Origin of the sequence: Roseitalea sp. MMSF_3546 (genome assembly GCF_030732865.1) — a bacterium.
Taxonomy (GTDB): Bacteria; Pseudomonadota; Alphaproteobacteria; order Rhizobiales; family Rhizobiaceae; genus Roseitalea.
Genome location: NZ_JASHKB010000008.1, coordinates 109,475 through 157,658, shown reverse-complemented (window position 1 = coordinate 157,658; position 48,184 = coordinate 109,475). Strand labels below are relative to the sequence as shown.

Genomic DNA, 48,184 nt, shown 5'->3' with positions numbered 1-48,184 from the left:
ACATCTTCGAACCAGAAGAATGCGCAAACTACTTCAAATCATCCGGTTACGAACCAGACTGATCGAAAACCGCTCTATGCCACTGTCTCAGAAGCCGGCACCACCTCAGACCGTCATCGGCCGAAACCCAGGCCGTTTGTTCAGCGAAACCATCACCGTCAACATCGAAGAAGGTGGTTGTCGTTGCGGCGTTGAACGTCGTTAACTCGATCCCATCTGAATCAAGGTCAAGTACGAGTGGCGAACCTTCGGTTTCGGCGTCGCCAAATGCAGATTCAGGCGCGTTGATCCAGTCCGGTTTTGGCTGCGGGAGCGGCGGGGTCTGCACCTGTGCCGGCAGAATGTTGCCCGATCCGGGCGATTCGTAGTCGTTCGGGCCGTCCAAGACCGGCTGATTAAGGCCGGCGCGATCAAGCGCGGTATCAACCGCGGAGTTGCTGTTGCGCTCGGGTAGATATGTCCAATTCTCCTGGTCAATGTCGTCCATGGCATCGACGATCGCCTGCCAGTCAGTTGAAAGATCGCTACCGGTCTTGATTGTTTCCGACGGGTCGTTGGGCGGGTCATCCCAATCCTTGGTGCCTTGGACATAGGCGCCGTATTCGGACGTAATTTTCACGAATTTGCCGTCAACAAGCCAATTCGGGCCACTGCGCGCATAAAATCGATCACCGTTGCTGTCGGTATAGATAATATATTTGTGATAATAGGGAGTTCTGTCTGTCGATTCTACATCAAGTAATTTATAGTATAATTTTATAGTTTCCATTGATTTTCTCCTATTTAGATTCCATCTTGAGAGGAAAAGGCCATGAAATGTATAATTTCATTGTCTTTTCTGTAAATTACGACCCGGTATGATTTCCACAATGCCAGAGGACGCTCTGAACCCTCGAACGTGATGGTGCGCCTGCCATCTTCGCGGCGCGCGATAAACACATCATCGTATTCTTGGTCTGTTGCTGGTTTCCTGATGGGTTGTTTGTTTTTCACGACCTCGAAGCCACTATCTTCAAGCAGACGCACAACGCTCGCGAAATCGGGGCTGCATTCGTTGACGTAAGCGCCGACAGGTTCAGTCACATTGTACCCAGAGTTTTCTTTCCTAGAGCCGAGAGTGTCCGCGTTCCTGAATATTTCCAGGAATCTGGCGCCTTCTTCGGTTCTTGGCGGTTGCAATTCGTTGCGCCATTGACCGCCATCTGCGGCAACACAAGCAGTTGATGCGATGAAGGTGAGAACGCAAATGAACATGGTCAGCAACGCAGGAAGTTGGGCAACAGTATTTGATCGGTTTCTTTTCATAAGTATTTTCTAATTTTCTTGATCATCGCATTCCAATGCGATATAAACATCATTTAATATTGTTTTCAACTATAAATATTGCAAAATATAGAGTTCGACTATTAGTTGAATTCATGCGAATAGGGAGATAGGAGAAGAAGAGCGAATGCTTGCGTGGCATGCCAAAGCACAGACGCGGAAGCTGGCCTGGGCTGATTGCCTCCGCCGCGTTCGCCGCCCTGCGGCGGCCCGGCACCGGCGATTGGTATTCGCAGCTCTCTATCCTGACGGAACGCCCGCGACCGGTGCGCCGGCAAGTCTGTCCGCAACGAGGTCGCCGACGAAGCGGGCGAACGGCACGATGTTTTGTGCAGCGCTGGCCTGTTCAAGGGTGTCCATGTAAGCATCGCGCTGCTCGACCGGCACGACGGTCCAGGGATAGCCGGCGGACGCCAGCATGACGTTCATCAGGAACCGGCCCATGCGGCCGTTGCCGTCCATATAGGGGTGAATATAGACGAAGATGAAATGCCCCAGCACGATCCGGACGGCCGGGTTGTCTTCCCCCTCCAGCATCTCGAAAAACACCGGCATCGCATCGCGCACAGCGGCGGGCGGTGGCGGCACATGCATCGAGCGGCGGATATAGACATTGCCGCTGCGGTAGCCCGCCAGATCGGAAGCCTTGACCAGCCCGGCCGCAACGCTTGGCGCGAACAGTTCGCGATACCATGAGCCGTGATCGCGGTCGGCAACAGCGCTCGGATTTTCGTGGTTCAGGATCGCGCGTATGCTGTTCTTGACCTGTTCAAAGGCCTGGTAGTAGCCGCGCGCAGCCATCGCATCGCGGTGATCACAGTCTTCCTTCTCCGCGTCCGGGTTCCAGCCACCGCTGCGGACCCGCTCGATCAGCGCCGGGCTGACGCGGTAGCCTTCGATTGACAGCGAATGATAGGCGTCGGCCACATAGGCGTCGTCCACGCGTTTGAGATAGGCATCGATGTCGTTGGGCAGGCCGGGCACCGGCGGGAAGTTGTCGATGACGGCTTCACGCATCGTCTGCCACATCAGCCTGATCCGTCCGGCATGGGGTGAGATTTCCCGGCGGGGCAGCGCGATATCGAAGCGGTTTTCAAACGGGTCGGTTTCGCGGACCTTGTACCCGGCCGCGTTCATCGCGCCGATGATGTCATCGGCGATCCGGTCGCGCCCGATATTGCGAAACGCCCCGGCCAGCCGCCCGGCGATGACGCTGTGCCCGCCTTCGAGCAACTGCGCGAGGATATCGGAGGCGTCCGTGAACGACGCCAGGGCCGTTCTGGCGTCCGTCGCCTGCTGAACGAAATAGCCCGCCGATATGTGGGCCAGCGCAGCCGCAGGTGTGTAAACGCGCAGACCGTCCATGGTCATGATGTCGCCGGCGCCGGGCATAGTGGCGCGCATGTCGAAGATCGACGTGCCGTGAAGCAGGGCGGTTGGCTTGTTGCTGCCCTTTGGCGCGCGCACGAGCAGTTGCGGCGGCACTGTGAGATTGCCGGCATGGAGCGATAGTGATTGCTCCGGGCCGATGCACCAGTCATCGCCAAAACGCGCGTTGAGATAGGCCGCGCAAAAGCGCCAGAAAGACGCGTACCAAGCTGTTGTCTCGCCGCGATCTTCGTTCGGGCTAGCGGGAATATACCAGCCTTTCATCACGTCTTTGAGGAACCCGTTTTTGACCAGGCGCTCCCGATGCGTCCGCGACAGATCGGCGGTGCGGATCGCCACGACGCCGCGATCCTGAAGCGCCTTGAGGGCTTCAAGCGAGTCTGCGAGTTTTTCCTGCGGCGTTGCCATGAGTTCCTGCGTTCGGGTTTTGCGTTTCACACTTGTTAGGTTCTGGCGCTACATCGACATTCGGCTTTGATGTTGCGCCATCTTTAGGTTATTATGTTTTATCATTTTTAGGTTATTATGTCGAGAAGTTTGTGAAATGATCCTATGCCTGGGATGGGGATCGCTCTGTTGGACCCGCGCACATTGCCGGTCCAGGCAGGAGGCTGGGAAACGGACGGCCCGGCACTGCCGGTTGAATTCACCCGCGTGTCACGGGACAAGCGCGTGACGCTAGCCATTACGCCCGGCGCACCTGAAACGGCTGTCCTATGGACGCCGCTTCAGCTTGATCGGCTGGATAACGCGATCTCGGCGCTGGCGGATCGGGAGAATATCAAGCCCAACAACACCCAATATTCTGTCGGCTACTGGAGCGCACAACGCGCCTCGCACCATGATCAGGTCACGACCATCGGAAGCTGGGCCGCTGACCGCGGCATTGAGGCCGTGGTCTGGACAGCCCTTAAGCCCCGTTTCATGGATGAGAGCGGCCGGATTCCCAACGTCGAGCAGGTAATCCAGTGCCTCGACGGCCTAAAGGGGGAGGTGCGAACCACAGCAGAGCAGTATGTGAGACGCGCGCCCTTGCAGATATCGACACGCTATCGCACTGTAATTGAACAAAGACTCGGCTGGACGCACCAGGAACAACAGGCATGATATTTGGCACGATTTTGGCACAGTTGGCAGCGACAAACAGCGATATCGAGCGACACAGGGCGACACTAAGTTATTGAAATATAACGAAATCGCTTATCGTCCGGAGGCTTTCATTGCCCTCCGATTGCGCTTGTCACAGCAACAACGACGCCCAACGAAAGGAGCTGGAAAATGGCCCGATCCGTCCTTGCCGCCATTGCGGTCGCGAGCGCCGCGACCGTCGCGAACCCCGCCTGGGCCCAGGACGCCGAGGACAGCGGCACGGTGCAGAACGAGACCGGCCTGCAAAACGAAACGATGACCGAAGGCACGGACGGCACCGCCTCCCACGCGGCCCTGTTGATCACGGCGGGCGCCGAACTGGACGGTGCGCTTATCGCCATCGCCGACCGCACGTTCGACCGTCCCGACGAAGCGATCGCTCACACCGAGGACGCGCTCGAGCATGTCGAACAGCTCAGCAGCGCGCTTCAGGCGCTCGCCGGCGACGGCACGGGCGTCGACGAGACGACCTATTCCGAGGCCGTCGAACTGGTGGGCGAGATCTATCAGCTTCTCGAGACGCAGAAACAGGCCCTGATGGACGGCGACCGCGACACTTACGGCACCGCCAGGATCGCCATCTATCAGCGTGTCTCCGCGCTTCCGGACACGGTGTTCACCGGTCCCGAAGGGCAGCCGGACAATCTGCGCTGAGCAGGCCGCGTGAGGCGAGACGCAGGGACGGCAAGAAAACCGGCCGCGTCATGGCGGCCGGCCCGGGTCAGCGTCGTTCGTCGGTGCGCGGCTTGAGGTTCTTTTCGGCACGTGCCTCGTCGATCTCGTGACGCTCGACATTCGTTTTCACCTGCTTTTTCTCGTCGCGGCGCGTGCGCATATAGGACGCAACGGCGAGCAGGATTCCGATCGTGAGGGTTGTGATGGCAAGAATGAATATCCAGCTCGGTTCGGGCATGAGGTTCTCCTTTCGCTTACCTTCACAGCCCAATGATGCAGGCACCCCTCGGTTCCTCTTGCCGGCCTGCGCCGTTTCCGCCCACCCTGGAGGCGCCCGTGGCGACCAGCGCTGACACCGACGACGAGTTGCGCTCGCTGACGGCGGTGCTCGACAGGGCCATGCGCGAGGCCGATCGCGATCAGGTTGCCGTGGGCAACATCGTCGATGCGTTCGGCAGGGCGAGCTTCGTGCCGCTCATTCTCGTTCCGGCGCTGGCCGTCGTCACGCCCCTGAGCGGCATTCCCGCGTTTTCGAGCTTTTGCGGCATCACCATCTTCCTGATCGCCTCGCAATGGTTCGTCGGACGCGACCATGTGTGGCTGCCGCAATGGATCATGCGCCGTCATGTCAGCGGCAAGCGGCTTGCCGACGCGTTGGAGACGATGCGTCCATGGGCCGCCCGGCTCGACCGGTTCACGCGCGAGCGGCTGCGCTTCCTGTTCCATCGGCCGTTCCGCTTCGTGCCGCCGCTGGCCTGCGCGCTGTTCGGCCTGATGATGCCGTTTCTGGAGCTGGTGCCATTTTCATCCTCGCTGCTCGGTGCGGCCGTGGCGCTTCTTTCCTTTTCGATGCTGACCCGCGACGGTCTTTTCGCGCTCATCGCGACATTGCCCGTCGTCGCGGCGGTCTGGGCGATCGTCTCGTTCCTGCTGTAACGCGCCGCGTTGCGCCCGCATGCCGGAACCAACCGGTCGGGCGGCGTGTTTCACGCTCGACAGATCCGCCATCACGCACGCGAGGAACCCGCCATGTCCGACCCGGCAAAGATTCCGCCCCAGGAACAGGACACCATGCCCGCCGACGAGCATGTCATGACCCCTGCGCCGGACTACGAACCACGCTATCCCGGGGTGGGCAAGCTCGAGGGCAAGGTGGCGCTTGTCACCGGCGGCGACAGCGGCATCGGCCGCGCCGTATCGGTCCTGTTCGCGCGCGAGGGGGCCAAGGTCGCCATCGTCTATCTGAACGAGGATCGAGACGCCGAGGATACCAAGACGCGTATCGAGGCCGAAGGAAGCCAAGCGCTGCTGCTGAGGGGCGACGTCGCCGACAAGTCCTTCGCGATCAGGGCGGTCGAGAGCGCGGTGAAAGCGTTCGGCGGTCTCGACATTCTCGTCAACAACGCCGCACAGCAGTATTTCGTGACCGACCTTACCGAGATTTCCGAGCAACAGCTGCGCCGCACGATGGACGTGAACGTTCTGGGCTATTTCTTCATGACCCAGGCCGCGCTTCCGCACCTTGGCGAGGGCGATGCGATCATCAACACCGCCTCGGTGAACGCGTTCAAGGGCAACCCGGTGCTCGTCGACTACACCGCCACGCGCGGTGCCGTCACGGCCTTCACGCGCTCCATGGCCACCCAGCTTCTCGAGCGCGGCATCCGCGTCAACTGCGTTGCGCCCGGCCCGATCTGGACGCCCTTCATCCCCGGTTCGATGCCCGCCGACAAGGTCGAGGGGTTCGGCCAGAACGCGCCGATGGGCCGCCCCGGCCAGCCCTGGGAAGTGGCGACCAGCTATCTGTTCCTGGCATGCAGCGACGCCTCCTATTTCACCGGTCAGACCCTGCACCCCAATGGCGGCAAGATCGTCGGCTCGTAAGCCCGCGCGGCCGGCGCGGCCGGCGATCGAGGGCGCCCGCGCCCCGTGCCGGACAAGCATGGCCGATCTGACACCCGCCGCCGGGTCTATGCAGACGCCCGCCGGCAAGCGGGCATCGGCGTTGCCGCGTGACACCAGTGGATTGCGGACCTGGGAGTTGGGCCGGTAGGATGGCACCTTTGCGACGGCGCGAAGGGGCGGCGGCGCACCAACGAGAAGACGCGACAATGGCCAAGAACCGGGACGATTCCAGCACGCGCGCGGCCGACCCCGCAGCGGCGGCCGATGCGCCGGCCGGCCTGCCCACGGCTGCGGCGCTGGGCAGCGTGCCGGGCGTGCGCTTCGATCCCGGCGCCGCCGAACCGGTCAGGACCGTGTTCGTGCACGGCCTTCTGGCGTCCACCTCGATGTGGAAGTCGGTGGCGGGCGGCCCCCTGGCAGCGAGTTCGGCGGCCCTGCCCCTGCCCGGCCATTATCCCTGGTCGCTCGACCCCGACGATACCGACCGCGCTTTCCGGGATCTGACCTTTCTTCACCTATACCGAGACTGGATCGACGCGGTGGCCGACGGTCCGGTGCACATGGTCGCCCATTCGGCCGGTTCGCTGGCCGCGGTCAAGTTCGCCGTGCTCTATCCCGAACACGTCAAGCACCTGACATTGCTGGGCACCTTTGCCGACGGGGCGGCGGCGATTTCCGCCAGCCCGATGGCGCGCACCGTGGTGCTGCCCATCATCGGCGGTGCGGTCTTCCAGCGCCTTTATGCGCTGTGGCTGCAGTCGATAAGCTGGTTCGACGCGGGACTCGCCACGGTCACCGACAGCGACAATGCCGTCAGCCAGGGCGAGTTGTCACGGGTCGAACGCTCGATGCTGGCCGATCTCAGGCGCAGCGACCCCGAATCGCTGCGGCGCGTGGTGCTGTGGCTGCAACGCACATCGGTCGCCGACGATCTTCCGAAGGTCGCCATGCCGGCCACGGTCTTCCTGTCAAAGGACGATCCGGTGGTCAGCCTCGAAAAGCAGATGGCGGTGGTGCGCGCGCTTCCCAATGCCAGCGCGGTCATGGCCAATGTCGGCCACCTGCCGATGTTCGAGTCGCCCGAACTGTTCCGGCTCCTGCTCGACACGCGGCCCGGCGATTCACGCCGTTGACGGGTCATTCGGGCATGGGCATGCCGGGCTGCGCCGCGACCGGTGCGGCCGTTGTCCTATTGGGCGGGGCGTTGCTTCCAGGTGTCCTCGTCCGGCAACACGATGCTGGAACGGTCGCCCTCGGCGGCCGCCTCGTCGCCGCCGCGGCGCCGCGTGGCGATCAGCAGCCCGAGCAGGCCATAGCTGTAGAACAGCATGTCGATACCGACGAACAGGCCCAGCACCCAGAACGAGGCGCCGGGCAGGCCCGTCAACAGCAATTTGCCCAGCACAAGCGAGGCGACCCCGCCCGCCAGCATCCAGCCCCAGCCGTCCTGCGGGCGCAACCTGAAGGCAAAATACGATTTCAGCACCCCGCTGACGATCAGATAGGCGGTCAGCAGCGTTGCCAGCGCGACGATGCCGGCCGCCGGAAACAGCACCAGCAGCGCACCGGTGAACACGCTCAACAGGCCCATCAGCCCCATGCCGACGGATCGGCCGATGCCGCCGGCGCGAAAGGCGGCGAACGCCTGCGTGATGCCCAGCGCGATCAGCACCGCCGCAAAGGCGATATTGGCGGCAAATGTCGCGATGAACGGCATGAGGGTCGCCAGTGTCCCGGCAATGATGCCGGCCACCGCCGTGAACCAGAACAGTCCGCGATGGCGGCTGACGTCGACCGTCCGCTCCAGGGGATCGGTGCGCGCGCTGTCGTTCATGGTTCGGCTCCGTGGCAGTGTCAGGCTCCTTCGGTCAACGAGGGCACATGCGCGCGCGTTCCGCTGCATCGCGCAAAAGCGGAACCGGGCCCGCCGAGCACGGTTTGTTCAATGACGATGGCGGGATGGACGAGGAGGGAATGAATGTACGACACCGTGATCGACGAACTGGCGACCGCACCGAGCCAGGCCTGGCCGGTGCTGTTTCTCAGGCTGGGCGGCGCGGTGCTGCTGTGCGGGCTGATCGGTTTCGAGCGCGAGAGCCAGGACCGCCCCGCCGGCCTGCGCACGCACATGCTCGTCGGGCTGGCCGCCACCGTTTACTGCCTGCTCATGCTCGAACTGCTCGGCCGGGCGGCCGAGTACCCCGACCCGGTGCGCGTCGACCCTGTGCGCATCATCGAGGCCGTCACGAGCGGTGTCGCGTTCCTTGCGGCGGGCATGATCATATTCGCGCGCGGCAAGGTGCGCGGCCTGACCACCGGCGCCAGCCTGTGGCTGACCGCCTCGGTCGGCCTGGCATGCGGGCTCGGTCTGTGGCCGATCGCCGCCATCACCACGGCCCTGTCCCTGATGATCATGCGGATCGTGCGGATCGCCGAAACCAAGGCCGGTTTCAAGAAGCAGCACCAGCCGCATGACCGGCCCTAGACCACATGTTCGCCTGAGATAGGGCGAACATGTGGTCTAGGGCCCGGCAAAGAAGGCGGCATGTCCCGGGCGGACAGGCGCATTCAAATCGCGATCGTTGCCACCGAACCGCCATCGACGCGATAGTTGGCGCCGACCACGAAGCTGGCCCGCTCCGAGCACAGAAACGCGATGGTCGCGGCCACTTCTTCGGGCCGGCCGCGACGCTTGAGTTCGAGATGGGGACGGTCGTGTTCGAGAAAGGTGTCGATGGCCTCCTCGCGCGAGACATTGTCGTCCTGCGCCTTGGACTCCATCATGCTTTCGGTCATCGGGGTCTCGATGAAGGCCGGCGAGACCGCGTTGACCAGCACGTTGTCCTTGGCATAGACGCGCGACAGCCCCTTCGAGAAATTCAGCAGCGCGGCCTTGGCGACGTTGTAGACCGCCTCCTCCCAATAGGGCTGCATGGCGTTCTCGCTGGTGACCACGACGCAGCGTCCCCAGCCGCGTTGCGCCATGGAAGGCAGGAAGACGCGCGCGGTGCGCACCACCGACATGAAGTCGTTTTCCCAGGCTTCCCGCCAGTCGGCGTCGCGCAATTCGAGCGGGTGCCCCCTGGCGCCGGTGACGCCGGCGGCGCACACGACGATGTCGGGCATGCGAAAGCGCTCGCGCACGGTCTGCGCCAGCCCGTTCACCTGGTCGGCGACGCAAAGATCGGCCTGCAGGCCGTGGGCAGCCTTGCCCAGACCCTGCTGGGCCCGCGAGACCGAATCGCCGTCGCGATCGACGATGATGACTTCCGCACCCTCGTCGACAAACAGCCTGGCCGTGGCCTGACCGGTGCCCGAAGCGCCGCCGGTCACGAGCGCCATCTTGCCCTTTATGCCCAGTTCCATGGCGACTGCCTTTCGGTGTGTTGCGGTTGCACGTTATCACCGACGAACGCCCGGCCATGGTGCCGGTTCCGTGCCGCAGCGCGGTACTGGCGCCCATGCCCGCCGCCGGCGCCGGCCTGCTGGCGGTCTCACGGACCGGATGTCTGGAAACCTGCGCCCGACCCGGCACGCAACGTGGCGAGGCGAGACCCGTTCCGGCGCTCCATGGCGCAGCGGCGTTTTGGCGCGCCGGCTGTCCGCTCTGGCGGGGTGCCGGAACCGGATCATCCGCCGTTCCGGGGCGGCTCGGCCGGCCGCCCGGCGGCGTCGTCGAGGCGGAAGTCGCCGCGCAGGCGCGGCAGAGACTGGGGGTATTCGGCCTGAAGCCAGGCCAGCAGCTTCTCGCGGATCTCGCAGCGCATGTCCCAGGACTGCGGCGCGGTGCGCGAACTCATCAGCCCGCGCAGGGTCATGGTGTCCTTGTCCATGTCCGTCACCTGCAGGACGACCGCCTGGCCGTCCCAATAGGGCGAGTTCTCGACCAGTTCGGTCATCTTCTTGCGCACGCGGTCGACCGGCACGGTGTAGTCGACATACCAGTGCACCGCGCCCAGGATCGAGGCGGTCTCGCGCGTCCAGTTCTGGAACGGCTCCTCGATGAAGCAGCTCAACGGCACGACCATGCGCCGCCAGTCCCAGAGCCGAACGACCACATAGGTTGCGAAGATCTCCTCGATCCAGCCCCACTCGCCCTCGACGATGACGACGTCCTCGAGCCGGATCGGCTGCGTGATGGCGATCTGGATGCCGGCGATGAGATTGGCCAGCACCGGCCGCGCCGCAAGACCCAGGATCAGACCGGCCGCACCCGCCGAGGCGAAGAGGCTGAGGCCATAGCGCTGCACGCTTTCAAAGGTCAGAAGCACCGCCCCGAGGGTCGCGATGACGACGATGATGTTGATCGTGCGCCGCAGGACGCGAACCTGGGTGACGTGCTTGCGCGCGGCCAGATTGTCTTCCGCATCGATCCTGAACCGGCGCACCGAACGCTCGGCGAACCGGTCCGTGACGATGATGACGGTCCAGCCGACGAGCACGATCAGGACGATCAGCGCACCATGCTGGATGGTCTCGTTCCACGCATAGGGCAGGTCGACGCGCGGCATGACCAGCACCAGCGCCAGCAGCACGAACGCCAGGCGCATGGGCCTGCGCGCCTTGCGCACCACCGACGACCACGATCCGGTCCTGCCGTCGGCCCAGCGCAGTGCGGCCCGGAAGACGATCCCGTGCGCGATGAGCCCCGCGGCCATCGTCGCCAGCACGATGACCAGAGGTGTCGCCGCCGCCGGCAGGTCTTCAAGGGCCCTGCCGAGCCGGTCAAGCAACTGTTCGAGCCCGCTCATGCACGCTCACCGCGGCCCTACCAGAACCAGATGACGAAGCCTGCCATGCAAGCGATCAGGATCCCGGAGAGCAGCGTCCGGTCGAGCCAGATGGGCCGCTCCCACTGCGTGAACACCTGCTTGGTTTCGGCTCCCGACCAGACGAGTTCGTCGACGCCCTCCTTGGTCTTGCGCCTGGTCATGGCGCTGATGCCCAGATGCGTGACAATGCCCAGCACCATCATGATCGAGCTCATGATCGTGTAGTGGATGGTCGGCAGGCCCCAGCTGTCCCACAGGCCCGTCACCTCCTTGAAGATGAACAGCGGGATGCCGACCACCAGGCCCAGCAGGATTGTCCAGAACGCGGCATTGCCGTTCAGCCAGCCGACAAACAGGCCGAGAAGGTAGACGACCACGATCGGTGGAACGACATAGGAAAGCGAGGACTGGAAGTAGGAGAAAAGGCTCTCGAAATTGCTGATCAGGGGCGCCATGACCGCCCCGATCACCATGGCCAGTCCGGTGATCACGCGGCCGATCTTGACCAGCGTCTCGTCGCTCAGGTCCGGCTTGAAGGGCTTGACGAAGTCGATCGTCACCAGCGTGCCGGCCGAATTGAGCGCCGAGTCGAGCGAGGACATGATCGCCGCGATCAGCGCGGCCATGATGAGGCCGCGCGCCGATCGGCATCAGATCGAAGGCGAGCATCGGAAAGGCCAGGTCGGGCGTTTCCAGGTCCGGATAGAGTTTGAGCGCGATCAGCCCGGGCAGGATCAGCAGGAAGATGTTGGGCAGCTTGAGAAAACCGGCGAAGATCGCGCCAAGCTGGCCTTCCTTCAGATTCTTGGCGCCAAGCGCGCGCTGGACGACGAACTGGTTGATCGAGAAGTAGTAAAAGCCCAGCAGGATCACGCCCCAGATGCCCATCCAAGGCAGGAAGTCGCTGTCCGCCGGCAGCACGAGCTGGGTCATCTCGTCGGGCGTGTCGATGAACAGCTCCTCCCAGCCGCCGATCCGGTCGAGGCCGATCCAGAACAGCACGGCCGCCCCGACGATCAGCAGGATCGCCTGCACGGTATCGGTGACGACCACGGCCGACAGCCCGCCGAGCACGGTATAAAGCCCGGCGACCAGCGCCAGCACCGCGACCGCGGTCCAAAGGTTGAGAAATCCGAACACATTGGCGACCACGAGCCCACCGGCATAAAGCGCGCCGGCCGTGTCGATGAAGATGATCGCCAGGATGGTGAACACCGAAAAGGCGCGCCGGGCGCGCACGTCATAGCGGTACTCGAGGAATTCGGGCACCGTCGAGACCTTGGCGCGCAGATAGGACGGCAGGATGAAGATGGCGAAAAGGATCAGCACCAGCGCGCCGGTCCATTCCCAGTTGTAGATGGCAATGCCGTTCTCATAGGCGCCGCCAAGCGTGCCGACGAAGCTCGAGCCGGACATGTTGGAGGCGTACAGCGAAAAGCCGATCAGATACCACGGTATGGTACGACCGGCGAGGAAGTACTCGTCGGCGCCGCCCTTGAGCTTGCGCGAAACATACACACCGTGCGCGATGATGCCGATGAAGTAGACGACCACGATCGCGTAATCGATCCAGTGCAGATCGAACCTGGCTTCTTCCATTTTTGCCTCCGGTCTTCAGCGCGCCGATCTGGGCGCGGTGGCCCAACGCCGGGGGTTGCGCACCGTTCCGGGACGGTTCGCTTCGCGCACGAAAAAGGGGCCGTGAAGGCCCCCAATTCTGTTTGATTCTGCAAAGGCTTAGCCTTCCCAGCGTTCCATCGTGTCGAGCTCTTCCTCGGTGGCGTTCACATAGACGTTGAGGCCACCCCAGGTCCCGTCGCGACGGATGTCGACCTGGTCGAACGGCATGGCCACCGGCTTTTCGCCGATCCCAAGGAAACCGCCGACATCGACGACGGCATGGGTGATCTCGCCTTCCTCGGTGATCACCAGTTCGCCGACATCGCCAACCCAGTCATTGTTGGCGCCGTAGACGCGGGCCCCTTCGAGGTCCTCCGCCGTCAGGTCGGCAATGTTGACCGGATCGAGCGTATCGGGATCGGGCGCGGGGCCGCGATCGGCGACCTGCTCGTCCTGGGTGAGCGGTTCACCGTCGACCATGCCATCGGTCTCGTCCTGGGCCATCTGCTCGTCGGTCATGTCCTGTTCGGTCATGCCCTCATCGGTCAGATCGGCTGTCTGTTCACCGCCGGTCATCTCGCCTTCGCCGAGCGTGTCGCCCTGGGTCCGTGCGTAGGTGTCCTGGGTGGAAAGCTCGGCATAGTCGGTTTCCGTGCCCTCGGGACCGATGTCTTCGGCGGTGTAGGCGACCTCGTCTTCCAGAAGCTGGCGTCCGCCCGTGTAGACGGCGAAGAACTCGCCTTCATCGTCTTCGTCGGGCACAAAGCGCAGATCGTCCATCTCGATGCGGACGCGCTTCTCGTTCATGCCCAGAAAGCCGCCGGCATCGATGACCACCGCGGAGATGTCGCCTTCCGGCGTGATCAGGATGTCGCTGATGTCGGCGACGTTTTCCCAATCATTGGGCGCTTCGGAAAGCGGGGTCTCGAACATCGTCCGGTCGACTTCGCCCTCGGGCGTGTAGACCGTCCGGCCCATCAGGTTCGAAACCATCAGCGTCATGTCGCCGGCCTGGTATTGCGCACCCTGCACCTGTTCGGCGCTGGCCTGGTTTCCGGCCATGTGCTGTTCGGCCATGGCGGGCATGGTCATGACGGCGACGATTGCAGTTGTCGCGAGCAAGCGTTTCATTTGTTCTGTCTCCTTTGGCAAGTACCAATTGTCGGGCTCGCGGCCCGGCTGCCAATCAAACGGTGCGTATCGAGATTGGTTGCGTTTGAGCGTTCAAAAATAGTGCAGCTTTGCTGCGGAACCCGGCGGCCCGACGGGCCGTTTACTGTGCCTGCCCCGACGTGGGCCGCCCGTTCAGGCGATGGACTGGACGATGATTGCGCCGGTGTAGACGGCAAGGATGCCGGCACTCTCGAACCCGATTCCACCCGGGCCTTGCCGTTCCCGGTAGATCAGCCCGAGCAGCAGGATCGTGGTCATCACCAGGCCCGTCGCCAACCAGAAATAGTCGTCGCGGGTCAGCGCGTGATAGATCGAGCCGTCGCGGTACCCGGCGTCGGACAATGTCAGGAACAGCGTGTCGAAGGTGTTGCCGCCGATGATGCCGCCGACGGCCAGTTGCAAGGCGCCGCGCCGCACCGCAGCCAGCGTGGTGACGAGTTCGGGCAGCGAGGTCACGACCGCCGTCATCAAAGCGCCGACCAGCGAGGCGGAAAGCTCGAACCGGTCGACCAGTTCGCTTGCCACCTGGGCGATCGTCCACCCGGCCACGCCCATGAAGCTCAACAGCACGGCAAACCGCGTGAACAGCGGCAGATTGCCGCGCGTGTCCTGCTGTTCCTCGTCGGGCGTGTCCTCCTGGGTCTGGCGCGTGCCGACCGGCCGCCACATCGGTTCGTCGCGCACGCGCTTGGAGGCGACCACGCCGGCGAGATAGACCACCACCAGAACCACCGATGCCGGATGCACACCCAAAATGGTGACTTCCGGGCCGGCATAGGCAAGAACCGGGATCGCCAGCAGCAGCGCGAGCAGGGCGCCCTGGAACACATTGGCCAGTTCGGCTGCGGCGTGCTCGAGATTGGCGCGCCGGTAGATCAGGTCGGCGAGCGCAAGAAAGGCGGTCTGTGCCGCGATGCCGCCGACGCCATTGGAAAAGGCCAGCGAGGCACGCCCGTCCAGCGCCGCGGTCAGCGAAACCACGGTGCCCGAAAGCGACGTCGAAGCGCCCAGCAGCACGCCGCCGACCAGCGCTTCGCCAAGGCCGGTGCGGTCGGCGATGCGGTCGGCAAGGCCGGTCATCTGGACGCCGCACGTCAGGATGACCAGGCCGGCCACAGCGAATATCGCCAGCAATATGGGGAGCGAGAGTTCTGTGAATGCCATGGGAAGGTTCCGGGTGCCCTTACAATGCGTGCGGGCAAGAATCGTTCAAACGGAACGTAGCGTCCGCCCGCCGCGTTCGCACCACGTGTGTGTTGTACCACAAGGGACCGGTCGCCCCGACCGGAAGGTGGCGTGACGGGCAAGGGTCAGGCAAGCGTCACCTGGTCGGCCCGGCCGATGGTGGTCGGCCGGACGCTGGCCGCCCACAGCATCGTCTTCCTTGGAGCCGTTGCGCCGCCGGCCCTGGTGGCGCTTGCCGATGGCGCCCACGACATGGCCCTGGCGCTCGCGCCCTCCGTCGCGCTCGGCCTTGCCGGCCATGCCGCCCACCGCCGGGTGCCGGAGCCCGACGACGTTCGCAAGATCGAGGCTGTCGCCACGTTCGTGGCGCTGTTCGTGCTGGTCAGCCTGTCGGCGGCGCCCGCCTTCCTGGCACTGGGCATGCCCTTTACCGATGCGGTGTTCGAAAGCGTCTCCGGCGTCACCTCGACCGGGCTGACCGTCGCCGCCGAAACCGAGCAATGGCCGTTTGCCGGCCATTTCCTGCGCGCCTGGCTGCAATGGTCGGGAGCCTTTGCGATCGCTGTCGCCGGCGTCGCGCTGATCCTGGGACCGGGCGGCGCCTCGCATGAAATGGGCGAGATCGGCATCAACGGACGCGATCTGATCGCCTCGACCCGGTTGCAGGCGCGCCAATTGCTGATCGCCTATTGCCTGATCACGATCGTCGCGCTCGCCGTGCTGGTCCCGATCATGCCCACGCGCTGGGAAGGCGTTGTGCTGGCATTGACGGCCGTGTCGACCGGGGGGTTCACGCCGCGGGCCGACAGCCTGGCCAGCTATTCCACATCTGCGCAGAACGCCGTTCTGGCGTTTTGCGTGTCGACGACCATGTCGCTGTATTTCTACGTTCTCGCCCGCCAGAGCGGCGTGCGCCAGGCATTGCGCAAGGCCAATTGCGGCGCCGTGCTCAAGGCGCTCGCCACCGGCGCCGCGCTGGCCGCCGCCCTCAAATTCGCCGTCGACGACTGGCGCACCGACCAGGTCCTGGAGACCACGCTGAACTTCGTCAGCGGTTTCACCACTGCGGGCTTTTCCGTTGCACCCGTGGCCGAGGCCGATGCCGTGCTCGCGCTGATCCTTGTGGGCATGCTCATCGGCGGCGGCATCGGCTCGACGGCCGGCGGCATCAAGCTCGACCGGGCGCTGACGCTGGCGCGCATGGTCAGGCTCAGCCTTGTGCGCCTGCGCGCGCCGCGCCGTGCGGTGACCCGCCTGATGGCCAACGGGCGCAGGGTCGCCGCCGACCGCATCATTGCCGTGGGCGCGATCATCGTCCTTTACGTGCTGACCGGTTTTCTTGCCTGGGTGGCGTTTCTCGCCGCCGGCTCGCCGCCGCTGGGATCGCTGTTCGACATCGTCTCGGCCCTGTCGACGGTGGGTCTGTCGAGCGGCGTGACCGGCCCCGACCTTGCCGACCCGCTCAAGCTGGTTCTGATCGTCGCCATGCTCGCCGGGCGCCTGGAGTTCCTGGCCCTGATCGTCGTCATCCTGCCCTCCACTTGGACAAACACGCTTCCGCAAAGGAGATAGCCATGCGCACTGTCATCGTCGGCGCCTCGCGGTTCGGCACCGCGACGGCCCAGGAACTGATCGAGGACGGCCACGAGGTCGTCATCGTCGATTCCGACGCGCACAAGCTCGAAGAGCTCGCCGACCGGCTGGACTGCGGTTTCATCGAGGGCGACGGCACGCTGCCGAGCGTGCTGCGCGATGCATTTGGCGACCACGCGGACGCGCTCGTGCTGCTGACCAATGAGGACGATGTCAACATCCTGGCCGCCGTCGTCGGCCGGTCGATCGGCTTTGAGCGGGTGATCCCGCAGATCGTCCGCGCCGAACTGCTGGCGGTCTGCGACGAACTGGAGCTCAAGGACGTCATCACGCCGCATTCGACCGTGGCGCGCTCCATCGTGCAGGCACTCAAGGACCAGTCCGACACGTCCGTCGATCTGCGCCTGCACAAGGGCATTCGCGTCGTCGGCTACGCGATCACCGCCGACCGGGACGGCAAGACCGTCGGCGAACTGGACCTGCCGGGCGACAGCCGGGTCATCGCCCGCGCCCATGGCGAGGAGGAGACGCTGGTCGACGACGACACCGAACTGAAGGAAGGCGACCATTTGATCATCGCCGTCGCTGCCGATGCGCTCGAGGATGTCGAGGCCGTGCTGGCGCCGAAAAAGCGGTAGGCTTGGAACCTGCGTTCGCTTCGCCGCGTTGGCCGCTCAAAGCGACAACCATTTCCATCGGGGTCCCAGCAGCATGAAGTTTTCCCGCCGGGCAGTTCTCGCCCATATCGGAGCCGCCGGGCTGTCGGCGGCCCTGCCCGTTCGCTCGCCCGCCCAGAACGCCTATGCCGATCTCGAGGGCAGACCCTGGTTCTTCTTCAATGACGAGCAGGCCCGTTTCGTCGCCGCCATGGTCGATATCTTCATTCCCGAGGATGAATTCCCCTCGGCCAGCCAGGCCGGCGTGGTCGACTTCATCGACCTGCAGCTCGCCGGCCCCTATGGCCGCGGCGAAGGGCTCTACCTGCAGGGGCCGTTTCCCGAGAGCACGCTGCCGACCCAGGGATATCAGCTTCCCTATCCGCCCGCCGAGCTGGTCAGCCGCGGCATCGAGGAGGTCGAGGGCGGCCAGGACGGCATCCGGCTGGTCGACCGCGACCTCGCCGGGCGCGAGGCATTCGTCGGCGCCCTGTCTGGCACGCAACAAAGCCCGGTCGCCGGCGGCTTCTTCGACGAGATGCTCAAGCTGGCCAATTGGGGCTATTTCGCCGACCCGATCTATGACGGCAATCGCGACTATGCCGGCTGGCGCATGGTCGGATTCCCCGGCGCGCACGCCTACTATCTGAGCTTTGTCGACAAGCACAACGTGCCCTACCCGGTCGACCCCAAGGGCATTGCCCATGTGCCCGGCGAGGGCCCGGCCGAATTTCTCGAAACCAGATCAAGGGAGGGCTGAATGGCCGCGCGCACCCTGCCGAAGACCGATGTGGTCATCATCGGCGGCGGCTGGACCGGACTGGCCGCCGCCTACGAACTCGCCAATAACGGCCAGCGTTGCGTGGTGCTCGAACGCGGACGCTATCGCCACGATGCCACCTATTTCGCCGGCCCCGGAGAGCACGACGATCTCAAATACGCCCACCAGTACGAGCACATGATGGATGTCAGCACCCAGACGCTGACCTTCCGGAACACGCCCGAACAGACGGCCCTGCCCATGCGCCGGCTCGGCTCCTTCCTGCCCGGCCAGGGTCTCGGCGGCGCAGGCATCCACTGGAACGGCCAGAACTGGCGTCCGCTGCCGCAGGACCTTCAAATGCGCAGCTTCTATGTCGACCGATATGGCGAGCAGTTCCTGTCCGATGACGACATCACCGTCCAGGACTGGGGCGTGACCTATGAAGAGCTCGAGCCGCATCTGGACTTCTTCGAAAGGGTGGCCGGCATCGGTGGCGCGGCCGGCAATGTCGGCGGCGAGATCCGTGAGGGCGGCAACCCGTTCGAAGGACCGCGCTCGCGGGACTATCCGAACCCGCCGATGAAGCAGCCGATCGCTACGACCCTGTTCGCCCAGGGCGCCGCGCAACTCGGCTACAACCCGTTTCCGATTCCCTCGGCGAACCTGACCGCGGCCTATGAGAATCCCTATGGCGCGCAATTGCACCCTTGCACCTATTGCGGCTTCTGCGAGCGCTTCGGCTGCGGCTATTACGCCAAGGCCGATCCGATCATCTGCATCTACGACCGGCTTGTCGGCCACGACAATTTCGAGATCCGCTTCAACGCCTATGTGATGCGGGTGGACAAGTCCAGCGACGGCAAGACCGCCACCGGCGTGACCTATGTCGACGAGGACGGTCAGGAGGTCTTCCAGCCCGCCGATATCGTGTGCATGTGCGCCTATTCGCTGTGGAACGTGCACCTCATGCTCGTATCCGGGCTGGGCGAGCCGTACGATTTCCGCAACCGCACCGGCACCGTCGGGCGCAACTACGCCTATCAGACGCTCGCGGCGGCGACGGTGTTCTTCGAAAAGGACATCCTGACCAATCCGTTCATGGGCGCCGGCGCGCTCGGAATGGCGATCGACGATTTCAACACCGGCAATTTCGACCAGGGCGACCTTGGCTTTGTCGGCGGCGGCTATATCGGCTCGACCCAGACCAATGGCCGGCCGATCGCCTATCAGCCGACCCCGGCCGGCACCCCCGGCTTCGGCCTGGAATGGAAGCGCGCCGTGCGCGACAACTACAACCATTCGGGCGGCGTGCTGCTGCACGGCTCGTCGGTCGCCTCGCCGTCGAACTTCCTCGACCTCGATCCGACCTACACCGACGTCTTCGGTCGGCCGCTGCTGCGAATGACGTTCGACTTTCCCGAAAACGACCGCCGCATGGCCGCCTACGGGCTCGAGCGTGTCGTCGAGATCGTGGAGGCGATGGACAGCGTTGTCAGCTACGCGACCGTCAACCGTGCCGGGCCCGAACAGAACTACTCCGTCGTGCCCTACCAGACCACGCACAACACCGGCGGCGCGGTGATCGGCACCGATCCCGGCACCAGCGTTGTCAACCGCTACGGACAGATGTGGGACTACCACAACGTGTTCGTGTTCGGTGCATGCCTGTTCCCGCAGAACCTCGGCTACAACCCGACAGGACCGCTCATGGGGCTCGCCTACTGGACGCTCGAGCACATGAAGAACGCCTACATCCCGAACCCGCGTCCGCTGATGGACGCGTAAGGAGCCGATCATGACGATCCTGATCCGGACACTCATCGCCACCGCCGCCAGCGCCGCGATCGGCCTGGTCGTGGTCGCCGAGGCCCAGAACTTTCAGGACGCACCGAGCGTTCAATCGCTTGAGGCGCGGCTTGACAACGATGCGCGCCTGTTCGGCGCGGCCGTCGATGTCGAGGTCGACGACGACCTTCTGGAGGCCGGCCGGCTCGTCGCCATGGGCGGGGCGGAAAACGGCGGCTCGGGCATGGCCTGCATCACCTGCCACGGAGCGCAGGGCGAAGGCGACGGCTCGGGCGCCTTTCCGCGCCTGACGAGCCTGCCGGCCTGGTACATGTACAAGCAGTTGATCGACTATGCCTCCGGCGACCGGCCCAATCGCGTCATGAGCCGCATTGCCAGCCGGCTCACCGAATACGAAATGGAGGCGGTCAGCGCCTATTACTCGGTTCTGCGCTCGCCCCGGGAGCCCGTCATCGGCGAGGTCGATGGCGAGCTGCTGCAATGGGGCGCCCAGCTCGGCGCGGTGGGATCGGCCGAACGGGGCATTCCTGCCTGCGTGAACTGCCATGGACCCAATGGCAGCGGTCTGGCCCCGTCCGTGCCCTATCTGGCCGGCCAGTACGCCCGTTACATGGAGTATCAGCTCCAGCTCTGGAAGGAGGGCGTGCGCGACAATGATCCTCTTAACGTCATGTCCACGATCGCGCAGAAGATGACCGAATACGACATGCGCGCCGTCAGCGAATACTACGCCCGTGTGCGCGCCGAGCGCATTCAGGATGATGGCGTGGCCGTCGTCCCGGAGTGATCCGCCGTGAGCGCCTCTGCCCGCGATACGCCAGGGCACGGCCGCCGGTCGCTCCGGCTTTGGGCCGTCATCGTCCCGGCCGCGCTCGCCATTGCGGCAGTGGTCTCGCTGTGGGCTCTGACCGATCCGGACGATGACCCGCTGCGGCCGCTGCTCGAGCCGGCCTACGACAGGGTTGCGGACTGGATCGTCCGGTCCTGGCCGGTCACGCCGACGCAGACCAATTGGGAAGCCCAGAGCATGGACATACGCGGTGCCGATCCCGAAATCGGCCGCCAGACGATCGTGGTCAGCGGCTGCGGGTCGTGTCACACCATCCCCGGCGTGGCCAACGCAAACGGCAGTGTCGGGCCGAACCTGACCGATTTCGCCGAACGCGCCTATGTCGCCGGCATCCTGCCCAACCGCCCCGGCGACCTCACGCGCTGGCTCGTCAATCCGCCGGCCATCGCGCCCGATACCGCCATGCCCGATCTCGGCCTGAACGAGACCCAGGCCCGTCACATCGCCGCCTATCTGTACACGCTCGGTGACGTGCGATGAATGCCGAGCTTGGCGAATTCGGCGCGCAATCGGCGCTGCGCGCCTTTGGCCCGAATGCCGAGGCCGCGCTCCTGCTGACCGTTGTCATGAGCGTTGCCGGCATCGTCATCCTGGCCATCGTGATGGGGCTCGTCTGGCTTGCCGTCCGCCGCACCGGACGGCCCCGAAGCTGGTGGATCTGGGCCGGCGGCATCGTTTGGCCGCTGGCGACGATCCTGGTTCTGTTCGTCTTTTCCACGATCACCCTGCGCGCCATAGCCCGCACCGACGACACCGCGTTCGTCATCGAGGTGACCGGTCATCAGTACTGGTGGGATGTCGTCTACGATCCGGACGGGCGCGCGATCCGCGACGCCAACGAGATCTGGGTACCCGTTGGCGAGCCGGTGACGTTTCGGCTGGTCACCGACGACGTCATCCATTCGTTCTGGGTTCCGTCGCTGGCCGGCAAGATGGACATGATCCCCGGCCGGACCAACGCCTTCACCATGGTGGCTTCCGAGCCGGGCCGCTATCGCGGACAGTGCGCCGAATTCTGCGGCCTTTCCCATCCGCAGATGGCATTCGAGGTGGTTGCCGTGCCGCCGGACCGGTTCGCCGCGTTTCTCGATGAACTGCAGGGCGAGGCGCGCGATGCCGCCCGGCCCGAACTGCTTGCGGGCAAACAGGTCTTCCTGGAGGCCGGCTGCGCCGCCTGCCATCAGATCCGCGGCGTCGCCGAGGGCGCCATGGTCGGCCCCGACCTCACGCGGGTCGGCGGCCGGGCGGCGCTCGGCGCCGGCATGTGGCGCATGAACAAGGGCAATCTGGCCGGATGGATCGCCGATGTCGGCGACATGAAGCCCGGCGCGCAGATGCCCAACTACAACCATCTCAGCGGGCCGGATCTGCGCGCCCTCGCCGCCTATCTGGAGAGCCTGACATGAGTGCGACCGCCGAGCACCAGACCTATACCGGCGCGCTCAAGGGCGAACCGAACAAGAGCTTCGAGGAAATCTGGGCCCAGCCCCGGGGCATCCGCTCGCTGACCTCGGTGTCGCACCGGGTCGTGGGCAAGCGCTTCATCGTCACCGGGTTCATCTTCTTCCTGATCGCCGGGCTGCTGGCGCTCGGCGTGCGCACGCAGCTCATCGTGCCGGGCAACACCTTCCTCGACCTTCAGACCTACAACCAGTTCTTCACGATGCACGGAACATTGATGATGTTCCTGTTCGCGATTCCCATACTGGAAGGCTTCGGCGTCTACTTCCTGCCCCTGATGCTGGGCGCGCGCGACCTGATCTTCCCGCGCCTGGGAGCGTTCGGCTATTTCTGCTACCTGTTCGGCGGCATCATCGTGTTGTCGTCCTTTCTGTTCGATGCGGCGCCCGAGAGCGGCTGGTTCATGTATACCCCGCTCACGACAAAGGAGTACACGCCGGGCCTGTCCGCCGATTTCTGGCTGATCGGCATCACCTTTGCCGAGATCGCCTCGGTGACGGCGGCGGTCGAACTGATCGCCGCGATCCTGTGCGCCCGCGCGCCGGGCATGAGCCTGACGAAGATGCCGATCTTCGGCTGGTACATACTGATCACCGCCTTTATGATCGCGATCGGCTTTCCGCCGCTGATCATCGGCTCGGTCCTGCTGGAATCGCAAAGACTGCTCGGACTGCCGTTCTTCGACGCCGCATTCGGCGGCGACCCCCTGCTCTGGCAGCACCTGTTCTGGATCTTCGGCCATCCCGAGGTCTACATCATCTTCCTGCCCGCTGCGGGGTTCGTGTCGACCATGCTGCCGACATTCGTCGGCAAGCCGATCTTCGGCTACGGCTTCCTCGTGGCGGCGATCGTCACCATGGGTTTCATCAGCTTCGGGCTGTGGGCCCACCACATGTACGCCACCGGCATCTCGCCGGTCTCGCTGTCGCTGTTCTCGGCGGCCTCGACCATGGTGGCGATTCCGACGGGAATCCAGATTTTCTGCTTCATCGCGACCCTCGCCCAGGGCCGGCCCCGGTTCACCACGCCGATGCTGTTCGTCTTCGGCTTCCTGTTCATCTTCGTTTTGGGCGGGCTGACCGGAGTGATGCTCGCGTCCGTGCCGTTCAACTTCCAGGTCCACGACACCTATTTCGTCGTCGCCCACCTGCACTACGTGCTGATCGGCGGCATGGTGTTCCCGCTGTTTGGCGCCTTCTATTACTGGGTTCCCCACTTCACCGGCCGCATGATGTCCGAGACGCTCGGCAAATGGGTGTTCTGGCTGATGTTCATCGGTTTCAACACCACCTTCTTCCTCATGCACGTGACCGGATTGCGCGGCATGCCGCGACGCGTTGCGACCTATCCCGAAGACATCGGCTGGGACCGGCTGAACATGCTCTCCTCGATCGGCTCATACATCCTTGCCGCGGGCATCGCACTGTTCGTGATCGACTTCTTCCGCCACTTGCGCTCCGGTGAGCCCGCCGGCCGCAATCCGTGGGGCGCCGGCACCATGGAGTGGTTCTATCCGACGGTTGCCCCGGGCTACAATTTCCGCGCCATCCCACCCGTGCGCAGCCGCGAGCCGCTATGGGATCAACCCGAACTGAACGAGGATCCGGCCGCGGTCGGCGGCGTGCTGCGCGCCTATCCCGACCACCGCCGGGAGACCGTCGGCTGCGATCCGCTGTCGGGCGAGCCGCTTCACATCGCCCGCCTGCCGCATCCGACCTGGGTGCCCCTGTTCACCGCGTTCGCCATCGCGGTCATGTTCGGCTCGCTTCTGGTCAGCGCCTACTGGGTCACCGCCGGCGCCTTCGTGGCCATGATGGCCGGCTTCACCGCCTGGGCATGGGAGCCCTCCGACAGCGGCGTGACGCGCGATGCCGGGCTCGGCTATCGCCTTCCGGTCGACAAGGCCGACCGCCGCAGCCACACCTATATCGCCGTCATCGGCACGCTGTTGATCCTTGGCGCGCTCTACTTCTCGCTGGTGTTCGGGGTGCTCTATCTTTGGAACACCTTCCCCGACTTCGCCGCCCGGATTGCCAGGCCCGACCCGCTGATGGCCGGCGGCGCGATCGCGGCCGCGGTCCTGATGGCGGTCGGCGCCATGGCGGCAAAATGGCTGTCGATGCGCGACCGCTTCCTCACTGCCGCGCTGACGGGCGTGGTCACCGCCGCGCTGGGTGCGGCCACCGCCGGGCTGCTCTATCTGGCCATCGCCGACATCGACCGCAATGCGACCGCTCTGGGTGCAACGGCCTGGGCCATCGTCGCCTATGTCGGCGTGCTCATGTTCATTGCCATCTGGTGGGCGCTGTTCAACGCGCTGCGCAAACTCACGGGCCGCACCCGCCCCGGCCAGCACGTCGCCGATTTCAACTTCTCGCCGTTCGCAAAGGGCGTCGCGCTGTTTGCCGCCACGACCGGCGCATTGCTGCTCGCCGCCCAGGGAGCCCTGCCATGACCACTCGCAAGAACCAGGCCATCGCCCTGGCCGCGCCGATCACCATCTGGGCCGTTCACTTCATCGCGCTTTACGGGCTGATCTCGGCGAGTTGCGGCCCCCGCATGCTGATGCCCATCGCCGTCATGCAGATGACGACCTTCATCGTCACGGTCGTCGCGCTCATCGGCGCGGGCCTGCCGCTGATCCGCGTTCCCGTCCGCCATCAAGGCGACGATCTGGCGACCGCGATCCGCGTCTGCGCGCTGATCTCGGTCATCGCCATCATCGCCAACGCCCTGTCCTTTCCGTTCTTCTCAAGCTGCGGAGGATGACATGTTCACCCCCGATCCGGACTACGTACCCTTTTGCGGCATGCCGCCCTTGCCCGCCGAACTGATGGCACGCTGGACGCTCGATCCGGCGCTGCTTGCCGGGCTGGCGCTGGCCCTTGCCCTGGGCCTGTGGCGCGTGCCCGCTGGCGGCGGTGCCCGGGCGTCCTTCATCTCGGGCTGGGGCCTGACCGCGATCGCGTTCGTGTCTCCGATCTGCGCGCTGTCCATGGCCCTGTTTTCCGCCCGCGTCGGCCAGCATCTGCTGCTGACGCTCGTCGCCGCGCCCCTGATTGCCCATGCGCTCGACGGCCGGCGCGTCCCGCCGATGGGGGGGGCGATCGTCTTTTCGGGCTTCTTCTGGTTCTGGCACCTGCCGACACCCTATCAGACCACGCTGCAGAGCGATGCGATCTACTGGGCCATGCATCTGACGCTTCTCGGCTCGGCCATCGTGTTCTGGTCGGCCCTGTTCGGGCGCATGGACCGCCAACCGATAAGCGGCTTTCTCTCGGCCATCCTTGTCGGCGCCCAGATGTCGGCCCTGTCGGCCATTCTGGTGTTCTCGACCGGGCTGTGGCACGACTGGCACCGCGCCGTGACCGCGCCCTATGGCCTGAGCGCCATGGCCGACCAGGCGCTTGCCGGCGGGCTGATGTGGGTGTTCGGCTCGCTGCTCTTTGTCGGCGCCATCGGCCTGATGGTCGTCCGGCTCGTCGCACGCGCCGAAAGCAGGGCCGGCATCGGCCACGCCACCTCGCCGCGATAGAGAGCCGCTCAAGCCTGCCCCGTTTCGGTGCCGCGCCGGCGGCGCCGATTGACCGCGTTGCGCAGCCGCGCATAGATCGAGCAATAGGCCGGCATCAGCAGCATCTGGATGACGGTACCACCGAGGACGCCGAAGGCCAGCGAGACGGCTGTCGGAATGAGGAACTTCGCCTGCACGCTGGTCTCCTGGATCAGCGGAAAGATGCCGAGGAACGTCGTCAGCGTGGTCAGCAGGATCGGCCGGAAGCGTTCGACAGTGCTGTCGACGATCGCCGTGCGCCACTCAACGCCACGGCGCTCCTTTTCCAGGATGAAGTCGTTGATGAGCAGGCCGCCATTGACCAGTATGCCGGCGAGGCCGATGACGCCGAACAGGCTCAGCAGTGTCAGATTGAGCCCCAGAACGGCGTGTCCGACGAGCGCCCCGACAAGGCCGAACGGCACCACGCCGATCACCAGGATCGGGCGCACATAGGACTGGAACGCCAGCGCCAGGATGACATAGATGCCGAGCATGGCGAGCGCGAAATTGCGCGCCAGCGCCGGCGTCGTCCGTCCCTGCGCCTGCTGTTCGCCGCCCACCGATACGGTCAGCCCCTCGATCCGTTCGCGCAGGCCGGGCACGACGTTCTCCATCAGCCAGGCGGTTTCGGCGCCGCCGGTGGTGACCGTCTCGTTGACGTCGGCGGTCAGCGTGACGACCGTGCGGCCGCCGACCCGCGAGATCACCGATGGCGATTGCTGGAAGCTGAACCGGGCCAGGGTCGTCAGCGGGACGAAGTCCTCGCCGACCAGGACCCTTAGATCGTAAAGGTCGGCGACCGAATTGCGTTCGTCCTCGGGCAGGCGGACGCGGACTTCGACCTCCTCGCCTCCCTGCTGCAGGCTCGTCACCTGGGCGCCGTAGAGCGCGGCACGCAGCTGCCGGGCAAGCGCCGTCGTCGTCGCCCCGTAGACCTGCGCTTCCGGCCGCAGCTCCAGTTCGACTTCGCGTGCAGCCGTGAACCGGTCGTCGCTGATCGAAAGCACGCCGTCGCGCCCTTCCAGCGCCTCGCGCAGTCGCGCCACCGCGCGATCGCGGCCCTCCTGCGTTGCCGCCGACACCTGCAGGGCGATGACGCTGCCCACGCCGATCAGATTGCCGGAGAACTCCAGCGAGCGCGCGCCGACGACGTCCCCGACCTGCTGCTTCCAGGCCTCCTGGAAGGCGCCGGCGCCAAACGCCCGCTGGCTCGAATCGATCAGCTTGGTGGCGATGCTGGCGACGTTGGCGGCACCACCGCCGGCAATGCCCGGCCCGCCGCTGGCCGTCGAAAAGCCGATGGTGATCGTCACGCCTTCGACGATCCGTTCGGCCTCGATGTCGTGTTCGGCCGCCACGGCCCTGGCCGCAGCGGGCACCGCATCGGCAACCTGCTGCGCCCGCTCAAGCGTCACCGTCTCCGACACCCCTTCGGGCAGTTCGAGTTGGGCGGTGACGAAATTGCCCTCGATCGAGGGAAAGAACACGAACTTGACGATCCCACCCGACAACAGCCCGATCGAGCCGATCAGAAGCGCGATCGCGGTCGCCACGACGAACAGGGGTTGCCGCACCGAAAAGGCGATCGCCTTGCGCAGGCCGTTGTCGGCGAAGCGTTCGACCCGTCCGCCGATCGCCCGACGCGCCGGATCGGTCAGACGCCGGGGCGACCATGCCCGCGGTTTGCCCGGCTTCACCGACGACAGGTGCTGCGGCAGCACGAAGAAGCTTTCGGTCAGCGACAGCACCAGGACGATGATGACGATCGCCGCCACGGGCGCGATGAACGATCCCGAAGCGCCCGGCACGAACAGCAGCGGCACGAACGCTGCGATTGTGGTCGACACCGAAAAGAAGACCGGCGGCGCCATGCGTATGGCGGCGTTCTGCGCCGCTGCGCGCGGGTCATCCTCGTTGTGCTGTTCGGTGTAGACCGCTTCGCCGACGACGATGGCGTCGTCGACCACGATCCCCAGCGCAAGAATGAAGCCGAACAGCGAGAGCTGGTTGATCGATATGCCGAAAACCGCCATCAGCGAGAATGCGCCGATGAAGGAGACGGCGATGCCGACCGCCACCCACGCCGCGATGCGGATGTCCAGAAACAGCGCCAGCACGATCAGGATAAGCGTGATCCCGATGGCGCCGTTCTTGGTCAGAAGATCGATGCGTCCCTGCAGCGAGGACGCGGTATCGCGCCAGATCCGCGCATCGATCCCTTCGGGCAGGGACGTTTCGTCCAGATAGGCCTTCAGGCTGTCGACGATATCGAGGATCTGTTCGTCGCCCACGCGGTTGACGCGCAGATAGACCGCCGGCTGCCCGTTGAACCGGCCGATGCGGCTGTCGGGCGCCGCGCCGCCGGTGACCATGGCGATGTCCCCGAGTTCGACCGTGGCACCTGCCTGCGAGGTGAACAGCACGGTCCGGCGGAAGTCCTCGGCGGTTCGTCGCTCGCCGCTCGTGGTCACCTGTATCACATCGGAAGCGCCCTCGATCTGGCCGGCCGCAAGATCGATGGATTCTCCCGACAGCCGATCGGCGAGTTGCGGCAGGGAAATGTTGTAGCGCCGCAGATCGGCCTGGGACACCTCGATGAAGATCGCGTCGTCGGGCACGCCCACGACCTCGACCTGGCTGATGCCGTCGCGCTCGAGCAGTTCCTCGCGCATGGTCTCGGCCACCGACTTCAGCGCCTCGGTGCTCACCGAGCCGGTCACGAGAATCTGCCCGGCCAATTCGTCCGGCTCGATCTCGACGATCTGCGGCTCCTCGGCTGCATCGGGAAACGTCGTGATCCGGTCGATGGCGTTTTCGATGTCGGTGATGACGTCTTCCACATCGGCGCCGCGTGTGAGTTCGGCCTGCACCGAGCCGCTGTCCGAGCGCGCCGTGGCGGTGATCTCGCGAATACCGGACAACCCCTCGAGCGCATCCTCGATCGGCTCGACCACACTGTCGCGCACCTCGGCGGGCGACGAACCCGGCAGCGCCACCGAAACCGAGACGACGCCCGTCGATATCTCCGGGAAGACCTTCACCGTAATGGTGTTCAGCGCCAGCAGACCGCCGGCGATCAGCGCCAGCATGAGCAGGTTGGGCAGGACCCGGTTGGCGATGGCCGCGCCGATAAGCCGCCTCACAGCCGCGCTCCCGCATCATCCGACAGGGCGACACGCTGGCCCTCGGTGGGCGCGGTCAGGTCCGTGGTGACAAGGCGCGTACCGGCCAGGTCGCCGGCGGCGATATAGGCGGTTTCGTCATCGCGCAGCAGCACGGTCACCCTGGCCTGCCGCAACCGGTTGTCGGGCCCGACCACCCAGACCGTGTCGCGTCCTTGCAGCGCAGCCGCGCTCAGCCGTGCGATGGGCCGGCCGGTTTCAAGCGGGACGTCGACACGCACGAGCTGGCCGATGCGCACGCTCGGCTCGGCCGCAAACGGATCGCTGAACTCGACGATCAGATTGGTCACGTGCACATTGCGATCGATGCGCGGGTCGACATTGACGATCGCGCCGCGGCGCAGCAGCCTGGCCTCGTCGTCCGTGGTGTGGATCGTCACCTCCAGGCCGACCAGGTTCTGCGCTTCGCCGAAGGGCGCAAGCTGGCTCTGTGCCAGCCCGAGCACCACCCGTGCCCGGTCGCCCCCGATCAGGTGTCCGACCGATGCGCCCGGCTGCACGACGCTGCCCTCGGACAGCCTCTTGTCGGATACGATACCATCGAATGGCGCGACGAGCGATGCATCGTCGAGATCGGTCTGCGCGGCCCGAAGCCGGGCCTGGGCGACATTGACCGCCGCCTCGGCCGAAGCGCGCCGCGCCGCCGCATCCTGCAAGCTCGCCGGCGCGGTCACGTTGCGATCCTCCAGTGTCTCCTGGCGGTCGAATGCCGCCTGCGCCTCCTGGAACTGCGCGCGGGCGCGCTCGAGCTCGGCGCGCGCCTGGGCGATCCGCGTCTCGATGCGTCGCGTCGACAGGCGGGCGAGCACGTCCGACCGGGCCACCATGGCGCCGACCTCGAAATCGTCGGCGATCGCCGCAACCCTGCCGCTGATCTCGAAGGCCAGGTCCACCTCCTCGACCGCCTGCACGAAGCCGGTCTGCGAAATCACCGGCGGCTCGTCGACGATCTCGACCGTGGTGGTCTCGACCACGGTCGGCCCGGGCGCATCCATGGCCTGGCGCTCGACCTGCCGGGCTTGCGTGAGCCACCAGTAGACGCCGCCGGCCGCGCCCAGGACAACGGCGATAGCAAGAGCCCAGCCCAGGCCGGTGGCGATCTTTCGTGCCTTCATGGCGCAATAACCGTGGCGGCGGCCAAGCGTTCCGGCCCGCGCGCATTCGCGCAGGCCAAGCCGGAACCGCAACCAAGCCAGCCGCATTGAGCGGCCAACGGACCCCGGCTCTGCCGAGCATCACCGCGCGGGCCGTGACGCAGCCGGAATCCGACCGGTCCAGGAGCGCACCGGCGAACCGGTCTACTGGCACGCGACCGCGGCCGTCGTCACGGCTTCGATCGTCCTGCACGGCATGACGGCCTGGCCGGCCATGAAGGCCCTGTCGCGTCGGCAGCCCCAGGAACCAAATCGAGGCTGAGGCGTTCATCGGCCATGTCGGAAACCTTGCCACGTCAGGATGTCGTCGACCGCGACATCGAGCGGGAGCTTGTCCGCCTGGACCGGCTCGCCGACACCCTCGACAGCCGCTTTCGCATTCCCGGCACACCGATCCGGTTCGGCCTGGATACGCTGGTCGGCCTGGTTCCGGGCATTGGCGACACGCTGGTGGCCGCGCCTTCGGCCTGGATGATCTGGCGCGGGCACAAGATGGGTGTGCGCCGGCACCGGCTGGCGCAGATGGCCGCCAATACCGGTATCGACTACGTGATCGGATCGATCCCGCTTGTCGGCGACATCTTCGACCTCGGCTTCAAGGCCAATCTCCGCAACATGGCGATCCTGCGCAAGGAACTCACCGGCAGGACGGCAGCAGCCAGGGCAAGGGAAGCCGCGTGAACACGCCGCCGCCCAAGACCGAGCGTGAGGAAGTCTCCGAGGTTGTCGAGGAAGCCAGGGAGAAATCCGTCGAACGCGCCTCCAAGCTGTCCTCGCGGCTCATTCACGAGGTCATTCGCCGCGACGGCGAGGAGGAACTGCGCCGCCCCTTCAATTCCCTGTTCTGGTCGGGCGTGGCGGCCGGCGTCCTGATCAGCTTTTCGATCATCGGCAAGGGCACGTTCCGAACCTACCTGCCGGACAATGAATGGCGTCACATCATCGAGAACGCCGGCTACAGCTTCGGCTTTCTGCTGGTCATGCTCGGCCGCATGCAACTGTTCACCGAAAACACGATCATGACAGTGCTGCCGGTGATGACAAGGCCCGATATCGACGGGCTGCGCCGCCTGGCGCGCCTGTGGGCCGGCGTCCTTGCGGCCAATGTCATCGGCTGTTTCATCGCGGCCACCGCGATGGCGTATTTGCCGGTCATGCCCGAAGAAATGCCCGCGGCGATCGCCGATCTGGCCTGGCACGTCATGGAGATTCCGGCGTTCGAGAGCTTCGCGCGGGGCGTGCCGGCCGGCATCCTCATCGCCGCCCTTGTCTGGATGCTTCCGCAGGCCAACGCCGCCAGCTTCTGGGTGATCGCCGTGTTCACCTGGCTGATCGGCGTTGCGGGCTTCACCCATATCGTGGCGGGGTCGGTCGAGATGGCCTATCTAATGGTTTTGGGCCAGTTGCCGCTCATGGATGCGGTCTTCGGGTTCTTTGTGCCGGTGCTTCTGGGCAATGTGGTCGGCGGTACGTTGATCTTCACCTTCCTTGCCTTTGCCCAGGTGCGCCAGGAACTGCCCGACGACACACTGCCCGACGACACCGGGTGACCGCGGCACGAACGCTCCTGCGGGCGCGGCGATCCGTCCCCGGACCGCCCGGAACGATTGCCATTGCCCTCCGTTGGTCGGCCAGCAACCAAACCGGAGACAATGCACATGGCTCTACGCAATCTCAACGACGTCTATCTGCACCAGCTGCAGGACATGTACAGCGCCGACCGTCAGGCGCTCGCGGTGACGCGCCGGCTGGCCAATCTCGCCAAGGACGAGCATCTGGTCAGCGCGCTCGATGCGGGCGTCGAAGGCATCCGGCGGGGCATGAAGGAGATGGAGCAGCTCCTGGCGCGCCACGGTGCCGACACCGAAACCGAACACTCCGAGGCGATGGAAGGCATCGTCGCCGAGATCAAGCACGATCTGCTGGAAGCCGAATTCGACGATCCCTATCCGCGCGATGCCATGATCGCGGCCCAGTATCAGCGTATGGCGCATTTCGCCATTGCCGGCTACGGGACGGCGCTGGCCTTCGCGCAGCGACTGGGCCTGACCGAGGATGCCGGGCAGCTCAAGAAGAATCTCGACACGGCCTATAGCGGCGATCGCACGATGACGCAGATCGCCAATGGCAATGTCAACCAGAAGGCCGCCTGACCACCCCGGGCGGCGGCAGACAAGGGGCGCGGCGGACGGCTGCGCCCTTTCGCGTGTTCGGGCTCGGCGGGAACCAGCCTCTGGCCGGCGCGTTGCGCTTGGCGAACGGGAGCATCTTCATGACGACCACCTTGCCGCAAAGCCCTGAGCTGTGCGTGATCGGAGCCGGCGTTGCCGGGGCTCTGGTCGCCAAGCGGGCGGCGGAGGCGGGCATGCGGGTGACCATCCTCGATTGCGGGCCGCGCCTTGACCGTGCCGAGATGCTCGAGCGCTTCCGGCAGGCGGCGAACCAGTCTCTCATGGCGCCCTACCCCGTGGTCGAGCATGCGCCGCAGCCCGGCATGCCGCGCACCGACGACTACCTCGTCCAGAAGGGCCCCGATCCCTACGATCAGCAATACATCCGCGCCGTCGGCGGCACGACCTGGCACTGGGGCGCGGCGACATGGCGTTTCATCCCCAACGACATGCGGATCAAATCGCTCTATGGCGTCGGGCGCGACTGGCCGATCGGCTATGACGAGATCGAGCCGTGGTATTACCAGGCCGAACTCGAGCTTGGCGTTGCCGGACCGGACGATGCGCCCTTCGACGGTCCCCGTTCGCAGCCCTATCCGTTGCCCGCCGCGCCGCTGAGCTATCTTGACCAGGTATTCAAGAACAATGCCGAACAGCTCGGCGAAGTGGTGATCCCGGCCCCGCAGGCACGCAATCACAGCCAGATCTGGGATGGCCGGCCGCCGTGTTGCGGCAACGCCAACTGCATGCCGCTGTGTCCGATCGGCGCACAGTATTCGGGCAACATGACGGTCGAAAAGGCCGAGGCGGCCGGCGCCGAACTGATCACCAACGCCGTGGTCCACTTCCTCGAGGTCGGCGATGACGGCCGGATCGTGGCCGCCCGCTACCTGACGCCGCAGGCCGAGGAGTTCCGGATCGAGGCGGAGCGGTTCGTGCTTGCGGCCAACGGGATCGAGGGGCCGAAGATCATGCTGATGTCGACCCAGGACAACGCGCCCGAGGGCGTGGGCAATTCCTCCGACATGGTCGGCCGCAACCTGATGGACCATCCCGGCTCGGGCAGCCGCTGGTACAGCGCCGAGCCGGTGTGGCCGGGCCGCGGCCCGATGATCCTGTCCGGGCTGGTCTCGATGCGCGATGGCGACTTCCGTCGCACCACCGCCGCCCGCAAGCTGCAGCCCAGCAACTTCAACATTGTCGGCTGGGTGACGCCCGAGGCGATCGATGAAGGCCTGACCGGCGAGGCGTTGCGCGAACAGGTGCGCTACCGTTCGACCCACCGCATGATCCTTTGGGGGTTGCACGAGCAACTGCCCGATCCGTCCAACCGCATCGTGCCGTCGACCGACAAGCTCACCGACAAGCTCGGCATTCCCCGCCCGGAGATCCACTACCGCGTCGATGACTACACCTGGGCGTCGATCCGCGAGGCGCACCGTTTCGCCGAGCGGCTGGCCGAGCTCTACGGCGCCGACGAGGTCGAGCACGACACCGGGTTTTCCGGCAACAACCACATCATGGGCGCGACCATCATGGGCGAGGATCCCGGCGACAGCGTCGTCGACGGCGACTGCCGCACCCATGACCATCCCAATCTGTGGATTTCCTCGTCGAGCACCTTTCCGTCCGGCTCATCGGTCAATTCGACGCTGACGATCGCCGCCCTTGCCGTGCGCATGGCCGACAAGATCGTGCGGCAGGCACGGCCGCAATGACCCATCTGCCTGCAAGCGGGCCGGCACGCGCCGTCGGCCCTTGCCGTATCGCCCGACTGGCGCTCGGCCTGGGCCTGGTTGCCGGTGCGGCGATCGTCGCGGCCACGTCCCCCTCCCCCGGCCAGTCGGCCGATGTGCTGCTGGAATGCTCGTCCTGCCACGGCAGCGGCCAGGCGCTTCCCGGCCGGCAGAGCACGATGCAGACACCCTTTCCCGATCTGGACGGCCAGCCCGCCCGCTATCTGGACCGCCAGCTCGATGCCTTTCGGCTCGGCCTTCGCAAGCATCGGCAAATGCAGTCGACCGCCACCGCCCTGGGCGAAGGCGGCGCGCCGGCCATGGCCCGCCTTTACGCCGATGCGCCCGCCGGCCAATGGCAGGCCCCGGCATCCGACGAGCTGAACGAGAACGGCCGCGCCCTTGCCCTGGAAGGCGCCTGGGAACGCGGCGTTCCGCCCTGCGCTTCGTGCCACGGCCCCTCCGCACAACAAAGCGGGCGGTTGGCCCCGGTCCTTTACGGTCAGGATGCGGCCTATCTGGCCCATGAACTGCGCCGCTATGCCAATGGCGAACGGCGCTCGGACACCATGGGCCGCATGCGCGCCTATGCCGGCCAGCTCAGCCAGAGCGAAATCCAGGCCGTCGCCGACTATTATGGCGCATGGACGGCCAAGCAGGAACAATGACGATGGACGACCGACACCGCCTCACCCGCCGCAGCTTCACCATGCTGGGCACGGCCGCCTTTCTGGCCCCGATCACGGCGGCGGCACAGCCCGCACCGGGCGCCGGCGATTTCATCGGTTTCGCCGACTTCGCCGCCCGTTGCCGTGAACTGTCGGGGTTCGACCCGCTGCCCCGGACGCTGCTGACCCGTCTGGCCAACCGCATGCCGGAAGGCGACAGGCGCGCCGTGGCCCAGCGCGACCCGATCCCCGAGCCGCTGCGCAAGCGCGTTCTCAAGGCGCTTTACACCGGCGTGTACGAGCCGGGCGATGGCGAAGACGGCGAGAGCGTGCGGATCGGCTATCCCGACGCGCTGATGTATGCTGCGGTCGACGATTCGATCAACGTTCCCACCTATTGCGGCGGCCTGCCCGGCTACTGGGAGCAAAAGCCGGTCTTGAGCTGACCGCAGGCCGCGACCGGACGGACTGCCGGCGCGCGCTCACTCCCCGCTCATCCAGCGCAAACGGCCGATCTCGGCTTCGATGCGGTCGCGTTGGGCGACGAGCTGGCGCCGCTCGTCATCGCTCCAGCCCGTCTGGTCGAGGACGGTATCGAACTGCTCCAGAATGCGCTTTTCGCCGTCGATGAAACCGTTGAGCATGTCCTGGTCGAGCCGGTCGGCCCAATCGCGGACCGTCAGGACGGATCTGTGCACCAGCGAAAGCCACGATCCGTCCGCATCGGGTTCGCCGCCATTGGCGATGAGGATCCTCGAGAGCGTTTCGGCCTGCTCGTTGTGCAACTCGGCCAGCGACTGGCACACCGCGGCGATCTCGCCCTCGTCGCGCTTGGCCGCTTCCTCATATCCCTTGGCTGCGTCGACATGGCGTGTCTGCAGCGTTGCAAGGGCGGTCAGCTTGTCGGAAAGCAGATCGATGTTGAGCGGTGCGCGCATCTCGGTGTCTCCTTTGTAACGGCAATCGCATCGGACCGATGCCCGTTGCGATGCCCGGGTTTGGGCTTTTGCCCGGCCGGGGCGTGCCGCCACGGACGGGCCTATCCGTCAACCACGAGAGCATCGGGATCGGCGCCCATTTCCACAAGCGTCGCACGGACGTCCTCGGCCATCTGCGGCGGCCCGCACACGTAAAATGTCTGCGAAAGGTCATCGACATAGCGGGACAGGAATTGCCGGTCGATCATGCCATGAGCATGCTCGGTGATGCGCTCGTGCGACAGCACATGCATGACGTCGAGCCCTGCCATGGTGTCGAGAACGTTATGGGGAAAGATATCCCGCGTGCGCTTGTTGGCCAGGAACAGCCGATGTCCGGCCAGCGCATCATCGCGGTCGAGTGCGCGAAGGATGGGCACGAACGGCGTGACCCCCGCACCGCCGGCGATGAAGACCCCCGGCCCCCTGTAGCGGATCGAGCCATGGGGCGCTCCCACGATCAGCCGGTCGCCAACGACCAGCCGCGCAAGTTGCTTGGTCACGTCGCCCTTGTCCGGATAGCTCTTGATCATGAACTGCAGCCGGTCCCAGTCGGGCAGGCCGGTGAACGAGAACGGTCGCTCGGCTTCCTCCCAGCCCGGCTTGTCGATGGCGACATGCGCCCACTGGCCGGGCTCGAAGTCGAAGCCCTCGGGCCTTTCGAGATCGTATTGGTAGACGTTGCGTGCGAGCGGCGTGATCGTTCGGATCGACAGGCGATGAGCCATCTGAGCCTCAACCGCGCTGCATCGGCGTCCGGCCGGTCACGCCTTGCCGTCGTCCCGGTCGTCCCGGTCGTCCCTCGCCCCAAGATCGCGCCGGGCGCGTTCATGCTTGTCCATCTTTTCAAAGCTGTCGATCACGTTGTCGTCCGGCTCCTGCTTGACGTCCGGTACGGCCTGGCGCTGGTTGCGCACATTGGCCTGATCGTTGCCCTGAAGTTCGTTGTTGCCCATCTCGTCATCGGCGAGATCGCTGCGCTTGAGTTTTTGCGGGTCTTGCGCGTGTCTGGCCATCGTTTCCTCGTTGCCGGTTTGCGAGGATAACGAAAGCGCCGCGCGCCGGTTCCACGACCGGGCCGACCGTCGCCGGACCGGCGGCGGACGCGATCACACCGCCAGGTATTGCTCGCGCAGATCCTCGCTGTCGAGAACCTGCTGGGCCGTTCCGCGGAAGACGACTTCGCCCATATCGAGGATGACCGCACTGTCGGCGATCCGCAGCGCGGCAAGCGCGTTCTGCTCGACGATGATCGTCGTGATTCCCGACCGGCGGATGACCTCCATCGTCTTTTCGATTTCCTCGACGATCGTCGGCGCCAGGCCTTCATAGGGCTCGTCGAGCAACAGCAGCTTGATCTGCCGCGCCAGCGCCCTTGCGATGGCCAGCATCTGCTGCTCACCGCCCGAAAGCGTGTTCGCCTCCTGGCGCTTGCGCTCGCCCAGCCGCGGAAACAGCTCGTAGATCTGGGCGATCTCCCAGCCGCGCGGCTCCACTGTCTGTGCGAGGATGAGGTTTTCCTCGACCGTGATGCCCGGGATGATGCGCCGGTCTTCGGGGACGAGCTGAACGCCGGCGCGCGCGGCCTGATAGGCCTTCATGGAATGCAGCGCCTGGCCGTCGAGCCAGATCTCGCCCGCCGTCAGATGCGGCTCCTGGGCGCGGGCCAGCGTGCGCAGCGTCGACGTCTTTCCCGCACCGTTGCGGCCGAGCAGGGCGACGATCTCGTTTTCGGCGATGTCGAAGGACACGCCCTGCACGATGTAGCTTTCCCCGTAATAGCTCTCAACGTTCCGGCACGAGAAGAAGGGCCGGCCGCCCGTCCGCGTCGCCTCGGGACGCTCCATCGCATCGGCCATGGCCATCAGTGCGCTCCTCCCAGATAGGCTTCCTTGACCTTCGGATTGCCGCGCACCTCTTCGGGCGTGCCGTCGGCAATGACCGCGCCCTGGGCGAGCACGGACACGCGCTGGGCGAGCGAGAAGACGACATGCATGTCGTGCTCGATGACGATCTTGGTCATGCCCTTTTCCGAGATCAGCCGCAGCAGGTCGATGGTCCGGTTGGTGTCGTGCCGCGACATGCCGGCCGTCGGCTCGTCGAGCAGCAACAGCTTGGCATGGGCGGCGATGCAGATGGCAAGCTCCAGCCGGCGCTTGTCGCCGCGCGACAGATGCTCGGCCTCCACATCGCGCTGATCGGCCAGCCCGACCTGCGCCAGCACGCTTTGCGCTTCCTCCGTTGCCGAGTTGGACGCGTTGAGCGGGGTGACCGGATTGAACCGGAACTCGCCGTCGCGCTTGGACAGCGCGGCTATGGTGACGTTCTCGGTCAGGCTCATGCCGGGAAAGATCTGCGGCGTCTGGAAGACGCGGGCGATGCCGCGCTGGATGATCCGGTGCTGCTTGAGCCCCTTGATCGACTTGCCCTCGAACAGGATCTCGCCGGTATCGGGTTCGATCAGCCCGATCAGGCAGTTCAGGAAGGTCGACTTGCCGGCCCCGTTCGGCCCGATGATCGCGTGGATCGAGCCCTTGGCGACGTCGAGATTGATGTTGTTGATCGCCTGCAGCCCGCCGAAGCGCTTGTTGAGGCCCTTCACCTGAAGGATCGCTTCGCCGGTCGGCAACGTCCCGGCCGGCGGCGGCGCCCCCGTTTCGGGCTGTGGCGTTTGTACGTCTGCCATGATTGTCGGTCCTCAGCCCAGATTGCGCTCGCGTTGGGTGTCCGGTTCCATGTCGGGCACGTTGTGCCGGCGCTCGCGGACCTTGTGGCCGGTGGCCCGCCAGATCATCGCGCCAAGCTGGACGAAGCCGCCGGGCAGGAAGATGACCACGAGCACGAAGACCAGGCCCAGGACGAGCTTCCACTGCTCGCCGATCGCCGCCTGCACGACGTTTTCGAAATACATCAGGAAGCCCGCGCCGATGATCGGGCCGAACAGCGTGCCCACGCCGCCGATCACCGACATGATCACCACCTCGCCCGAAGTCGACCAGTGCAGGAACTTGGTCGCCACATAGGGCTCGTAGACGACCATCAGGAAGCCCGCCACGCCGGCGAAATGCGCCGAGATCATGAAGGCCGCCATCTTGTAGGCCCACACATTGACGCCGGTATATTGCAGCCGCATCGGGTTTTCCTTGATCGACCGCAGCATCAGCCCGAAGGCCGAATTCTTGATCATCCGCGCCACGGCGAAGCCGAAGATCAGCATGATCGCGCCCATGTAGAAGACGTAAAGCCCCTGCATGGGCATGCCGAACAGGGTCGGCGTCGTGCGCATGGTCAGCCCGTCATAGCCGCCGGTGAACGGGGCGAAGATGGCGAGCGCCGCCGCGAACATCATCTCGGCGAAGGCGAGCGTCAGGATGGAGAAGTAGATGCCGGTCCGCCGCAGCGACAGGAAGCCGATGGCCGCGGCCAGCACCAGCACGCCAAGCTGCGAGGCGATGAAGGCGACGATGATCTCCGAGGTGTGATCGCGGAAGACATAACCGGTGACATAGGCGGCACCGCCGAAGAAGGCGGCGTGGCCGAATGACAACAGGCCGGTGAAGCCCAGCAGAATGTCGAAGCCCACCGCGAAGATCGCCCAGACCATGATCTTGGTGGCAAGCCCCTCATAGCCGCCCAGCAGCGGCAGCCAGAACGGCATGGACAGCACGATCGCAGAAAAGACCAGAAGGATCAGCGCCTCCCGGCCCATGCTGCGGGTGCCGGTCGCCGCTGCGGGACGGACCGGCCCCGATACGGTCTCGGTGCTCATTCGAACACTCCCTTCTTGCCGAACAGGCCGCGCGGGCGCACCAGCAGTACGACGACGGCGATCAGATAGACGACGATCTGCTGCAGATTGGCGATTTCGGCCGAAAAGCTCAGCGCCATCCCGATCAGGATCGCCGCGATCAAGGCGCCCGACAAGGACCCCATGCCGCCAATGACCACGACCAGGAAGGACGGCACCAGAAGCGCCATGCCGACACCGGGCGTGACCTGGGTGATCGGCCCGCCGAACACCCCGGCAATGCCGGCGATCGCCGCGCCCAGACCGACCACGATGGCGAATTTCTGGGCGATGTTGATCCCCAGGAAGCGCAGCATCTCGGGATCGCGCATGCCGGCGCGCACCACAAGGCCGAAGCGCGTGAACTGCAGCAGCGCGAACAGGCCGGCGACGGTGACCAGCGACACCGCGATCAGCACGACGCGCCAGAACTGGTAGGTCACGAAACCTTCGATGAACGGCACCCAGAGCGAGGGCGCCTCCTGGAACACCGGCACCGCCGGCACCGCGCTCCAGTCCGAGTAGAACACCATCAGCCCGCTGCCCCATTCAGGCAGGGTGAAGGGTATGTTGTTGGCGCCGAAGATCCATTTCATCAACTCCTCGACGACGATCGCCAGGCCGAATGTGATCAGGATCTGGTCGGTGTGCGGGCGCGTGTAGAAATGGCGTATGAGGCCGCGCTCGAAAGCCACGCCGATCGCGAACAAGAGCGCGGGAACCAGAATGATGGCCAGCAGGAAATTGGTGTTGGCCGCAACCGTCACGGCCGCGTAGATGGCGATGACGTAAAGCGCGCCGTGGGCGAAATTGACAAATCCGAGCGTGCCGAAAATCAGTGTCAGGCCGAGCGCGATCAGCGCATAGATGGCGCCGAGCTGAAGGCCCGTGAGCAGTTGAAGAAAGAGGGCGTTGGGATCCATGCGTTCCTCCCGCGCTTGCGATCGCCGGTTCCGCCGGGCACCTCGCTCCGAGGTGCCATCATGACCGTTGACCGGTCATCGAAACCAGGCGGCACCGGGCGCGCGGACGCCCGGTGCCCGTCATCGGGTCGGCCTCAGGCGGTCGGGCAGTAATCGCCCAGTTCGCCCTCGAAGGTGTCGACCGGATATTCGACCGTCGACCGCGGCACTTCCGAGACGATCTGCAGAAGGTCGAATTCGGAGGCGCGCTCGGAGGCCGACTTCCCGCGCACCAGGAACACGTCGTGGAACGACTGGTGGTCCTCGGCCCGGTAGAGGCTGGCCGAGTTGTAGCCGTCGCCCTCATACTCGTGACCCTCGAGCGCGCGGATCACTTCGGGCGCGTAGAACGTGCCGGCCCGCTCGCACGCATCCGCATAGAGGATGACCTGCACATAGCAGGTGTGCGCCGCCTGGCTCGGCGGGAAGCCGTACTTGTCGGTGAAGCTGTCCACGAACGCCTTGGCGCCCGGATTGTCCAGCGACCAGTTCCAGTTGGTCGTGCCGAACACGCCCTCGATGTTGTCGCCGGCGCCCTGTGCCATCAGGCGCGAATACAGCGGCACGACCAGTTCGACCTGACGGCCGTTCTTCTGCATGTCGCGCACGCCGAACTGCACGGCCTGGGTCACCGAGTTGACCATGTCGTTGCCGTAATGGTTGAGCACCAGCACATCGGCATCGGAGTTGAGGAACGCGGTCAGGAACTGCGAATAGTCGGTCGCCCCAAGCGGCGTCGAAACGCGGTTGATCGTCGACCAGCCCTCGCCTTCGGTCGCGTCCTTGATCGAGCCGGACATCGAATGGCCCCAATTATAGTCCGCCGTCAGGTGGAAGGCGGCGCGGTCGGTGCCGTAGTTCTCGGCCAGCACCGGGCCGAGCGCCAACCCGGTCATGTGCGTGTTGAAGAACTGACGAAAACCGTAGCGGCGCCGGTCCTTGCCCGTCGTTTCATTGGCATGGGTCAGGCCGTTCATGAAGACCACGCCCAGCTCCTGAGCCAACGACTGCGCGGCAACGGCGGTGGCCGAGGACGAGCCGCCATTGAACATGATGACGCCGTCGCGCTCGATCATGCGGCGGGCGACCTGTCGTGTTGCGTCCGGATTGGTCTGGTCATCGCCGGACACATAGGTGACCTTCTTGCCGAGCACGCCCTGGCCGGTTAGCGACAGCGGCTGCAGCGTGTTGAGGATGCCGCCGCCATTGTTGATGTGCTCGACGGCGAGCTCCTGCGCGCGCAATTCGTCGGCGCCTTCATCGGCATAGGCACCGGTCTTGGGGACCGAGAAGCCGAACACCACTTCGGGCCCTTCCACCGGAAAGTTGCCGAGCGTGGCGCATTCGCCCTGGGCCCAGGCGTTCTTGACGAAGAAGTGCGGCGTTGCCAGCGCTCCGGCGACCGCTGCGCCGCCCTTGAGCACCTGCCGGCGCGACGCGTTGCGTTTTGTAAACTTCATTACGATCCTCCCTGGTGACGTCACGGCCCTGGCGCACGGGATTGCCGGCGCGCCACGCCTTGACGCAAGGATAAACCGCGTTTACGCGATAATGAACCGCATTAACGGCGGCTTGACCATTTGTGTAAACATACGCAAGACTGCGTGACCGTGGTGTAAACAGATTTACCGATCGCCGTGTCACGCATCCTCATAGGTCAGCGAATCCGCGAGCGCCGCCGCGCACTCGGCATGGCGCAGCGCGACCTGGCCGACCGGTTGGGCATTTCGACCGCCTATCTGAGCCTGATCGAGAACGACAAGCGCCTGGTCGCCGGCTCCCTGCTTCGGCAGACCGCCGATGCGCTCGGCGTCGATCTCGAATTCCTGTCGGCGAGCCGCGACGCGCGCCTTGCCGACGATCTGGCCGAACTGACCAGCGCGCTGGGTCTTGGCGAGCTGTCCGGAACGCCCTCCACGGAGCTCGCCAGTCGCCATCCGCAATGGGCGCGCACGCTGATTTCGCTCAACCGCAATCTTCAGGAGGCCCGCGACACCGCGCTCGCCCTGTCCGACCGGCTCAACCGTGACCCGGCTCTCGTCACCCTCAGTCACCAGACGCTGACCGAGATCACCGCCATTCGCTCGGCGGCGGAGATCCTGGCGCAGTATCCGACCCTTGAGGCGGACGAGCGCAAGCGCTTCGTGGACATCGTGGCCACATCCAGCGACCGGCTCACCGCCAGCGCGCGCGCCATGCTCGACATGCTCGAAGGTCCCGACGCGCTGGTTCCGGCCTCGACGCCGGCACGCGAGGTCGAGGACTTCATCATCGATCATGGCAATTTCTTCGCCGCCATCGAGGATGCGGCGCCGGCGATCATCGGCCAGTTGCCCGAGCACGGCCTGGGGCTCAGCGCGGTTCTGGCTGCCCGCCTCGAGGACCGGCACGGCGTTGCGGTGCGCCGCGGCAATGGCGCCTCGCCGGCCGGCGGCGATCGCATCATGACGATCCCGACCGGCGCGCCCGAGCCGACCGTGCGCTTCACCCTGGCGCGCGAACTGGCCGCGCGCGAACTGGCCGATGCCATAGAGGAGATCGCCGGGCAGGCCGCGTTTACCTCGCGCGAGGCGAGCCACAGGGCGCGCCGCGCCCTGGCCCGGTATGGCGCCGGCACATTGCTGATGCCCTATGACCGGTTTCACGAGGCCGCCGAGACGAGCCGCTACGACCTTGCCCATCTGCAGGGGTCGTTCAATGCCAGCTTCGAGCAGGTCGCCCACCGGCTGGTCACGCTGCGCCGGCCGGGCGCGGAGGGCATTCCCTTTGCCTTCGTGCGCTCCGATCCGGCCGGCAACATCTCCAAGCGCTTTTCCCTGCCGGGCCTGCGCATGCCGCAGTTCGGCGGCGCCTGCCCGCTGTGGGCGCTCTACGCGGCCTTTGCCAGCGGCGACCGGATCGTCAGCCAGTGCGTCGCCATGCCCGACGGCCAGCGTTTCGTCTTCATCGCCCGGCAGGTGCGCAAGGGCGCGCCTTCGAGCGCTGCGACGGAGGCGCGCTATGCCGTCATGCTGGCCTGCGACGCCCACTATGCCGGCCGACTGATCCATGCCGATGCCGCCGGCCCGATCACGCAGGCCGGATGGGAATGCCGCTCCTGCCCGCGCCCGGACTGCGCCCAGCGCGCCCATCCCGCGCTCAATCTTTCTGCGCGCCCCCGCGCGGTGATACACAACACACCCTAAGCCCAAAGGCCGGTTGGACCTTGGCGCGCGGATGTGAAATTATGGCCTCGGTGAGGGGGCGCATCTGCGGCGCGCACCACACCATGGGAGGAAGACCCGCATCATGACCGCTCGCATTCTCGTTGCCGAGGATGAGCCTTTCATCATGGAATCGCTGAGCTTTCTGCTGCGGCGGGAAGGCTATGAGCTGACCGCTGTGCCAAACGGCACGCGCGTTCTCGATAGGGTGCAGGCGGAACTGCCGGACCTCGTCATCCTCGACGCCATGCTGCCCGGCAAGGACGGATTCGCCATTCTGGAAGACCTTCGTCGCGCCGATTTCGGCCAGACGCTGCCGGTGCTGGTCCTGACCGCCAAGGGACAGGAAGCCGACCGCAATCGCATGATGGCGCTGGGTGCCGACGCCTTCGTCACCAAGCCGTTCTCGAACCAGCAGCTTCTCGCCGAGATCGCCCGCCTGCTGAGCGCACGCAATGCGCAAGGGTCGGCGAAAGGGAAGCCGAACCATGGACCCTGACCGCAGCCGCGCCCCTTTCTGGACCGAAATGCGCTGGCTGGTTGCCGTGCTCGCCGCGATCCTCATGCTGCCGCCGGTGCTGCCGCTGCTCGACCGGCCGGTGACGGTGTTCGGCCTGCCGCTCCTGCCCGTCTATCTGTTCGCGGTCTGGGCCGTTGCCATCGCGCTGTGCGCCATCGCCTCGCGCCATGCGCTGCGCGCGTCCGGAAAACCGGACGGGCCGGGCTGATGCTTTCGCCCGCCCTGGTCCTTCTCGTGGGTGTCGCCTATCTGGCCGGTCTGTTCGTGATAGCCTGGCTCAGCGACCGTCAGGCAGCACGCGGCGGCCACGCCTTCATCAACTCGCCGGTCGTCTACACGCTGTCGCTTGCGGTCTACTGCACCGCCTGGACGTTTTACGGCGCGGTCGGCTCGGCGGTGCGCAACGGGCTCGAATTCCTGACCATCTATATCGGGCCGACCATCGTCTTTCTGGGCTGGTGGATCGTGCTGCGCAAGATCGTGCGCATCTGCAAGGGCCAGCAGATCACCTCGATCGCCGACTTCCTTTCCGCACGCTACGGCAAGAGCGCGACGGTCTCGGTCGTCGTCACGCTGATGGCGGTCACCGCGATCACCCCCTACATCGCGCTGCAGCTCAAGGGCATCGCCACCGCCTTCGAGGCGCTGGTCTATGCCGACGACAGCTTCGCGGTGCTGCGTCCGCAGATCGGCATCTGGGCCGATACCGGGCTGTGGGTGGCGATCGTCATGGGCGTGTTCGTGGTCCTTTTCGGCACGCGCACGCTGGCCGCCGACGAAAGCCATCCGGGGGTCGTCACCGCGATCGCCTTTGAATCGGTGGTCAAGCTCGTCGCGCTGATGCTCATCGGCGTGTTTGCGGTTCTGGCGCTCGGTCCGGGCGATCCCGGCGAGCCCAGCGCCGAACTGGCCGCCGCGCTCGCGCGGCTGACGGCCATCTCGGAAGGCGGCGAGGCGCGCTGGGCCGTCGTCACGTTCCTTTCGGCGGCGGCGATCATCTGCCTGCCCCGCCAGTTCCAGATCATGGCGGTGGAGAACCGCAATGAAAGACACCTGGCGACCGCCGCCTGGCTGTTCCCGCTCTATCTGCTTCTGATCAGCCTGTTCGTCGTGCCGATTGCGGCGGCGGGCCTGACCATGCTGCCGGCGACCGCCGATCCCGACCTCTACGTCCTGTGGGTTCCGATCGCCGCCGGGCGCGAGGAGCTGGCCCTGTTTGCCTTCATCGGCGGGCTGTCGGCCGGCACGTCCATGGTCATCGTCTCCTCGATCGCGCTGTCGATCATGATCTCCAACCACCTGGCATTGCCGCTGCTGCTCAGCGGCCGGCTGGGCGGACGCATGCCGCAGGATCTCTCCCGCGCCATCCTGATCGTGCGCCGGCTGTCGATCGCCGGTATCCTCGCCCTTGGCTATGTCTACTACCGCACCGCGACCGGTGGCGGCGCGCTGGCCTCGATCGGGCTGATCTCCTTTGCCGGCGTGGCGCAATTCCTGCCGGCCCTGCTCGGCGCGATCTTCTGGCACGCCGCCAACCGTCATGGCGCCATTGCCGGACTGGCGACCGGCTTCGTCGTCTGGGCCTACACGCTGGTGCTGCCCAGCCTGCCGGTGCCCGCGCTCGAACCGCTGCTCGTGGACGGCCCGTTCGGCATCGCCGCGCTCGCCCCGACCGCCCTGTTCGGCGCGACGGGGTGGGACCCGCTGGTCCATGCCACGTTCTGGAGCCTTCTCGCCAACACCGCCGCCTTCGTGCTCGTGTCGGTGTCGACCCGCACCAATCCGATCGGCCAGCTTCAGGGCGCGATCTTCGTCGATGTCTTCCGGCGGCCGGCCGCGGACGGCGAGCCGGTGCTGCCGCGCTCGGCCTCGGTCGAGGATCTGCGCCGCGTCGCCGAGCGCATCCTCGGCCCGGACCGTACCCGCCAGGTGTTCGACAGCGAGGCCCAGATGCAGGGCCGGCCGGGCCGCGACCCGCTGCCGGACGCCCACTTCATCACCCGCGTGGAACGCGCGCTCGCATCGGGCATCGGTGCCGCTTCGGCGCGCCTGATGGTCTCGCGCATTGTCAAGGGGGCACCTCTGACCGTCGACACGGTGATGGCGCTGCTCGACGAGACGCGCGCCGCCATCCGCTACAGCCAGGAGCTCGAACGCAAGTCCGCCGAACTCGAGGAGACCGCCGAAAAGCTCAAGGAGGCCAACGAGACGCTGCAGCGGCTCGATCAGATGAAGGACGACTTTCTCAGCCGGGTCAGCCACGAACTGCGCACGCCGATGACCTCGATCCGCTCGTTCGCCGAACTGTTGTCGGAGGCCGAAACGCTCGACACGCCCCATTCGCGGCGCTTCATCCACATCGTCAAGCAGGAGAGCCAGCGCCTGACGCGGCTGCTCGACGAAATCCTCGATCTGAGCGCCATGGAAAGCGGCCAGATCGCCTGGCATCTCGAACCGGTCGAACTGCGCGACCTGCTGCGCGGGTCGGTCGACACCATGATGAGCCTGGCCGAGCGGCGCGGCGTGGCGGTCGATCTCGACCTGCCGGCAAGGGCGGTCTGGGTCAATGCCGATCCGGACCGGCTCAAGCAGGTTTTCCTCAATCTTCTGTCCAACGCCATCAAGTTCGCCGACACCCCCGAACCGCGGGTTCTCGCCCGCATCGAAAAGCGCGCCGGCGAGGCGGTCGTCGAGGTGATCGACAACGGGCCGGGCGTCTCGCCGGCCCTGCGCGACAGCCTGTTCTCGAAGTTCGGCCGCGACTGGCTCAACAATGCCGGCGATCGCGGCGGCTCGGGCCTGGGACTTGCCATCTGCCGCCAGATCGCCGAACGGCTGGGCGGCACGATCACCCTGGCCGAAACCTCGGCTGCCGGATCGTGCTTTCGGCTGAGCCTGCCGCTGCAGCATGTCGAGGGCAGGGTTTCGGCCGAGCAGCCGGCAGCGGTAGGCGCCGTGGCCGCCCGACCCTCCCTGGCCGTCAAATGACGTGTGCGACGGAACGGGACGGAACCGGCCTTGCGCCGATTCCCCGCCTGGCCGTATCTGGGCGCAGGGCCGGCTGCCGGGTGCACCGGCCGGGGGAACAAGGCAGGAGAGCACCATGGACTTCACCAACCGCACCGCGATCGTCACCGGCGGCGCGCAGGGCATCGGCGAGGCCGTCGCCGCACGGCTGGCAGCGGGCGGAGCCCGCCTGGCGATCTGGGATCTCGACCTCGATCTGGCCGAACGGACCGCGCAGCGGCTCGGCGGCGGCGCCATTGCCGTGCGTGTGGACATCGGCGACTGGAGCTCGGTGCAGGCGGCCACCGCGCAGAGCGCCGACGCGCTGGGCAGGATCGACATCATGGTCAATTCGGCCGGTATCGCCGGCGCCAACGCCACCGTCGAGGACTATCCCGTCGACGAGTTTCGCCGTGTCGTCGACATCAATCTGATGGGCACGTTCCACGTCAACAAGGCGGTCGTGCCGCATATGCGCAAGGCCGATTACGGGCGCATCGTCAACATCGCCTCGGTCGCCGGCAAGGAAGGCAACCCCAACGCTTCGGCCTATTCGGCCTCCAAGGCCGCGGTGATCGGCCTGACCAAGTCGCTGGGCAAGGAGCTTGCGGGCGCCAATATCGCGGTCAACTGCGTCACCCCCGCCGCGGCGCGCACGCGCATCTTCGACCAGATGAAGCAGGAGCATATCGACTACATGCTCTCGAAGATCCCGCGCGGCCGCTTCCTGGAGGTCGGCGAGGCCGCATCGATGATCGCCTGGCTGTGCACCGAGGAGAATTCGTTCACCACCGGGGCGGTGTTCGACCTGTCGGGCGGCCGCGCCACCTATTGACCGGCGGGACGATCAGAACTTGTAGCCGAGCCGGAACGACAGCTCCGAAAGCTGCGCATCGATCGTGGTGTCGTTGAAATTGGTGTAGGTGTAGTAGTTGTACTGGG

The 48,184-nt window shown here is 65.6% G+C and carries 49 protein-coding genes (1 of these 49 only partly in view); 28 read left to right on the top strand and 21 right to left on the bottom strand.

Annotated elements, in window-relative coordinates:
- Positions 1-46: 46 nt before the first annotated feature.
- The 3 genes from RBB34_RS09020 to RBB34_RS09010 form a co-directional block, all read right to left on the bottom strand.
- Complete coding sequence (locus tag RBB34_RS09020; RefSeq protein ID WP_306118877.1) at positions 47-769, bottom strand: hypothetical protein; 723 nt, start codon at positions 767-769, stop codon at positions 47-49.
- A 14-nt stretch (positions 770-783) separates the two neighbouring features.
- Complete coding sequence (locus tag RBB34_RS09015) at positions 784-1,305, bottom strand: hypothetical protein (RefSeq protein ID WP_306118876.1); 522 nt, start codon at positions 1,303-1,305, stop codon at positions 784-786.
- A gap of 258 nt (positions 1,306-1,563) precedes the next feature.
- Positions 1,564-3,120, bottom strand: a complete 1,557-nt coding sequence (locus RBB34_RS09010) for a Fic family protein (protein WP_306118875.1) — start codon at positions 3,118-3,120, stop codon at positions 1,564-1,566.
- 168 nt (positions 3,121-3,288) lie between these two features.
- Between RBB34_RS09010 and RBB34_RS09005 the strand changes: the two genes are divergently transcribed.
- Positions 3,289-3,819, top strand: coding sequence for a hypothetical protein (locus RBB34_RS09005; protein WP_306118874.1), 531 nt, complete (start codon positions 3,289-3,291; stop codon positions 3,817-3,819).
- A gap of 171 nt (positions 3,820-3,990) precedes the next feature.
- Complete coding sequence (locus RBB34_RS09000; RefSeq protein WP_306118873.1) at positions 3,991-4,515, top strand: hypothetical protein; 525 nt, start codon at positions 3,991-3,993, stop codon at positions 4,513-4,515.
- Positions 4,516-4,582: 67 nt separating this feature from the next.
- Here the strand turns inward: RBB34_RS09000 and RBB34_RS08995 are convergent, their stop codons facing one another.
- Positions 4,583-4,774, bottom strand: coding sequence for a hypothetical protein (locus tag RBB34_RS08995; protein WP_306118872.1), 192 nt, complete (start codon positions 4,772-4,774; stop codon positions 4,583-4,585).
- Between the two features lie 98 nt (positions 4,775-4,872).
- Here RBB34_RS08995 and RBB34_RS08990 point away from each other — a divergent pair, with 98 nt between their 5' ends.
- From RBB34_RS08990 to RBB34_RS08980, 3 genes are all read left to right on the top strand, one after another.
- Complete coding sequence (locus tag RBB34_RS08990) at positions 4,873-5,472, top strand: exopolysaccharide biosynthesis protein (protein WP_306118871.1); 600 nt, start codon at positions 4,873-4,875, stop codon at positions 5,470-5,472.
- Between the two features lie 93 nt (positions 5,473-5,565).
- The gene (locus tag RBB34_RS08985; RefSeq protein WP_306118870.1) at positions 5,566-6,420 is read left to right on the top strand and encodes an SDR family oxidoreductase; all 855 of its coding nucleotides are present in this window, start codon (positions 5,566-5,568) and stop codon (positions 6,418-6,420) included.
- A gap of 227 nt (positions 6,421-6,647) precedes the next feature.
- Positions 6,648-7,574 carry an alpha/beta hydrolase gene (locus RBB34_RS08980; RefSeq protein ID WP_306118869.1) on the top strand — a complete coding sequence of 309 codons (927 nt, stop codon included), beginning with the start codon at positions 6,648-6,650 and terminating at the stop codon, positions 7,572-7,574.
- A 56-nt stretch (positions 7,575-7,630) separates the two neighbouring features.
- Here RBB34_RS08980 and RBB34_RS08975 read toward each other — a convergent pair whose 3' ends face one another.
- Positions 7,631-8,275 (bottom strand): HdeD family acid-resistance protein, encoded by a 645-nt coding sequence (locus RBB34_RS08975; RefSeq protein WP_306118868.1) that lies wholly within the window; start codon positions 8,273-8,275, stop codon positions 7,631-7,633.
- A 144-nt stretch (positions 8,276-8,419) separates the two neighbouring features.
- Between RBB34_RS08975 and RBB34_RS08970 the strand changes: the two genes are divergently transcribed.
- The gene (locus RBB34_RS08970; protein ID WP_306118867.1) at positions 8,420-8,926 is read left to right on the top strand and encodes an MgtC/SapB family protein; all 507 of its coding nucleotides are present in this window, start codon (positions 8,420-8,422) and stop codon (positions 8,924-8,926) included.
- An 83-nt stretch (positions 8,927-9,009) separates the two neighbouring features.
- On the opposite strand, the gene RBB34_RS08965 is transcribed toward RBB34_RS08970, so the two are convergent.
- From RBB34_RS08965 to RBB34_RS08955, 3 genes are all read right to left on the bottom strand, one after another.
- Complete coding sequence (locus RBB34_RS08965; protein WP_306118866.1) at positions 9,010-9,807, bottom strand: SDR family oxidoreductase; 798 nt, start codon at positions 9,805-9,807, stop codon at positions 9,010-9,012.
- 263 nt (positions 9,808-10,070) lie between these two features.
- Positions 10,071-11,192, bottom strand: coding sequence for a mechanosensitive ion channel family protein (locus RBB34_RS08960; RefSeq protein ID WP_306118865.1), 1,122 nt, complete (start codon positions 11,190-11,192; stop codon positions 10,071-10,073).
- A gap of 17 nt (positions 11,193-11,209) precedes the next feature.
- On the bottom strand, positions 11,210-11,839 hold the full coding sequence (locus RBB34_RS08955) for a hypothetical protein (RefSeq protein ID WP_306118864.1): 630 nt from the start codon (positions 11,837-11,839) through the stop codon (positions 11,210-11,212).
- On the opposite strand from RBB34_RS08955, the gene RBB34_RS08950 reads away from it, so the two are divergent.
- The gene (locus tag RBB34_RS08950; RefSeq protein WP_306118863.1) at positions 11,814-12,938 is read left to right on the top strand and encodes a hypothetical protein; all 1,125 of its coding nucleotides are present in this window, start codon (positions 11,814-11,816) and stop codon (positions 12,936-12,938) included. The two genes, RBB34_RS08955 and RBB34_RS08950, sit on opposite strands and share 26 nt — an antisense overlap.
- A gap of 12 nt (positions 12,939-12,950) precedes the next feature.
- Here the strand turns inward: RBB34_RS08950 and RBB34_RS08945 are convergent, their stop codons facing one another.
- Together RBB34_RS08945 and RBB34_RS08940 are read right to left on the bottom strand one after the other, a co-directional pair.
- On the bottom strand, positions 12,951-13,964 hold the full coding sequence (locus RBB34_RS08945) for a PRC-barrel domain-containing protein (protein ID WP_306118862.1): 1,014 nt from the start codon (positions 13,962-13,964) through the stop codon (positions 12,951-12,953).
- 174 nt (positions 13,965-14,138) lie between these two features.
- The gene (locus RBB34_RS08940; RefSeq protein ID WP_306118861.1) at positions 14,139-15,170 is read right to left on the bottom strand and encodes a sodium:calcium antiporter; all 1,032 of its coding nucleotides are present in this window, start codon (positions 15,168-15,170) and stop codon (positions 14,139-14,141) included.
- Between the two features lie 132 nt (positions 15,171-15,302).
- Here RBB34_RS08940 and RBB34_RS08935 point away from each other — a divergent pair, with 132 nt between their 5' ends.
- From RBB34_RS08935 to RBB34_RS08890, 10 genes are all read left to right on the top strand, one after another.
- Complete coding sequence (locus RBB34_RS08935; protein WP_306118860.1) at positions 15,303-16,763, top strand: potassium transporter TrkG; 1,461 nt, start codon at positions 15,303-15,305, stop codon at positions 16,761-16,763.
- A 2-nt stretch (positions 16,764-16,765) separates the two neighbouring features.
- A complete protein-coding gene (locus RBB34_RS08930) occupies positions 16,766-17,422 on the top strand; it encodes a TrkA family potassium uptake protein (RefSeq protein WP_306118859.1) in 657 nt (218 codons plus the stop codon).
- A 73-nt stretch (positions 17,423-17,495) separates the two neighbouring features.
- Positions 17,496-18,200 carry a gluconate 2-dehydrogenase subunit 3 family protein gene (locus RBB34_RS08925; protein WP_306118858.1) on the top strand — a complete coding sequence of 235 codons (705 nt, stop codon included), beginning with the start codon at positions 17,496-17,498 and terminating at the stop codon, positions 18,198-18,200.
- Entirely contained in the window at positions 18,201-19,988 is a 1,788-nt protein-coding gene (locus RBB34_RS08920) for a GMC family oxidoreductase (protein ID WP_306118857.1), read from the top strand. It abuts the gene before it with no gap.
- A gap of 10 nt (positions 19,989-19,998) precedes the next feature.
- Positions 19,999-20,796: a c-type cytochrome gene (locus tag RBB34_RS08915; protein WP_306118856.1), complete on the top strand. Its 798-nt coding sequence runs from the start codon at positions 19,999-20,001 to the stop codon at positions 20,794-20,796.
- 6 nt (positions 20,797-20,802) lie between these two features.
- Entirely contained in the window at positions 20,803-21,339 is a 537-nt protein-coding gene (locus RBB34_RS08910) for a c-type cytochrome (RefSeq protein WP_306118855.1), read from the top strand.
- A complete protein-coding gene (gene coxB, locus RBB34_RS08905) occupies positions 21,336-22,265 on the top strand; it encodes a cytochrome c oxidase subunit II (RefSeq protein ID WP_306118854.1) in 930 nt (309 codons plus the stop codon). Before RBB34_RS08910 ends, coxB begins: the two co-directional genes overlap by 4 nt.
- Complete coding sequence (gene ctaD, locus RBB34_RS08900) at positions 22,262-24,775, top strand: cytochrome c oxidase subunit I (RefSeq protein WP_306118853.1); 2,514 nt, start codon at positions 22,262-22,264, stop codon at positions 24,773-24,775. Before coxB ends, ctaD begins: the two co-directional genes overlap by 4 nt.
- A complete protein-coding gene (locus tag RBB34_RS08895; RefSeq protein ID WP_306118852.1) occupies positions 24,772-25,089 on the top strand; it encodes a hypothetical protein in 318 nt (105 codons plus the stop codon). The genes ctaD and RBB34_RS08895 overlap by 4 nt, the downstream gene beginning before the upstream one ends.
- A 1-nt stretch (position 25,090) precedes the next feature.
- Complete coding sequence (locus RBB34_RS08890; RefSeq protein WP_306118851.1) at positions 25,091-25,855, top strand: cytochrome c oxidase assembly protein; 765 nt, start codon at positions 25,091-25,093, stop codon at positions 25,853-25,855.
- A gap of 8 nt (positions 25,856-25,863) precedes the next feature.
- On the opposite strand, the gene RBB34_RS08885 is transcribed toward RBB34_RS08890, so the two are convergent.
- Both RBB34_RS08885 and RBB34_RS08880 read right to left on the bottom strand, forming a co-directional pair.
- Positions 25,864-29,019, bottom strand: a complete 3,156-nt coding sequence (locus tag RBB34_RS08885) for an efflux RND transporter permease subunit (protein WP_306118850.1) — start codon at positions 29,017-29,019, stop codon at positions 25,864-25,866.
- Positions 29,016-30,173 (bottom strand): efflux RND transporter periplasmic adaptor subunit, encoded by a 1,158-nt coding sequence (locus RBB34_RS08880; RefSeq protein ID WP_306118849.1) that lies wholly within the window; start codon positions 30,171-30,173, stop codon positions 29,016-29,018. Before RBB34_RS08880 ends, RBB34_RS08885 begins: the two co-directional genes overlap by 4 nt.
- A gap of 315 nt (positions 30,174-30,488) precedes the next feature.
- Between RBB34_RS08880 and RBB34_RS08875 the strand changes: the two genes are divergently transcribed.
- The 6 genes from RBB34_RS08875 (at position 30,489) to RBB34_RS08850 (ending at position 35,233) form a co-directional block, all read left to right on the top strand.
- Positions 30,489-30,893, top strand: coding sequence for a DUF4112 domain-containing protein (locus RBB34_RS08875; RefSeq protein ID WP_306118848.1), 405 nt, complete (start codon positions 30,489-30,491; stop codon positions 30,891-30,893).
- Positions 30,890-31,762 (top strand): formate/nitrite transporter family protein, encoded by an 873-nt coding sequence (locus RBB34_RS08870; RefSeq protein ID WP_306118847.1) that lies wholly within the window; start codon positions 30,890-30,892, stop codon positions 31,760-31,762. The genes RBB34_RS08875 and RBB34_RS08870 overlap by 4 nt, the downstream gene beginning before the upstream one ends.
- Before the next feature lie 108 nt (positions 31,763-31,870).
- A complete protein-coding gene (locus RBB34_RS08865) occupies positions 31,871-32,365 on the top strand; it encodes a DUF892 family protein (RefSeq protein ID WP_306118846.1) in 495 nt (164 codons plus the stop codon).
- Positions 32,366-32,484: 119 nt separating this feature from the next.
- Complete coding sequence (locus tag RBB34_RS08860) at positions 32,485-34,101, top strand: GMC family oxidoreductase (protein WP_306118845.1); 1,617 nt, start codon at positions 32,485-32,487, stop codon at positions 34,099-34,101.
- Positions 34,098-34,787 carry a c-type cytochrome gene (locus tag RBB34_RS08855; protein WP_306118844.1) on the top strand — a complete coding sequence of 230 codons (690 nt, stop codon included), beginning with the start codon at positions 34,098-34,100 and terminating at the stop codon, positions 34,785-34,787. The genes RBB34_RS08860 and RBB34_RS08855 overlap by 4 nt, the downstream gene beginning before the upstream one ends.
- Positions 34,788-34,789: 2 nt before the next feature.
- On the top strand, positions 34,790-35,233 hold the full coding sequence (locus tag RBB34_RS08850; RefSeq protein WP_306118843.1) for a sugar dehydrogenase complex small subunit: 444 nt from the start codon (positions 34,790-34,792) through the stop codon (positions 35,231-35,233).
- Positions 35,234-35,269: 36 nt separating this feature from the next.
- Here the strand turns inward: RBB34_RS08850 and RBB34_RS08845 are convergent, their stop codons facing one another.
- The 8 genes from RBB34_RS08845 to RBB34_RS08810 all read right to left on the bottom strand — a co-directional run bounded on the left by RBB34_RS08845 (position 35,270) and on the right by RBB34_RS08810 (position 41,973).
- Entirely contained in the window at positions 35,270-35,725 is a 456-nt protein-coding gene (locus RBB34_RS08845) for a DUF2383 domain-containing protein (RefSeq protein WP_306118841.1), read from the bottom strand.
- A gap of 101 nt (positions 35,726-35,826) precedes the next feature.
- Entirely contained in the window at positions 35,827-36,492 is a 666-nt protein-coding gene (locus RBB34_RS08840) for an FAD-binding oxidoreductase (RefSeq protein ID WP_306118840.1), read from the bottom strand.
- Positions 36,493-36,528: 36 nt separating this feature from the next.
- Entirely contained in the window at positions 36,529-36,780 is a 252-nt protein-coding gene (locus tag RBB34_RS08835) for a hypothetical protein (protein ID WP_306118839.1), read from the bottom strand.
- 93 nt (positions 36,781-36,873) lie between these two features.
- Complete coding sequence (locus tag RBB34_RS08830) at positions 36,874-37,629, bottom strand: ABC transporter ATP-binding protein (RefSeq protein WP_306118838.1); 756 nt, start codon at positions 37,627-37,629, stop codon at positions 36,874-36,876.
- Positions 37,629-38,450 carry an ABC transporter ATP-binding protein gene (locus RBB34_RS08825; protein ID WP_306118837.1) on the bottom strand — a complete coding sequence of 274 codons (822 nt, stop codon included), beginning with the start codon at positions 38,448-38,450 and terminating at the stop codon, positions 37,629-37,631. The genes RBB34_RS08830 and RBB34_RS08825 overlap by 1 nt, the downstream gene beginning before the upstream one ends.
- Positions 38,451-38,462: 12 nt before the next feature.
- The gene (locus RBB34_RS08820) at positions 38,463-39,533 is read right to left on the bottom strand and encodes a branched-chain amino acid ABC transporter permease (RefSeq protein ID WP_306118836.1); all 1,071 of its coding nucleotides are present in this window, start codon (positions 39,531-39,533) and stop codon (positions 38,463-38,465) included.
- Positions 39,530-40,474, bottom strand: a complete 945-nt coding sequence (locus RBB34_RS08815) for a branched-chain amino acid ABC transporter permease (RefSeq protein WP_306118835.1) — start codon at positions 40,472-40,474, stop codon at positions 39,530-39,532. Before RBB34_RS08815 ends, RBB34_RS08820 begins: the two co-directional genes overlap by 4 nt.
- 134 nt (positions 40,475-40,608) lie before the next feature.
- Entirely contained in the window at positions 40,609-41,973 is a 1,365-nt protein-coding gene (locus RBB34_RS08810) for a substrate-binding protein (RefSeq protein WP_306118834.1), read from the bottom strand.
- Positions 41,974-42,150: 177 nt separating this feature from the next.
- Between RBB34_RS08810 and RBB34_RS08805 the strand changes: the two genes are divergently transcribed.
- The 5 genes from RBB34_RS08805 to RBB34_RS08785 all read left to right on the top strand — a co-directional run bounded on the left by RBB34_RS08805 (position 42,151) and on the right by RBB34_RS08785 (position 48,077).
- Positions 42,151-43,698 carry a short-chain fatty acyl-CoA regulator family protein gene (locus RBB34_RS08805; RefSeq protein ID WP_306118833.1) on the top strand — a complete coding sequence of 516 codons (1,548 nt, stop codon included), beginning with the start codon at positions 42,151-42,153 and terminating at the stop codon, positions 43,696-43,698.
- A 103-nt stretch (positions 43,699-43,801) separates the two neighbouring features.
- Entirely contained in the window at positions 43,802-44,215 is a 414-nt protein-coding gene (locus RBB34_RS08800; RefSeq protein ID WP_306118832.1) for a response regulator, read from the top strand.
- Positions 44,205-44,444, top strand: a complete 240-nt coding sequence (locus tag RBB34_RS08795) for a hypothetical protein (RefSeq protein WP_306118831.1) — start codon at positions 44,205-44,207, stop codon at positions 44,442-44,444. The genes RBB34_RS08800 and RBB34_RS08795 overlap by 11 nt, the downstream gene beginning before the upstream one ends.
- Positions 44,444-47,224 (top strand): sensor histidine kinase, encoded by a 2,781-nt coding sequence (locus tag RBB34_RS08790; protein ID WP_306118830.1) that lies wholly within the window; start codon positions 44,444-44,446, stop codon positions 47,222-47,224. The genes RBB34_RS08795 and RBB34_RS08790 overlap by 1 nt, the downstream gene beginning before the upstream one ends.
- Before the next feature lie 115 nt (positions 47,225-47,339).
- Positions 47,340-48,077: an SDR family NAD(P)-dependent oxidoreductase gene (locus tag RBB34_RS08785; RefSeq protein WP_306118829.1), complete on the top strand. Its 738-nt coding sequence runs from the start codon at positions 47,340-47,342 to the stop codon at positions 48,075-48,077.
- A gap of 12 nt (positions 48,078-48,089) precedes the next feature.
- On the opposite strand, the gene RBB34_RS08780 is transcribed toward RBB34_RS08785, so the two are convergent.
- Positions 48,090-48,184: the end of an outer membrane beta-barrel protein gene (locus tag RBB34_RS08780; protein WP_306118828.1), read on the bottom strand. It continues 460 nt past the right edge of the window; 95 of the gene's 555 nt are visible here — the last part of the coding sequence; its start codon lies beyond the right edge, outside the window; its stop codon occupies positions 48,090-48,092.

Bases quoted from the DNA above. Each gene is read 5' to 3' on its own strand.
- RBB34_RS08800 (WP_306118832.1), top strand. From the start codon at position 43,802: ATGACCGCTCGCATTCTCGTTGCCGAGGATGAGCCTTTCATCATGGAA.
- RBB34_RS08925 (WP_306118858.1), top strand. From the start codon at position 17,496: ATGAAGTTTTCCCGCCGGGCAGTTCTCGCCCATATCGGAGCCGCCGGG.
- ctaD (WP_306118853.1), top strand. From the start codon at position 22,262: ATGAGTGCGACCGCCGAGCACCAGACCTATACCGGCGCGCTCAAGGGC.
- RBB34_RS09000 (WP_306118873.1), top strand. From the start codon at position 3,991: ATGGCCCGATCCGTCCTTGCCGCCATTGCGGTCGCGAGCGCCGCGACC.
- RBB34_RS08820 (WP_306118836.1), bottom strand. From the start codon at position 39,533: ATGAGCACCGAGACCGTATCGGGGCCGGTCCGTCCCGCAGCGGCGACC.
- RBB34_RS09020 (WP_306118877.1), bottom strand. From the start codon at position 769: ATGGAAACTATAAAATTATACTATAAATTACTTGATGTAGAATCGACA.
- RBB34_RS08850 (WP_306118843.1), top strand. From the start codon at position 34,790: ATGGACGACCGACACCGCCTCACCCGCCGCAGCTTCACCATGCTGGGC.
- RBB34_RS08915 (WP_306118856.1), top strand. From the start codon at position 19,999: ATGACGATCCTGATCCGGACACTCATCGCCACCGCCGCCAGCGCCGCG.
- RBB34_RS08975 (WP_306118868.1), bottom strand. From the start codon at position 8,275: ATGAACGACAGCGCGCGCACCGATCCCCTGGAGCGGACGGTCGACGTC.
- RBB34_RS08930 (WP_306118859.1), top strand. From the start codon at position 16,766: ATGCGCACTGTCATCGTCGGCGCCTCGCGGTTCGGCACCGCGACGGCC.
- RBB34_RS08795 (WP_306118831.1), top strand. From the start codon at position 44,205: ATGGACCCTGACCGCAGCCGCGCCCCTTTCTGGACCGAAATGCGCTGG.
- RBB34_RS08995 (WP_306118872.1), bottom strand. From the start codon at position 4,774: ATGCCCGAACCGAGCTGGATATTCATTCTTGCCATCACAACCCTCACG.
- RBB34_RS08865 (WP_306118846.1), top strand. From the start codon at position 31,871: ATGGCTCTACGCAATCTCAACGACGTCTATCTGCACCAGCTGCAGGAC.
- RBB34_RS08940 (WP_306118861.1), bottom strand. From the start codon at position 15,170: ATGGCATTCACAGAACTCTCGCTCCCCATATTGCTGGCGATATTCGCT.
- RBB34_RS08945 (WP_306118862.1), bottom strand. From the start codon at position 13,964: ATGAAACGCTTGCTCGCGACAACTGCAATCGTCGCCGTCATGACCATG.
- RBB34_RS08965 (WP_306118866.1), bottom strand. From the start codon at position 9,807: ATGGAACTGGGCATAAAGGGCAAGATGGCGCTCGTGACCGGCGGCGCT.
- RBB34_RS08855 (WP_306118844.1), top strand. From the start codon at position 34,098: ATGACCCATCTGCCTGCAAGCGGGCCGGCACGCGCCGTCGGCCCTTGC.
- RBB34_RS08920 (WP_306118857.1), top strand. From the start codon at position 18,201: ATGGCCGCGCGCACCCTGCCGAAGACCGATGTGGTCATCATCGGCGGC.
- coxB (WP_306118854.1), top strand. From the start codon at position 21,336: ATGAATGCCGAGCTTGGCGAATTCGGCGCGCAATCGGCGCTGCGCGCC.
- RBB34_RS08980 (WP_306118869.1), top strand. From the start codon at position 6,648: ATGGCCAAGAACCGGGACGATTCCAGCACGCGCGCGGCCGACCCCGCA.
- RBB34_RS08895 (WP_306118852.1), top strand. From the start codon at position 24,772: ATGACCACTCGCAAGAACCAGGCCATCGCCCTGGCCGCGCCGATCACC.
- RBB34_RS08890 (WP_306118851.1), top strand. From the start codon at position 25,091: ATGTTCACCCCCGATCCGGACTACGTACCCTTTTGCGGCATGCCGCCC.
- RBB34_RS08875 (WP_306118848.1), top strand. From the start codon at position 30,489: ATGTCGGAAACCTTGCCACGTCAGGATGTCGTCGACCGCGACATCGAG.
- RBB34_RS08830 (WP_306118838.1), bottom strand. From the start codon at position 37,629: ATGGCCATGGCCGATGCGATGGAGCGTCCCGAGGCGACGCGGACGGGC.
- RBB34_RS08960 (WP_306118865.1), bottom strand. From the start codon at position 11,192: ATGAGCGGGCTCGAACAGTTGCTTGACCGGCTCGGCAGGGCCCTTGAA.
- RBB34_RS09010 (WP_306118875.1), bottom strand. From the start codon at position 3,120: ATGGCAACGCCGCAGGAAAAACTCGCAGACTCGCTTGAAGCCCTCAAG.
- RBB34_RS08825 (WP_306118837.1), bottom strand. From the start codon at position 38,450: ATGGCAGACGTACAAACGCCACAGCCCGAAACGGGGGCGCCGCCGCCG.
- RBB34_RS08835 (WP_306118839.1), bottom strand. From the start codon at position 36,780: ATGGCCAGACACGCGCAAGACCCGCAAAAACTCAAGCGCAGCGATCTC.
- RBB34_RS08790 (WP_306118830.1), top strand. From the start codon at position 44,444: ATGCTTTCGCCCGCCCTGGTCCTTCTCGTGGGTGTCGCCTATCTGGCC.
- RBB34_RS09015 (WP_306118876.1), bottom strand. From the start codon at position 1,305: ATGAAAAGAAACCGATCAAATACTGTTGCCCAACTTCCTGCGTTGCTG.
- RBB34_RS08985 (WP_306118870.1), top strand. From the start codon at position 5,566: ATGTCCGACCCGGCAAAGATTCCGCCCCAGGAACAGGACACCATGCCC.
- RBB34_RS08880 (WP_306118849.1), bottom strand. From the start codon at position 30,173: ATGAAGGCACGAAAGATCGCCACCGGCCTGGGCTGGGCTCTTGCTATC.
- RBB34_RS08955 (WP_306118864.1), bottom strand. From the start codon at position 11,839: ATGGCCGCGCTGATCGCGGCGATCATGTCCTCGCTCGACTCGGCGCTC.
- RBB34_RS08785 (WP_306118829.1), top strand. From the start codon at position 47,340: ATGGACTTCACCAACCGCACCGCGATCGTCACCGGCGGCGCGCAGGGC.
- RBB34_RS08860 (WP_306118845.1), top strand. From the start codon at position 32,485: ATGACGACCACCTTGCCGCAAAGCCCTGAGCTGTGCGTGATCGGAGCC.
- RBB34_RS08840 (WP_306118840.1), bottom strand. From the start codon at position 36,492: ATGGCTCATCGCCTGTCGATCCGAACGATCACGCCGCTCGCACGCAAC.
- RBB34_RS08950 (WP_306118863.1), top strand. From the start codon at position 11,814: ATGATCGCCGCGATCAGCGCGGCCATGATGAGGCCGCGCGCCGATCGG.
- RBB34_RS08810 (WP_306118834.1), bottom strand. From the start codon at position 41,973: ATGAAGTTTACAAAACGCAACGCGTCGCGCCGGCAGGTGCTCAAGGGC.
- RBB34_RS08970 (WP_306118867.1), top strand. From the start codon at position 8,420: ATGTACGACACCGTGATCGACGAACTGGCGACCGCACCGAGCCAGGCC.
- RBB34_RS08845 (WP_306118841.1), bottom strand. From the start codon at position 35,725: ATGCGCGCACCGCTCAACATCGATCTGCTTTCCGACAAGCTGACCGCC.
- RBB34_RS08815 (WP_306118835.1), bottom strand. From the start codon at position 40,474: ATGGATCCCAACGCCCTCTTTCTTCAACTGCTCACGGGCCTTCAGCTC.